We start from the raw sequence: 57,671 nt of genomic DNA, 5'->3' as shown, positions 1-57,671 counted from the left end.
AGCCGGGCATCTCGCTGCTCACCCTCAGCATGGTGCTCGAGGGCATGGAGGCCTTCGACTTCCTCGCCGAGATCATGTCGCGCGAATTCCTGGCCCAGGTGGCCCCGCTGGGCAACGACAACCTCCACGCCGTCTTCGTCACCTCCAACGACAACGACGAGGACCGCCTCCGCGGCTACTACATCGGCGCGGCCGACTTCATCCAGAAGCCCTGGCAGCGGGGCGACCTGCTCGCCCACGTCAACTCGCTGCTCGGCTGCCGCACCGAGATGCAGGACCTGAACGTGCTCGTGGTGGACGACAGCCGCACGATCCGGCGCTTCGTGCGCTCCGGCGTGTCGCGGCTGGGCGCCCAGGTGCAGGAAGCGGACGACGGGGACACGGCCTGGCAGTACCTGCAGAACCACGACGTCGACCTGGTGCTGACCGATCTGCACATGGCGCGCATGGGCGGCGACGAGCTCTGTCTGAAGATCCGGGGCAACAAGCGCCTGTCCGAACTGCCGGTCATCTTCCTGTCGTCCAACGCCGACGACGCCCGGACCCTGGCCCTGTTCAAGATTGGCGCGACCGACTACCTGACCAAGCCCTGCATCCAGGAGGAGCTGATGGCCCGCCTGCGGGTGCACCTGGAGCGGGAGCTGCTCGTGCGGACCCTGCGCGAGGTGTCGGGCATCGAGGCCGACCCGGACATCGAACCGGTCGTCGGGCCGGGAACGGGCGGCGAGGCCTGCCGGGTGCTGCTGGTCGACGACGCGGAGGTGAACCTGGCCGTGGGGCGGCAGCTGCTCGGCCGCCTGGGCTGCGACGTGGCGACGGCCACCTGCGGGCGCCAGGTCGTCGACACCTTCGCCCGGGCGCGGAGCCGTCCGTGGGACCTCGTGCTGATGGACCTGGCCATGCCCAATCTCGACGGCGTCGCGGCCACCCGCGAGATCCGGCGCCTCGAGGTCGACCGCATCACCGCGGATCCGGATTGGGGTGCGCCCCTGACGATCATCGCGCTCACGTCCTCCCCGGACGAGACCCAGCTCGCCGACTGCATCGACGCCGGCATCAACGACTTCCTGGCCAAGCCGTTCCGCGTGGACAAGGTGCGGCCCCTGATCGAGAAGTGGGCGGGGCAACCGGCCTGACCCGGTCCCCGCCCGCATCTGCCGGCCCCTCTTTCCTCCCGGCGCCCGATTCCGTAGGTTCATGCGAACCCCGCACCATTCGAGGCACCTCGCAGCCGCAATTCCCGGGAGGGAACCAATGGAGAAGTTGCTCGATCACCTGAGCGCCAAGGCGGCCCTGGCGCTGATGTCCGTCCTGATCCTGCTGGGACTGGGCGGGTTCTCGACCGCGCGGGCCGACGACGAACGGGGGCTCGACACGAGCCACCGGGGCGAGCGCCGGACCGGCGATCCCCTCGACACCAACGACGCCGGTGGTGGCGATTCCGACGACGACATCCACGAGAACGCCGCGGGCGGATCCTGGCTCGCCCCCTCGTTCCTCGACAAGCTCCTCCATGCGGGGCCCGTGCTCATCGTGCCGGTCCAGGACGGAAGCAGCATCACCTTCAGGTTCTACATCATGTCCGACGCCTCGCATCGTCTGGAGGAGTGGTATGAGAAATAGCGCCCAGGACACGCGGGTCGCCGGCCACGCCACCGGCGGCTCCTTGGGCGAGATTCCCCTCGATCCGAAGGCCTGGGAGCAAGCCTGGAAGGCCTTTCTGGACGAGGACTACGAGAACTCGCTCAAGCTGGCCCGAGCCTGCCTCGACGCCATCGAGACCCGGGAACCCGGCCCGATCGCCCTCGTGCCCGCACCCGGTTCCCCCACCGTGAAGGACGGTGTCGTCCTTTGCGCCCGCAATCTCTTCCAGCTCGAGCGCTTCCAGGACTTCGAGGTCCTGCACGCTTCGGCCGGTCGCTGGGACATGGTGCCCGCCGGCCTGCCCGATCTGGAAGTGGTCCGGCTGGCCTTCGCCTGCAAGCGGGGCGACTACATGCCCGTCATCGACGTGGCGACCGCGTTCATCGACGCCCACCGGCAGCACCTGCCGCCGGTCATCGCCGACTTCCTGTACCTGCGGGGCCAGGCCTGGTCGGCCCTTGGAGATCCGGACGCGGCGCGCGAGGACGTCGAGGCCGCCTATTCGGTGTACCGCGTGCTGGACAACCGCCTCGACGGGGCGCGCACCGCCAATCTCATGGGCGTGATCGCCTTCCGCGGCGCCGAGTATCAGGAAGCCGTGCGCTGGTTCGAGCGGGCCCATCAACTGCATTCTCAACTCGGAATGCTCAAGAATATGGGCGGCAACAGGTTGAATGTCGGAATCGCCCACTACAAGCAGGGCGATTTCGGCCGCTCGCAGTCCGAGCTGCAAGCCGCCATCCGGCTGCTCGAGCAGGTCGACGCGCGCACCAGCCTGTGCCGGGCGGGCATCGCCCTGGGCAACACCCTGCGCCTGCGGCGCGACTTCGAAGGCGCCCGCGCCGAACTGATGCAGGCCTACGAGCGGGCCAACGGCCTGCTGCTCTCGCGCGAAGAGGCGCTGGCCCTCGAATTCCTCGGCGACGTGCATCGCGACCAGGGCCAGATCGAAGCGGCCCGGCGCTACTACAGCCGCGCCCTGGCCGTGGGCAACAGCATCGCGCCCGACGGCGACATCGTCATGGAGGTGCTGCGCCGGCAGGGCGAGTGCCTGACGCGGCTCGGCCGGCAGTCCGAAGCCGTGCCCGTGCTGACGCGCGCCCTCGGCCTGGCCCGGCGCCAGGGCGATCGCTTCGAGGAAGGCGTGATCAAGCGGGTCATGTCCGAGACCCTGCTCGGTCTGGCCGACCTGGGCTCGGCCCAGCACTACGCGCGCGACGCCGTGGGGCTGCTGGCCGAGGTCAACGGCCGGCACGAGCTGGCGATCGCGCACCTGCAGGCGGCCGAGACCGCCGTGGCCCGGGTCGAGGGCGGTCTCGACGACGAGCGCGGCCTGATCCTCGACGAGGCCTGGCAGGATGCCATGTCGGCCCTCGACCTCTTCCTGAAGATGGAGGTCGACCACTGGATCCTGGCGGCCCGCCAGCTGCTGAACCGGATTTCGGGCGTGCGCCAGGACGTCGAGCTCTCCGGACGTCTCGCGGCCGGCGCCGCGGCGGGACCGCGCCCGACCGGGCTGCGGCGCGCGCCGGTGCGCATCGTCCACGTCTCGTCGCGCATGCGCGACCTGATCCAGCTGACCGACGCCTTCGCCGACAGCGGCGAACCGGTGCTGGTGACGGGCGAGACCGGGACCGGCAAGGAGCTCTTCGCGCGGCGCCTGCACGAGAAGAGCACCCGGCGCCACGGCGAGCTGGTGTGCGTCAACGTGACGGCCATTCCCGAGTCGATCTTCGAACGGGAGTTCTTCGGCCACACGAAGGGCTCGTTCAGCGGGGCCGAGAGCGACGGCATCGGCCTGGCGGCCCGCGCCCACGGCGGCACCCTCTTCCTGGACGAGATCGGCGACCTGCCCCTGGAACTGCAGCCGCGGCTGCTGCGCCTGCTGCAGGACGGCTCGTACCAGGCCATCGGCGACCCGGCCGAACGCCACGCCGACATCCGGCTCGTGGCCGCGACCAACGCCGATCTGAAGCAGCGGGTGGCCGAGGGCCGGTTCCGGGCCGATCTCTACTACCGATTGAAGATCCTCGAGCTGAGGCTGCCTCCCATCACGGAGCGGCGCGAGGACATCCTGCCGCTCCTGAAGCACTTCCTGGCCGAGGCGGCCGGCGTTCCGGTCGAGCTGTCGCGCTACTTCAGCGCCGCCAGCCTCGAGCGGGCCCAGTCCTATGCCTGGCCGGGCAACGTGCGGGAGATCGCCATGGCGGCCCGCCAGGCGCACGTCCAGCATGCGGCGTGCGGCGCGGTGGACGTCGAACTGGGCGATGCCGACGGCTTCCCCGTGCACCTCGTGGGGCGCGACGGCGCGGGCGCCTTCAGGCCGGCCGACGCGCCGCGGCGGCTCGGCGGCCGGGAGACCGGGCGTTCGCGGATCCTGCTGGCCCTGGCCGAAGCCGACGGCAACCGCGCCCGGGCGGCGCGTGCCCTGGGTGTCAGCCGCAGCACCCTGTACCGCCAGATGGAAAGGCTGGGCATCGCCGCCAAGGTGCGGCAAGACTAGCGGGCCGACGCCCGCCGACAGGTGCAGACGCCCGGCCCCGCAGGAAGGGGCCGGGCGTTTCCCATGATTCCCCCCGCTGCCCCGCGGTGGCGTTCCTGCGTAAAGTTTCCCTCAGTTCGGCCGAATCTGGACAGGAAAGAAACCCGGGCCGGGCGGTCCGGGTCGTGCGGGGCTACCGACCGACGAGGGATCATGTCCGTGCTGCCCAAGAACCCGTCTCCGATCCAGGTGGGCCGACCCTCGCGGCGCAGCCTGCGCCACACCCTGCTGGTGTGGCTGATGGGCGTGGCGGTGATCCCCCTCGTGGTCGCCGGATCCATCGGCTACACGAGCGCGCGCCGATCCCAGCACAAGGCCATCCGCGACGCCCTGATGGGATCGGCCACGGCCGGCAAGGAGACCGTGCACGCCTTCTTCGACCGGGCGCGCCGCGAGCTCGACCACCAGAGCCGTTTGCGCTCGAACCTCGCCTTCCTGGAACTTCTGGAAGCCGATCTGCAGGCCAGCGGCCAGAACGCCCGCAGCTGGATCGGCGGGGCCTCGTGGGAGGCGCTCGCCCAGCAGGAGGGTCACGAACTCGTCCGCTTCCGCAATTCCTCGCCGTGGTACGACATCCTGCTGCTCGACGCCGAGGGGCTCGTGCTCTTCAGCTGCGCCCGCGAGGACGATCTCGGCAGCAACGTCCTGACCGGCACGTACACGCGCTCGATCCTCGCGTCGGCGGTGCGCGAGGCGGCCGTCACCGGCGGCATCGTGTTGTCCGACTTCGGCCCCTACGAGCCGAGCGCGGGCCTCGAATCGGCCTTCCTCGTCGTGCCCGTGTACGGGCCCGAGCCGGACCCGGAGGGCTTCCTCGCCTTCCAGATCGACGGGCGCGAGCTCGGCACCCAGATGGCCCGCGCCCTGCCCGAAGGGGCGACGGTGCGGATCTACCTGGTCGACGACAACCTGCGCCTCCTGCTGAGCAGCCACGATGACAGCGACCTCGAACCCCTGCGTGACCGGCTGCTGAACGACGTCACCACGGCCTGGCTGGACAGCCAGAAGGCCGCTTTCGAAGGCCGCATGGGGGCCGCCACCGATCCGCCCCGCAAGGCGGGCGACCTGACGAGCTATCTCGGCGCGACCGACCGCCAGGTCTTCGGCTACGGCGTCACCGTCGAGGCCCTGGGCCGCCGCTTCGGCCTCATCACCGAACTGCCGGCGTCCGAGGCCCTTGCCGGACTGGCCCGCATCAAGCTCGCGATGCTGCTGATCATCATCGCGACCGGTGCCGCCGCCGCCATCGTGGGCCAGATCATCGCCCAGCGCATGCTGCAGCCCATCACGGCCCTGGGGCACATGATGAACCGCGTGGCGGACGGTCACGAGGTTCCGGACCTGGACGTCGTCGGCGATGACGAGGTGGCCGGTCTGGCTGCGAGTTTCGCCAAGATGATCGACCATCTCGACGAGGCCAAGCGCACCCGCGACCGGCAGTTCCGCCTCCAGGAACAGCAGGCCGAACTGAACGAACGCATGCGGGGCGAACCGGACACCGAGACCCTCGCCGCGGCGATCCTCGAACACATCGGCGACTACTACAACGCCCAGGCCGGCGCCTTCTACCTGGCGCGTCCGGGCCAGAGCCTGGTGCTCGTGGCCCACTACGGCGAATCGGACGACCACTGGCCGGTGCGGCGCCTGCGCGAGGGCCAGGGCGTGGTGGGGCGCGCGGCCATGCGGCGGCGCATCCAGGTGCTGAGCGACGTGCCGTCGGAGCACATCCTGATCCGCAGCGCCATGGGCGAATCGGCGCCCCGTCACCTCATCGTGGCGCCGTTCCACCTCGCGGGCCAGATCAAGGGCATCCTCGAACTGGCGACCTTCGATGCGGTGAGCGACGACGATCTCGAGTTCCTGCGCCTTTCGGCCGAGTCGGTCGCCGTCGCGTTGGATTCGTCGCGGTCGCGCGAGCGGGTGCACCGGCTGCTCGAGGAGACGCGTCGGCAGGCGGGCACGCTCTCGCGGCAGCAGAAGGAGCTGCAGGACAAGAACGAGCGTCTGGCCCGCTCCGACCGCTACAAGAGCGAGTTCCTGGCCAACATGTCCCACGAACTGCGGACGCCGCTGAACAGCATGCTGCTCATGGCGCAGGTGCTGGGGGAGAACAAGGCCGGTCGGCTCGACCGCTCCGAGGTCGAGGCCGCCGGCACGATCCACCAGGCGGGCGAGGAACTGATGACCATCATCGACGACATCCTCGACCTGTCGAAGGTCGAGGCCGGCAAACTCGAACTCTCGCCCACCGAGGTGGCGGTCGACAGCCTGCTGTCCGACCTCAACCAGCTCTTCCACCCGGTCACCGACCGCAAGGGCATCGAATACCGTTCCTACCGGGGGCCGGGTGTGCCCGACGCGATCTTCACCGACGGGCTGCGGGTCAAGCAGATCCTGAAGAACCTGCTGAGCAACGCCTGCAAGTTCACGGACAAGGGCTCGGTGGCCCTGCGCGTGCGCACGCCCTCCCAGGACGAAGTGGCCAGCCTGGGCGGCGGCATGCAGAACCCGTGCGTCGCGTTCTCGGTGGCCGACACCGGCATCGGCATGAACGAGGAGGTCTGCCGCCGCGTGTTCGAGGCCTTCAACCAGGGCGACGGAACGATCGGGCGACGCTACGGGGGGTCGGGCCTCGGCCTGTCGATCTCGCGCCGCCTGACCGAGCTGCTGCAGGGGCGCCTCGAGCTGACGAGCGTCGAGGGCAAGGGCAGCAAGTTCACGCTCTATCTGCCTTTGCGCATGCGCGTCGGGGGCGAGGAGGTCGCGTCGTCGCCGCCGGCCCGCACCGACGTGGCCGACTGGGTCACCCCGGAGCCCGAGGTGCAGGCGGCGTCGCCGGTGCAGGACCCGTCCGTCCTGGCCGGCTGGAACCTCATCCTGGCCGACGACGAGATGCGGACCATCTACCGGCTGGGCGATGAACTGGTCTCGGTGGGGCACGGTCCCGAAGTCGTGCGCCGGGTGTCGGACCTGCTCGGCATCGTCGCGAGCCTGCGGGCGCCCACCGTGGTGCTGGTCAATCCCTGGTGCTCCGGCGGGGCGCCGGATTCGCCGCGCGGCGAGAACCTGCTGCAGAAGCTGCGTGCCTGCAGCGGCGCGCCCCTGCTGCGCCTGGTCGCGATGGTGCCGTCCGAGCGGGCGGGCGAGATCGCCTCGGCCGACGCCCTCGTCGAGAAGCCGGCCACGATCGGCAAGGTGCTCGCCGCCTGCCGCGGCCTGGCCGCAGCCGAGGAGGTGACGACGTGAATCCGATGCCGGACGCCGCCAGCCTGAAGATCCTCATCGTCGACGACCGGCCGAGCAACATCGCCTCGCTGCGCCAGGTCCTCGAGCGGGACGACATGAGCATCCTCGCGGCCGGCTCGGGCGAGGAGGCCCTCGCGCTGATGCTCGACCACGACTTCGCCCTCGTGCTGCTCGACGTGCAGATGCCGGGCATGGACGGCTTCGAGGTGGCCGAGCTGATGCGCCGGCATCCGCGGACCCGGGACCTGCCGGTGATCTTCGTGACGGCGATCAACAAGGAGCGGCGGCACATCTCGTCGGGCTACGACGTGGGGGCCATCGACTATCTCTTCAAGCCCGTCGATCCGCACGTGATCCGGGCCAAGGTGGCGGCCTTCCTCAACCTGAAGCGCGCCCAGCTCGCCCAGGCGGAGCTCGTCGCCGAACTGAACGCGGCCAACGCGCGGCTGCAGGAGATCAGCGACCTCAAGTCGGACTACCTCTCGGCCGCCTCCCACGAATTCCGCACCCCGCTGACGGTGATCCGCGAGTTCTGCTCGCTGGTGCACGACGGTGTCGTGGGCGAGGTGAGCGACGAGCAGCGCAAGTGCCTGGCGTCGGCCCTGCGGAACTGCGACCGCCTGGCCGGACTCGTCAACGACCTGCTCGACCTGGACAGCATCGAGTCGGGCGCCATGCGCCTGTCCCGGGAGCGGGTCGACATCGCGGCGCTGATCCGTTCGTGCGTGGAGGACTTCAGCGGCCGCTGCCGCGGCGCCGGGCAGGAGATCGCGGTCGCGACGGGTGACGGCGCGCCGGTGCCGCCGGTGCTCGCGGCGCCCGACATGGTCACCCAGGTGCTCGTGAACCTGGTGGGCAACGCGCACAAGTTCACCCCCGAAGGGGGGAAGATCGCCGTCAGCGCCCGCGCTGCCGTGGACATGGTCGAGGTCACGGTGGCGGATGACGGTCCGGGCATCGCGCCCGAGGACCGGGCCCGGGCGTTCGAGAAGTTCGCGCAGCTCAACCGTCGCGATGGTCCGGGCGCCAAGGGGACAGGGCTCGGCCTGCCCATCTCCCGCAAGATCGTCGAACTGCACGGGGGGAGCCTCGAACTGCTCGAGGACGACGCGCCGGGCTGCCGGTTCCGCTTCTCCCTGCCCGTCTACTCCCATCCGGCCCACCTGGCGGCCTTCGTGGGCGACGCGACCCACAGCCCGACCGGCATGATCGTGCCGTGGACCCTGGTGCTGCTGGAACCGGACCCTCGGGCGCCCTGGGACCCGGCCGCCCTCGAATCCGACCTGGTCGCGCTCGTGCGCAGCAGCGACGACCGCGTGGGGGTCGTGCATCTGGGCGAACGACCGGTGAACGCGTTCGTCCTGAAGACCGACGCCGCCGGCGCCGCGTCCCTGGCCGCCCGACTCGAGGCCGCCCTGGGCAAGTCCTATCCCGAGGCCACGCCCCGCCTGGCCATCATCGATGTGACGCGGCCGGGCGACCGCAGCGTCCTGGACCATCCCGAACTGATCGAGTTGCAACCCGTCGAATGGAAAGGAGCCGTCCATGTCTAAGGGACACATTCTCGTCGTGGACGACGAACCCGATATCGTGCACAGCCTGAGTCTGCGGCTGCGGGCCGAGGGCTACAAGGTGTCGACGGCCATGGATGGCCTGGGGGCCACCAAGAAGGCCATCGAGGAGCACCCGGACCTCATCATCCTCGACATCGGCATGCCGGCGGGCAACGGCCACGTGGTGGTCGAACGCCTGCGGAACATCACCGAGACCAGCGACATTCCGGTGATCTACCTGACGGCGCGCACGGCCGAGGACGACTACCACAAGGCGCGCGAGGGGGGCGTGATGAAGTACATCACGAAGCCTTTCGACGCCGAGGTGCTGCTCGCGGCGGTGGAGAACCAGCTCGAACGCGTGGCCGAGTACGTCTGAGGCCGACTGTCCCCTCGCGGGATGGACTGTCCTCGCTGGTGCACACGGCAGCGACCGCACGCGCCCACGGGTGGGGGATCCGGGGCGCCTGGCACTCCGCAAGTCGCTTTCCGGAAATGATTTGCTTCTGTCGGGGCCCGACCGTGCGCGGTCGGCACCGAACCTGCTTATCGCTCGGGCAACCCAGGGTCCCCGCCATGTCCCCTTCGCACCGGACCCGGACGCCCGAAGGAGCGAGATCATGAGATACCTGACGAACGGAACCGCAACCGCAGTCGCGCTGGCCCTGCTCGCGAGCACCCTCCTGGCCGTCGAGGCCGACGCCCGCGTCGTTCTGGCGACCCGGGGTCCGAGCTACCACGCGGCGCCGTCGACTCATGAGATCGTTCTGGAAGGGGGCCTGGCGGAACCCATGGGTGACCAGGACGAACCCTACTTCGACTCCCTGGTCGGGTTCGGGTCCGGCACCGGCTACCAGCTCGGGGCCCGCTGGCGCCAGTACCTGGGCGAATTCTTCGCCGTCTCACCCGTTTTCCAGTACACGCGGTTCGGCACCGACACCGGGGTCAACGGTGGTATCCCCTACTACCGGCGCACCTCGATGTACCGCTACGGCGTCGACTTCCACGCCTTTGCCGGCGGCGGCGGCTCGCCCATGCGGCTCTTCCTGACCGGCGGCGTCGCCCTGGCCAACAACCGGCTGCGGGACGAGGACGACATCTCGTATTTCCAGTCGTCGGTGAATGCGCCCGCCTACAGCGCCGGCATCGGCCTCAAGATGCGCAACGTCGAACTGGTGGGGGAGTACACCTACAACCGCTTCGACACGTCCAAATTCGATCCCGACGGCATCCAGCGCAGCTACAACTGGGACTACCTGATCGTCCGCGCCGGCATCAGTTTCGGCCGTTGACAGCCGCCGGAAACCCCGCTAATTTGGATACGTATATCTAATTCCGGCTTCGCCCCTCCAGCCGAGGATGAGGACGTGTTCTCTCTGACCATCGAATACGCCATGCGCGCGGTCCTCGCCCTGGCCGCCGGCGACGGCTCGCCGATGACCACCAAGTCCATCGCCGCGATGATGAAGGTGCCGCAGAGCTACCTCTCGAAGGTGCTGCAGTCGCTGGTGCGGGGCCGGCTCGTCTACTCGACCCGCGGCCTGAACGGCGGCTTCGTGCTGGCCCGGGATCCGGCCGAGATCTGCATGCTCGACATCATGAACGCGGTCAGCCCCATCCAGCGCATCGAATCGTGTCCCCTCGATCTCGAAGCCCACAGCTCGGCCCTGTGTCCGCTGCACCGCCGCCTCGATCAGGCCATGGCCCATGTGCAGGAGGCGTTCGCCGGGACCACGCTCGCCGAGCTGCTCTCCGAAGAGAACCCCTGCCCGACCATGCAGAAGCAGCTGCAGGTGCTGGCTCCGCTCGAGGATCTCTCCTAGACGGAATCCCCCGTCCCGACCCGGGGAGTGGCCGCCGCGGCGGCGACGATCCGCGCCCCGGCGGCCTCGATTTCCGCGGCCGTCGTCATGCGGCCGAGGGAGAGGCGCAGCGTCCCCACCGCCACGTCGCGCGGCACGCCCATGGCCTGGAGCACGTGGGAGACATGGATCGCGTCCCCGTGGCACGCCGCCCCGGCCGACACCGCCACGTCGGGCAGCCGCGCCATGATCTCGCCGGCGATGCGGGCGGGAAAGCCGACGCTGAGCGTGTTCGGCAGACGGGGCGCGCGGGCGGCATGGACCACGGCGTCGGGCTGCCCCGCGGTGATGATGGTCGCCAGGCGATCGCGCAGGTTGGCCAGGCGGTGTCCTTCCGATGCCACGTCGTCGGCGGCGAGCTCGCAGGCGACCCCCAGCCCCACGATCGCCAGCACGTTCTCGGTGCCGGGGCGACGGCCCTGCTCGTGGCCGGCGCCGAACATGAGGTTCGCCACCGCGACCCCGGAACGCAGCACGAGCGCCCCGACCCCTTTCGGCCCGTACAGCTTGTGGCCCGCGAGAGAGATCATGTCGACGCCGAGATCGTCGAGCCCGACGGGGACCTTGCCGACGGCCTGGGCGCAGTCGGTGTGGGAGAGGATCCCGCGGGCGCGGGCGAGGGCCGCGATCTCGGCCACGGGCTGCAGGGTGCCCACCTCGTTGTTGGCCAGCATCACCGACACCAGGAAGGTGTCGGGGCGGCATGCGGCGGCGACCGCGGCCGGGTCGACGCGACCCTGGTCGTCCACGCCGACGTATGTCGTCTCGACGCCGAAGTCGGCCAGGTGGCGGCAGGCGGCCGTGATGGCGGGATGCTCGACGGCCGTGGTGACCAGGTGGCCGCCCCGGGGTGCGCGCAACCGGGCCGCGCCGATCAGCGCGTGGTTGTCCGCTTCGGTGCCGCCACCGGTGAAGACGACTCCCGCCGGGTCGGCCTGCAGCAGGGCCGCGACCCTGGCGCGCGCGCCTTCGACGGCCGCGCGGGCGCGCCGGCCCCAGGCGTGACCGCTGCTGGGGTTGCCGAAGGGCTCCCTGAGGAAGGGCGCCATGGCGTCGGCCACGCGGGGATCCGGCGGCGTGGTGGCGTTGTAGTCGAGATAGATCGGCGAGTCGCTCATGGCTCTTCCTTTCGCGGGCGACCGGGGCTGGGGCCCATCGTACCGCCGCCGGCGGTCGGCCACCACCCCGGGCCGCGTTCCCGCGTGACTTCGGCACCCGGTCTGACTATCCTGCCTCCCATGCCGCACCTTCGCTTTCCCCGCTTCCGCGCGGCGCGGATCCGACTGCTGGTCCTGTGCTGCTGCTGCGTCCTGCCCGCCATCGGGCGGGACGCCGGCGCGCATGCGGCCGACACCACCGACTGGGGCGGGTTCCGGGGCTGGGAACTGACGACGTTCCGCCTCGAGGGGGCGCCGCCGGCCCTGAGCGGCGATCTCGAACGCGGCCTCGCCCTCAGCGGCCAGTGGAAACTGCTGCAGGGCCGCAAACGCCCTCCGTTCGCCGCCCGCACCCTGGCCGAGGATCTGGCCCGCATCCGGCTCTTCCTGGCCGCCCGGGGCTACCCCGCGGCGGGACCGGTGCCGGAGGCGGTCGCCGTTTCGCGCGAGAAGCGGCAGCTGGGGCTCGTGATCCACGTCAACCCGGGCGACCCGGTGCGCGTCGGGGCCCTGACCTACGCGGGCTGGCCGGACGGCGTCGCCGTGCCCGACACCACTGGTGCCGCGATCCTGGCCGTGGGGGACATCGTCACCGACGAGGACCTGGCCACCGGTCAGCTCGGCCTGCGCACCTACCTGCGCAACCGGGGCTTCGCCAAGGTGGCGGTGCGGCACGATCTGCGGCCGCTCGGCCGCGGGCGCGCGGGCGTCGACTACACCATCGCGGCGGGTGATCGCTACCGCATCGCGCGGGTCGCGGTGGAGGGGTGCAGCGACGATCTGGTCGGCCTGGCCCACCGCGTGATCGACATCGCGCCGGGCACGGAGTACGCCGAGCGGCGGCTGGCCGACGCGGCCATGGATCTGCGCCTGACCCAGCTCTTCCGGCGGGTGGAACTGGAGACGACCGAGACGGCGCCCGGCGAGCTGCTGCTGACGGCCCACCTGGAGAACGGCCGCATGCGCAGCTGGGACGCGGCGATCGGCACGTGGTCGGACAACCCCTGGATGATCAAGTCGGACTGGGTCGACCGCAACCGCTTCGGCGGCGGCGTCGGCTACCTGCTGCGAGGCGAGCTCGCCACCCATGAAAGCCGTTTCGGCGCCGGCCTGTTCTGGCTCGGCTGGCTCTCGCCCCGCGCCCGCACGCAGCTTTCCCTCGACCGCATCGTGGAGGACGAGGACGCCTACGAGTCGTTCGAGTACCGGCTCGCCCTGGTGCAGAGCTTCCGCCCGCGGGGGCGCGACATTCTCAACCTCGGCACGGCCGTTTCGGAGAACCGGATCAAGGAGAAGGTCGCCGACAGCACCGACACCCCCGAGGCCCAGGGCCGCCTGTGGGAATTCTGGATCGACCGCAAGTGGGACCGCACCGACGATCCCATCGCCCCGTCGCGCGGCGGCTGGCTCAAGGTCTCGCTCACCACGTCGGAGCCGTGGCTCGTGTCCGAGGTGCCCTACTCGGCGGCGCAGGTCGACGCCGCCCGCTATCTCGGTGTCGGACGCGGACTGGTCTTCTCCCCGCGGGTGCGGGCCGGCATCGCGCGTTCGATGAAGTCGGACCGCGATGTCATCGCCAACCGCCGCTACCACGCCGGCGGCTACAACTCCCATCGGGGCTACCGGCGCCGGGCCCTCGGGCCGCGCGACGATGCGGGCAACCCGCGCGGCGGCGAAGTCGTGCTCCTGCTGAGCGGCGAACTGCGCTTCCCGCTGCCCTGGCTCTTCGAGGGGGCGGTCTACGTCGACGGGGGCAACGTCTGGGCCGAGGTGGGCGACGTGGATCTCGGCACGTTCCCGGTGGCGGCGGGGGTCGCCCTGTCGCTGCGCAGCCCCATCGGGCCGCTCCGCGTCGGGTTCGCCCGCAACATCGCCGACCAGGTCGCCGGAGAACCGCGCGAACTGTGGCACTTCGGGATCGGGTATCCATGGTGAGCCGGATGCGGCAGTGGGGCGGCGCCGCGGGGCGCGTGCTGGGCTCGCGGCCGGTGCGGATCGCCCGGCGGGCGGGGCATTACGGCCTGGTCGCGATCATGTGGACGATCGTGGCCGTGGCGGTGCTCGTCGGGGCCGTCCTGCAGAGCGGCGGGGTGCGCTCGCGACTGGCCGGCGCGGCGCTGCAGATGGCGGCGCCCCGACTGCCCGGCGAGGTCGCGGTGGGGGAGATCGCCTGGCCCGAGCTGGGGCATCTGCGCCTGACGGACGTCGTCTGGACGGGGGGCGCGGCCGCCGACACCCTGCTCGACCTCGCCCGGCTCGAGCTCTGGTGCGACCTGCAGGCCCTCAGACAGGAGGACGTGCGGATCGATTCGCTGCGGGTGGACGTCCGGTGGCTCGATGCACCGGCCTCGGTGGAGCTCCTCGGATCGCTCGCCGACACGAGCGCGAGCGCGGCCCCCGATACGGCCGCGGCGACGCCCACCTTCCCGCGGCCGGGGGCCATCCCGGGCGTGCCCTCGCTGGCCCTCGGCGACGGGCGATTCGCCCTCGGCCGGGCGCGGCTCACGCCCACCGAGCAGGTGCGGAACGTCGTGCTGCGGACCGAGGTCGAGGCGGGCGCGGGACACGAGGGGCGCCTCCGCGTGCGGCACCTGGGCGGCACCTTCCGCAGCGCCCTGCTCGACAGCGTCACCGGGGAAGCCTGGGAGATCGTGCTCGGCCACCTGGGCGTGGGGCTCTCGCTGTCGGACGCGGGTGGCGACGAGGGCCTCGTTGCCGCGCGGCTCGACAGCCTGAACGTGCAATTCGACCACGTCGGCGCGGTGGGCGCGCCGTCGCCGGAGAGCGGTGCGGGAGGCTTGCGGACCCGGCGCCCGCTGCAGCTGCACAACACCGGCCGCCTCGAGCGGACCGCGGCCGGACTGGCCGGGCACCTGGTCAGCGACTTCGTGCTGCCCGGGCCGGCCGACGTGGCCGTGCTCCTGCCCGCCGGGTTCCCCGCCGAGGAGTTCGGCCGCCTGCACGGGCGGCTGCGCGTCGATGCCGACGTGGCCCGACCCCTGATCGCCGTGGATGTCGATCTCGATCTCGGGGCGACCGATTGGCTCGAGGCGGGTCGGCTCGTGGCATCCAGCCGGGCCGACGTGGAGCAGGTCATGGCCGGCGACCGCCGTTCGGCGGTCGTGCAGCTGGACACCCTCGCCCTGGCCTGGCAGGGGGCCAGCATCGCGGCGGCGGGCCGCTTCGTCGCCGACACCCTGGACTTCGATCTCGTGGCCGGTCTCGAGGGGACCCGCCTGGCGGAGATCCTGGCGCCCCGCGCGGCGGCCCGGGTCGATTCCGGGACCGTCTCCCTGCGGGTGGGGCTCGCGGCCGCCGGCACGCTGTTCGATCCGACGGTGTCGTTGCAGGGCGAAGGGCGGTTCCGCACTGACGAGGCGAGTCTGCCCGCCCTGCGGCTGGCGGCCCGGGGCACGCGGGATGGCGGCCGGCTCGAACTGCATCTGCCCGAAGGGCTGGCCTGGGGCGAGACCCGCCTCGACAGCCTGGACGTCGGCCTGGACGTGGCCCGCAGCGCCGGCGATTCCCTGCGGGCCGACTTCGCCGTCGGCGTCTGGTCGGGGGCCCTGCGCGCCCAGACCGCCGGCTCGGCCCATGTCGATTCGCTGGGTCTCGCGCCGGTGCGGACCCTCAGCCTGGACAGCCTCGTCGTGGCCGACGGCGACCACCGCATCCGGCTGCGGGAGCCCGTGCGCGTCGTGCACGGACCGCAGCCGGGCGACCTGGACGTGTCCACCCTGGCGCTCACGGGCGAACCGGGTCTGGTGGAACTGACGGCGCGCGCCCGGAGCGACACCCTGGCCCTGACCGCCCTGGTCGATCTGGATCTGCCCGAGGCGCTCCTGCAGCGCCTGGCCCCGGCGGAGTTCTGGTCGGCGGACGGCGGCCGCGACGTGACCGTGGACGCGTCGCTCGCCGTGTCGGGAACGCGCCGGTCGCCCGAACTCGCGGGCGACGCCCAGGTGCGCCTGGTGCCCCACCGGGACGAGCCCAACCTGGGGGCCGACCTGACGTTCTCCCTGGCTGCGGGCGACTCGGCCGGCGTCGTGGCCGACATGGCGATCGTCTCGGCCGACACCGCCGGACTGGCGGCGCGGCTGGTCGTGCCCGGGCGGCTCGACCCGCAGACCGGGCGCTGGCTCATGGACCCCGATCGCCCCACCCGGCTCGACGTGCCCGAGCAGCAGCTCGGCCTGTCCCGGTTGAACCGGCTGCTGCCCGACGATGTGTCCCTGTCCGGCCTGTTCACGGTGGCCGCCACGGCCGTGGTCGGCGTCGCGAACGGCGGCGATGGGGCCGGGGCGGACTCGCTGGCGACGGAACAGGCCCCCCGGTTGACGGGGACCGTGGACGGTCGCCTCGCCACGCCGAAGCTCGAGATCCGGCTGCCGTACCGATCGCGGCTGGAGCTCCGCACGGACATCGCGCTTGCGGGGCCGCTGGCCGACCCGCGCGTGAGCGGGACGATCGAAGTGCCGTCGGCGTTCTTCCGCATTCCGGAGCTCCCGAAGGCGCTGCATCCGACCGAGGGGCAGCCGGCGCTGTGGGCGCTGGCGGCGGCCGACTCGGGAGCGGCGGCGGCGGACACGGTCGCGGTCTTCGTGCGGCCCGAGGCGAAGGGACCCGTGCTGGAAGCCAAGGGACCGGCCGTGCTGCCTGACCTCGACCTGAAGGTGACCATTCCGGGCAACTTCCGCGTCCACGGCTACGGGCTGGACGTCGAGCTCGCGGGTGACCTGCAGGTCGACCGCGGTCACGACGAGGACGGCCGTCCCCAGCCCCGGATCGTCGGCGACGTGCGGGCCGTCGAAGGCACCCTGCAGTTCATGAACCGGGTCTTCCGCGTCGAGCGGGGGGACATCGGTTTCCACGGCGCGGTGCCCGCCGATCCGGTGCTCGACATGTTGCTCGAGGCCGACGTCTCGGGCACCCTCGTGCGGATCGCGGTGACCGGGACGGCGGCGGATCCCCAGGTGACGCTGAGCTCCGAGCCCGAGTACGAGGAGCAGGACATCGTGGCGGTGCTGCTCTTCGGTCGGCCCATGAACGAGCTCGACACCGACCAGCGCGGCGGCGTGCGCCAGGAGGGCGACGCCGGCCAGCAGCTGCGACAGAACATGGCGGCCCTGGCCATGGTCTTCGGCACCGCGGGACTGCAGAACTCGGTCTCGGAGACCTTCGGCGTGGACATGGTCGAGGTCGGTTCGGGATCCGAGGGCGACAGCACCCTCATGGTCGGCAAGTTCATCGCGCCGAACCTGATCCTCAAGTACAACCACAGTCTCGAGAAGAGCGGCACCTACTTCCTGACCATGGAGTACGCCCTGACGCGGATCTTCAAGCTGGTCTCGACCTACGGGCAGGGTGAGGAGGACTCGGGACTGGAACTGCGCTGGAGCAAGCGCTACTAGAAGGCCGAGACGCAAAAAAGCGAGTCGCAAATAGTCGAGTCGCCAAAAAAAGCCGCCCCGGGCGAAGGGGGCGGCTTTTCTCGTTGCAGTCTCCGTCCGATGCGGGCACCGGGCCGGGTGTGCAGTGGGGGAGGCTGGGCGAATCGGCGAGATGAGGCAGCGAGTTGTCGGTCACGGATGTCGATTCTGACGCAGGATTCGGGATTAGCCTCCCCGGAACTGCAACGCGGGAGACAGTATCAGAATCTCTGACGTTTGGAAAGAAATATTAGCCAAGTTGCAGGAAAAATGATCCAGGTGCTGCAAATTTTGGCGCCCTGGTGCCATCAATACCGCAATTTTCCAACCATTTAGCTCTGCGCAAGCCAGACCATGACCCCGTGCGTGGCGACCGCCACCGCGGCCGCGGCCGGTTCGGGGCAGGCCGGTTCGCACCAGCCGCCGGCCGCCGCGTCGGCCGTGTCGACCAGCCGCAGCCAGCGCTTCCCGGCCGGAGGCGCGGGCAGGTGGAAGGTCGTGGGTCCGGGCTCGGAGTTCATGGCCACCAGCAGGTGGGCGCCACCGGTGGGCTCGACGATCTCCCAGGCCAGATGACGCGAGGTGGGCGACCAGTCGGGCCGGCCCGGCTCGCGGCCGTGCCAGGCGATGTCGCCGGTGTGGCCGGGACCGGTGGCGGACCAGAACCGGCGGCGCGCCAGGACCGGATGGTGGTTGGCGAGCCGGGCGAGGCGGCGGGTGAAGGCGACGAGTCCGGCGTTGGTGCGGGCGAGGCTCCAGTCGTGCCAGTTGAGGTCGTTGTCCTGGCACCAGGGGTTGTTGTTGCCCCGTCTGGTCTGCCCCCACTCGTCGCCGCCGCAGAGCATGGGCACGCCGTGGGAAAGGAAGAGCAGCACGAGGAAGTTGCGCACCCGACGCTCGCGCAGGGCCATCAGTTCCGGATCGTCGCTCGGGCCCTCGACGCCGCCGTTCCAGCTGAGGTTGGCGTCGGAGCCGTCGCGGTTGGCTTCGCCGTTGGCCTCGTTGTGCTTCCGCTCGTAGGACACGAGGTCGTGCAGGGTGAAGCCGTCGTGGCAGGTCACGAAGTTGATGGTGTCCGCGGCGGTGGCGCCGGGGCGGCCGAGCAGGTCGGGGCTGCCGACGATGCGGGCCATGAGTTCCTCGATGACGCCGGCGTCGCCCTTCAGGAAGCGCCGCGCCGCGTCGCGGAACGGGCCGTTCCACACGGCGAAGCGGTCGCCGGGGAAGTCGCCCACCAGGTGCAGGCCGCCGGTGTCCCAGGGCTCGGCGATCAGGCGCGTGTCGGCGAGGACGGGATCGGCCTCCATGGCTCCGATGAGGGGCGGCCGGGCGAGCGGCGCGCCGTCCACGTCGCGCACGTGGGTCGCGCCGAGGTCGAAGCGGAAACCGTCGACGTGCAGGTGGCGCACCCACCAACGCAGCGAGTCGAGGATGAGCCGCCGTCCGACCGGGTGGTTCGCGCTGATCGTGTTGCCGCAGCCGGTGTAGTCGCGGTAGCGGCCGGTCGCGGCGTCGCGCAGGTAGTAGCCGTCCTCGTCGCAGCCCCGCCAACTGAGTTCGGGGCCGTCGGCGCCCGCCTCGGCGGTGTGGTTGTAGACGACGTCGACGTAGACCTTCAGGCCCGCGGCGTGCAGGGCGCGCACCATGTCGCGGAACTCGTCGAGCACGCGGGCGGGGTCCGGATCGCGGGCGTAGAGGGGATGCGGCGCGAACCACGACAGCGGGCTGTAGCCCCAGTAGTTGCGGCGGCCCGCGGGGGCGTCGAGCGGGTCGTAGGCGGCGACCGGCAGCAGCTCGACGGCCGTGACGCCCAACTCGACCAGGTGGTCGGCCCGCGCGGCCAGGCCGGCGTAGGTGCCGCGCAGGTCGGGCGCCAGCCCGCTCGAGGGATCGGCGGTGAAGGCCGCGGCGTGCACCTCGTAGATGAACTCACGGCCGACGGTCCGCGGGGGGGCGTCGTCGCCCCAGTCGTAGGCGTCGGGATCGAGGACCACGCTGCGCAGGGCGACCGGGGTGTTGTCCGGCAGCTTGCGCAGGGCCTGCCGGTCGTAGCGGTTCCAGCCGGCGACACCCAGTCCGCGGGGGTCCAGGAGAGCCTGCACGGGCCGCGCGACGGCACCGGGCGGGGTCAGCACCCAGTTGTAGCACTGACCCGGGCCGGCGTCGGGCACCACGACGCTCCAGACGCGGCCGTGGCGGTCGCGCTGCGGATCGAGCTCGATCACCCGGTCGGGGAGCGCGGCGTCGGCGTCGGGAAACAGGAGCAGGCGGGCGCCGCCCCCGGGGGCCGCGTCGAGGGCGAAGCGGACGCCGCCGGGTACGGGCCGCGCGCCGAGTCGGCCGTCGAAATGGGGGCTGGGGGACAAGGGGCGCTCCTTCGGGGCGGGGTCCGGGTCGGGAAACGGGCCCATGATAGGCCCGATCGGCCGCCCGGTCACGGGGAATGCGGGCAAAGGGCCCGGTTCGGCGATCCGGGGGTAAACCCGGCCGGTTTGCTGCCGATGGTAACGGGGAGAACGTGTGCAGGCGGGCGCCGGGGGCGCTCCGGAACCGATTTCCGACCCGTGCGAGGCGGGGATGTCCATGCTCTTCGAGTCCCTCAACGCGATGATCCAGGCGGGCGAGGAAGCCCTGCACGAGAGCTGCGGGCTGTCGGTGCTGGGCTACGGCGTGTCCCTGCTCCAGCAGGGCAGCCTCACCTTCCCGTCCCACGCGGAACTGCAGATCCGCAACGGGCCGTTGCAGCGGGTGCACATGGGCATGGACGCGGCCCTGCGGGACCACGTGATGGCCGTGGGGGCGGGCGCGGATGGCGGCACCGACGAGAGTTTCGCCGCGACCTATCTGCGGTTGCTGCTCGGCAAGCTCGATGCCCGCAATCCCCGCGGCGAGGTGACCGGCCTGGATGGCGGCCCCACGACGCTGATCTCCCGCGGCCGCCGCAGCTTCGGGCTCCGGCTGGAGACCGAGGTCGGGCAGTTGTTCCTGCTCACGGAGGCGCCGTCGCGCCTGGAGCTCGAGCTTGCGCGGGGCGGCGACTACCTGACGGCCATGGAGTCGAGCTACCTGCCCGCAGGGTGGGAGTCGCGCGACCGCATCGATTCCCATCTGGCCATGGAGAACTTCCTCCTCTTCGTGCGCAAGGTCGAAGTCGACGTGGCGCTGGAGACGGGCGGGGACCGGGACACGCCCTGGCACGGCCTGCTCCTCGGGCCGGGAACCCTCGATGGCGAACCGTGCCTGACCTTCGTGGTCGAACTGGGCACGTCCCAGCCGCCGACTCCCGAAGTGGGCCAGGAGCTGTGGGCTTCGGTGGGCATCCGCGACCGCTCGTTGCGCTTCCCCCTGGTGCTGCTCGGGCGCGGATACCACACCCTGGAGTCCGGCGCCGACATTCCGGTGGCGTATTTCCAGGCGCCGCAGCACGCGCTCATCTCGCAGCAGCGGCTCGCCTTCCGGATTCCGCTGGAGAATGCGATCCGGGTCGAACTGCGTCGCAACGACGAGATGGCGTCGCCCTGGAACGATGTCGATCACGCCGCGCCGCCCCTCTTCGTCGGCGAGATGGCCGACCTCAGTTTCAGCGGCGCCCGCCTGGTCGCCGACGAGCAACCCGGGCTCGAGGCCGTCGAGCTGAACAGCTGCGTGAGCTGCCACATCCACTTCCCCGACCGCGATGCGCCCCTGGTGCTTCTGTCGGCGGTGCGGCGCTCGACGGCCCGCCTCGTCGACCGCAACACGCGGCGGTTCGAGGTCGGGCTCGAGTTCCTGATCTCCCAGGACGCCGACCGCGGGGCCCTGGACGCGATCCGGGAGTACGTCCTCGCCGAGCAGAGGGCCCGCCTGGCCAAACGCATCCACGTGGCCGGCGTCTGATCCGGCCCCGGACCGCCATCGGACGCGACCGCCCGGCGGTCGCTTTTTTTCGGGCACCGGCAGGCGTTCGCCGGGTTGACCGGATCCCCGGCCGGGCTTACCGTGATGGCACCCCCCCGGCTCCCGCTTCCCTGGCACCGCTCCCGGAGTGCGCTGATGCTCGACCTGCAGAACCTGAACGACCATTCCCGCCAGTTCGCCATGCGCCTGTTCCGGCGCTGGCCCGAGTGGCACCGCCTGTCCCGCTTCGATCCGTACGAGGAATTCGAGAAGGAGGCCCTGCTCGTCGAGGTGCCGCGCCCCAGGGACGGCTCGAGCCACGGCCTGTTCATCACCACCAGCGAGTGGGAGATCTCGATCGGGTTCGGCGAGAGTTTCCACACCCGCTTCGGGTCGGACGGGTCGGACGATCCCGGCAGCTTCTACGACGAGGCCATGGCCTTCCTGGAAGGCTTCGTGGCGGAGCGCATCGTCGTCGCCGTGGCCTTCGAGGACGGCGAGTGGCTGGGCAGCTGGCGGATCGACCTGGCGCAGGAGTCCCTCGACGACGTGCAGCCGGCGCCGGGCGAGACGGTGCGCGTCCGCTCGTGGCTGGGCACCTGGGACCGCGACCTCACGGGCTGACCGTCAGTTCTTGAATCCCCCGCCCAAGCGCCCTATCCTGTTGCGGTTCCGGGCGTCGCCGCCTTTTTCCGTATCCCGAACCGGGCAGCCACCATTTGAGCGCATCCCCCTACAGCCGCGCCGTGCTGATCGTCAACCCCGTGGCCGGGCAGGCCCGGGGTCTGCGCCTGGGCCAGCAACTGCGGGGATCGTTCGAAGCGAAGGGGGTCACCTGTTCGGTGCGGGTCACCAGCGGCCAGGGCGACGCCATGCGCTGGTCGCGGGGAGCGGCCGACGACGGCTTCGATCTCATCGTGGCCATCGGAGGCGACGGGACGGTGGGCGAGGTGGTTTCCGGGCAGGCGCGCACCGAGCGCAAGGTGCCCATCGCCGTGGTGCCGGTGGGGACGGCCAACGTCGTCTCGCTGGCACTGGCCCTGCCGTGGTTCCCGGGCATGGCCATCACCAACATCCTGGAGAGCCGCGTGCTGGCCTTCGACGTGGGCTTCCTGCCCGAGCACGACCGGCACTTCTTCCTCATGGCGGCCATGGGCTATCCGGCCAAGGTGATCCAGGATTCGCCGCGTCGCCTGAAGAACCTCTTCGGTGTCTTCACCTACCTCTGGGCCGGGGTCCGCAACGCCCTGAACATGGACGAGGTGAAGATCGTCATCGAGGCCGACCGGGGGGAGGTGCACGAGTTCGAGGGCAACACCATCCTGCTGTCGAACATCGGCAAGATCGGCGACATCAACCTGAAGGTGACGCCCGACACGAGCGCCCACGACGAGCGTTTCGACCTGACGGTGATCTCGAGCCGCTCCCTGTGGGACCTCGTCGCCGTCCTGTTCCGCATGCTCACCTGGCGCTACAGGCCCACGCCGCGCCTGCACCATTTCCAGGCCCGGGAGGTGACCATCGCGACCCAGCCGCCGGTGGCCGTGCAGATCGACGGGGAGGAGATGGGGCAGACGCCGTTGCGGGCGGAGATCATCGCGGGCGGCGTCAAGCTGATCGTGGGCAAGCGGTACCGGGAGAACCCGGAGCAGCGGGGCTTCCTGGACGACCTGAACTGGAAGAACCTGTGGCAGCGCAGCCGGAAGTAGCACTGGCGCGATTTGCCGCCCGCATGGGGATTCCGTATCTTTCCTGCAGCTGATCGGTTCCCGCTGGGTGCAACACACGACGCAGTCCCGTTTCCGAAACGCACCATGCAGAAGAACCGACCCATGCATCGGGAGGGCTCCGGCTCTCCCTTTTTTTGTGCCCGTCAGCCGGGGCGGCGGTCGTGGCGGACGAGGAACGTCAGGCCGTCGTCGCCTTCGTCGGAGGCCGCGGACGGCGTCTCCACAGGGGCCGGGGGCTGGGGCGCGACCGGCGCCGCGGGTGCGGGTTCGGGCGTGGGCGCCGGTTCCGACGCGGCGATCGGCGCCGACTCGGCTGCGGACTCCGCCCCCGGTTCAGGCTCCGGTGCGGGAGCGCAGGGTGCGACCTCGTGGCGGGGACCGGCGGCGTGGCCGGCGTGCCAGGCCAGGGTGAGCGAGCCGGCCAGGACCCGGGCGGCGGGACTGTGGTCGCTCCACCAGCCGCAGGGGACCGGGGCGTCCGGACCGAGGTCGGCCGCCAGCCAGGCGCGATCGTCGACCACCAGCTGCAGGAAGTCGCGCCCCGGCAGGTCGCCCAGGCCGCTCAGGGGGCTGAAGACCGCGATCATGGCGTGCTCGGCCTGCATGGCCGCGGGGCTCAGGACGAGCACCTCGCGGTCGTCCGGCTCGGCGGCGGCCTCCAGTTCGGCGCCGATCTCGCGCAGGCATTCCTTGGCCCCGAAGACCACGGCGCGCCGCCCGCAGCCGGCCAGCAGCGTCCGGGCCCGGGCGAAGACGGCTTCCGGGTCGGCCAGGGCCAGGCCCACGGCTTCGGGGCGCTCCGGGGCGTCGCGCAGGTCCTCGAGGGCCGCGGCGGCGTCGCGGGCGTGGCGCACGAGCCGGGCGCGGATCCGGGCCGTGAAGACGTCCGGGGCGGTGGGGAGGTAGAGGCGGGGCTTGTCCTGGACCACGGCCATGGCGTCGCGGTGCACGAGCGCGGCGAGGATCTTGCCCACGTTGGCCGGGTCGCGGCCCATGGCCTGGGCCAGCTTGTAGCTGCTGACGGGTTCGCTGACGGCGGCCTGCAGGGCGGCGCAGTAGACCTCGGCCTCGGTGGCGGTCAGGCCCAGTTCACGCAGCAGGCGCACGGCCTCGTCGGTGGCGGGGGTTCCGGCGGTCATGGCGGGCTCCTTGTGGCGAGAAGCTCGATCCGGTCCTTGTTGTCATCGGACCACAATCATTCTCGCCGCGGCGGGGTCCGGCGGTCAAGACGGATTTGGGCGCGCCCCGGCGGTCGGATTGGCGCGCGAAGACGCGGCAGACTATTCTTTGGCCCGCCCGGGCGCCGGAAATGCCGCCGCCCCAACCGGACCCGTTCCCGTTTCGAGGTCGATCCGCATGCAGATCCGCAACGTCGCCATCATCGCCCACGTCGATCACGGCAAGACCACGCTCGTCGACCAGATCCTGCGCCAGTGCCACGTGTTCCGCGCCGGCCAGGAAGTGCAGGAGCGCGTGATGGACTCCAACGACCTCGAGCGCGAGCGGGGCATCACCATCACGTCGAAGAACTTCTCGATCACCTACCGGGACACGCGCATCAACCTGATCGACACCCCGGGCCACGCCGACTTCGGCGGCGAGGTGGAACGGGTGCTCAAGATGGCCGATGGCGTGCTGCTGCTCGTCGACGCCTTCGAAGGGCCCATGCCCCAGACGCGGTTCGTGCTGCAGAAGGCCATGCAGCTCGACCTGAAACCCGTGGTCGTGATCAACAAGGTCGACCGGCCGAGCGCCCGGCCGGACGAGGTGCTCGACGAGATCTTCAATCTCTTCCTCGAACTGAACGCGACGGACGAGCAACTCGACTTCCGCGGCGTGTACGCCGCGGGCCGCGACGGCTGGGCGGTGGGCGAACTGGAGGACGAGCGCAGGGACCTCAGCCCGCTGCTCGACCTCATCGTCGACCACGTGCCGGCGCCGAAGATCCAGGAGGGGCCGTTGCAGATGCTCGTGGCGGCCATGGACCACAGCGGCTACGTGGGCCGCATCGGCGTGGGCCGCATCGTGCGCGGCTCGCTCAAGGCGAAGCAGCAGGTCATGCTGTGCAAGCGGGACGGCTCGCAGGTGAAGGCCCAGGTGCGCCGGCTCTACGTGTTCGACAACCTGGGCAAGGCCGAGGTGGAGCACGTCGGCTGCGGCGACATCTGCGCGGTCGTCGGCCTCGAGGGCGTCGACATCGGCGACACCATCGCCGACGTCGAGATGCCGGAGCCGTTGCCCCTGATCGCCGTCGACGATCCGACCCTGAGCATGACCTTCCGGCCCAACGACAGCCCGGGCTACGGCCAGGAGGGCAAGTACGTCACCAGCCGCCAGGTGCTCGAGCGCCTGCTGCGCGAGACCGAGCGCGACGTGGCCCTGCGCGTGCAGGACCTGGGCGACGGCTTCAAGGTCTCGGGGCGCGGCATCCTGCACCTGTCGATCCTCATGGAGAACATGCGGCGCGAAGGCTACGAGTTCATGGTGGGCCAGCCCCAGGTGATCTACAAGGAGATCGGGGGCAAGAAGGCCGAGCCCATCGAGACCCTCAACGTGGACGTGCCGTCGGACCTCGCCGGCACCGTCATCGAGTACGCCGCCACGCGCAAGGGCGACATGGTCAACATGGAGCAGCGCGGGGGCCGCACCCTGATCACGTTCCACATCCCGAGCCGTGGCCTGATCGGTTTCCGCAGCCGGATGCTGCGGGCGACGGCCGGCGAGATCGTCATGCACCACCGCTTCCACGACTACCAGTACTTCAAGGGCTCGATCCCCGAGCGCACCAACGGCTCGCTGATCTCGATGGGGCCCGGCAAGGCCGTGGCCTTCGCGCTGGACGCCCTGCAGGACCGCGGCATCTTCTTCGTCGAAGCGGGCGACAATCTCTACACGGGGCAGATCATCGGCGAGAACACGCGCGACGACGATCTGGTCGTGAACGCCCAGAAGGCGAAGCAGCTGACGAACATGCGGGCCTCGGGCTCGGACCGGAAGATGCGCATCGCCCCGCCCCTGAAGATGAGTCTCGAGGAGGCTCTCGAGTACCTGAACCACGACGAGTATGTCGAGGTGACGCCCAAGTCGATCCGGCTGCGCAAGGCCCTGCTCGACGAGAACGACCGCAAGCGCGCGGCCAAGCGGGCCAAGCTCTCGACGGGCGAGGAGTAGTCCGGCCCGATCGGGCCGGATGCGGAAGGAGTTCGCGATGGTGCTGCTGGAGTTCGCCATGTTCCCCACCGACAAGGGGGCGAGCGTGAGCGAGTACGTGAAGCGCAACCTCGAGATCATCGACGACAGCGGCCTGCCCTACCGCCTCGGCCCCATGGGCACCTGCCTCGAGGGCGAGTACGACGAGGTGATGGCCGTGGTGAAGAAGTGCTACGAACGCATGAGCGCCGATTGCGGGCGCATCGCCTGCAACCTGAAGTTCGACTGGCGCCCCGGACCGGGCGGCCGCCTCGACGGCAAGGTGGCCACCCTGAAGGCCAAGACCGGCCGCGACCTGCGGACCTGATCCGGCCGTGCGCGTCGACCTGCAGCCGCCCGCCTGGGCCACGCACCTGTGGAGCGACCACACCGACTGGCGCAAGGCGCCGGTCCCGGTCGAGCGCCTGGCGCCCTTCGAGATCCCCGACGACGCCTACTTCGAGTACGCCTGGCAGGACGCCGACGGCGAGAAGCGGCCCGATCCGGACAACCCCAATCCGCGCCTGAATCCCTGGTGGACCTTCGCCTCGAACCTGATGGGGCCCGCCTACGCCCCCGACCGGTGGGTCGTCGAGGAAGGCGTCAAGCCCGCTGGACGCGTGCTGCGCCTGCGGGTGGAGACGGCCCGCTTCCCCGCGGCGCGCCAGGTGCTGGTGTACACGCCGGCGGGGCACGCCGACGCCGAGCTGCCGGCGGTGTGGTTCCAGGACGGCAAGGCCTACTTCGGCTGGGGCCGCGTGGCGCAGGTGCTCGATCGCCTCCTCGCCGCGGGCGAGGTCGCGCCGGCCCACCTCGTCTTCGTCACCCCCAACGACCGCACCCGGGAGTACGCCTTCAATCCGGACTACCTCGCGCACCTGGTCGCCGAGGTGCTGCCCGCGGTCGAGGCCCGCATCGCCGGCGACGGCCGGCGCACGGCGTGGGGCGCGAGCCTGGGCGGACTGTGCAGCGCCTACCTGGCCTGGGACCACCCGGAGCTCTTCCAGCGGGTGGTGGCCCAGTCCGGGGCGTTCCTCTTTTCGCCGGACATGGACCTGTCGTGGCCCTTCGAGGGCCGGGAGGCCTTCCGGCAGCGGGTCGAGGTCGAGGCCCCGCGGGACATCGCCTGGCACCTGGACTGCGGCACCCTCGAATGGCTGACCGGCAGCAACGAGCGGCTCGTGGCGGCCCTCGCGGCCGCGGGGATGTCGGCCCGCCTGGAACTGCGCGCTGCCGGACACAACTGGGTGAACTGGCGCAACGGTCTGGCCCGGGGGCTGCGCTTCGCCCTCGGCGCCGGGGCCTGATCCGGCCGGGGGCGGAGGCGCGAGCTGAGATGCGCGTCCGGAACGGATCCGGGGAAGCGATCGGTGCGGCTGCGTCGAGACACATTTCCCGAGACACGACCGAATCCTCTTGAAAAGACCCGTTCGAATGCCCATCCTTTTGCCAGAAGATAAACAGGCCCCCGGACGCGACCGGGCGGCCCCGCTCGCACCATCACCGTGGGGGAGAACCACATGCGCAAGATCATCCTCGTTTCCATGGCCCTGTGCTCGCTGCTCGCCGTCGCCGCCCAGGCCGACAAGGCCGAGACCGTCTACGGCCAGGGCGTCAGCGGGTCCGACACTGTGCTGGTGAGCACGCTGCTGGCCAACCCCGACGCCTACGTGGGCAAGACGATCCGCGTCAAGGGCACTGCCGTCGGCGTGTGCGAGCACCGCGGCTGCTGGGTGAACCTGGCTTCGGACGTCGAGGGCGAGACCGTGCGCGTGAAGGTGAAGGACGGCGTCATCGTCTTCCCGCCCGAGATGCTGGGCGACACCGTGCTGGCCGAGGGCGTCTGGACCGCCAACGAGCTCGACCTCGAGACCACGAAGAAGGTCTGCGAGATGGAGGCCAAGAAGGACGGCAAGGACTTCGACGCCGCGTCGGTCACCACCTGCATGACGCTGTACCAGCTGAGCGGCACCGGCGCCGTCGTCGCCAAGAAGTAGCCGCATGCAGCGATTCCGGAAGATCTGCCGCACCCTGCACCGGGAGCTGGGTTTCCTTGCCGTGGGCCTGACCCTCGTCTACGCCGTCAGCGGCATCGCCGTCAACCATGCCCACCACTGGGACGCCAACTACCAGCGCACCCTCACGGTGGAGCGCATGGAGCCGGTGGGCGTGCACCCGACCGACGAGATCCGGGCGCTCGTGATCGAGCGCCTGGGCCTCGGCGACGAGGTCAAGAACACCTGGCGCGCCGACTCGACCACCCTGCAGGTCTTCGTCGAGGGCGGCGGCTACGACGTCGATCTGGCCTCGGGGGAGATCACCCAGCACGGGTTCCGCAAGCGGCCGTTGCTCTTCGACCTCAACTTCATGCACCTCAATCTCGGCAAGGCGCCCTGGACCGGGATCGCCGACGTCTACGCCGGCATCCTGATCATCCTGGCATTGACCGGACCCTGGCTCGTGCGGGGGCGCAAGGGCCTCAAGGGCCGGGGCGGCCTCCTCATGGCGCTGGGCATCGTCCTGCCGTTGGTGTACACGCTGGTCGTCCGGGCGTAGTGCCTCCAGCCGGGTGTTCGCGCCCGCGGGAGCCGGAAGGCAGGAACGTCTCCCGCGGGCGCGAACACCCGGCGGGAACCCCACGTGCGGGCGACCGGCGAAACGCCAACGGCGACCATGGGGAGTATCGGATGCAGGCGTTGACGGATGCCTACCTGTTGGAGCTGTCGCGGCAGTTGGCGTTCCTGGGAGCTTTCCTGGGGGGATTTGCGGCGACGTTCCTGGTGACCGTGCTGGTGTCGCATGCGCCCCGGCGGGTCGCCGGCTGGGTCGTGGGGGCGGCCGCGGTGGCCGCGTGCGCCTTCGTCGTGTCGGTGGTGGCCTCGGTCATGTTGACGACCGTGCTCCATGCGGACGTCCCGGCCAACGTGCGGGCCCACGCTTCCGTCGGCACCGGTCGCGTCGTCAACTCCCTGAGTTTCGGCCTCGGCGTCTTCGCCCTGCTGGCCGCCGTCGGCCTCAGCGGTTGGCTCCGTTCCCGCCGCACCGGCCTGGTCACCGGCTCCGCGGCCGTCGTCGCCCTCATCCTGGTCGCCTGGGCCCTGGCCGGCTTCGCCTGATCCCCGCCGCACGGGCGATCCCGCATCCCGCCTGCATGCCACGCCGTCGTCACCCTGCGGCCATCACGACCGGGCCGGGACCGTTCCTGCCTTCCGGTCCCGGCCCGGTCGTGGTGACCGCAAGGGGATGCCCGCCCGGCTCAGGCGGAATACGGCATCGGCGGCGCGTAGCCGAGGAGCCTGGCGTAGACGGCGAGCGAGCCGCGGTGGTGGGCCGTGTGTTCGGCGATGGCGGCGACGATGGCCGCGCGGGGCTCGCCGGCCATGATGGGGCCCTCGGCGATGGGAGCCATCATGTCCTGGGCCGACTGGGCGGAGAGGGTCGCCGAGGCGGCGTCGACGCTGCGCGCCAGCCAGGTCATGGCTTCGGCGAGGGAGTCGACGGCGCGGACCTGGGCCTGGTGGCTGGCGAAGTCGAGGTCGAAGCCTTCGGGAGAGAAGCCGCCGGCGAGGAACCAGTCGATGGTCTGGGCCACGTGGGCCACATGCTGGGCCACCGTGAACTGGCCCGGCGTGGGGGCATAGGCCGAGTCGTCCTCGTTGAACACGCTGCAGGTCCGGCTGAAGAACTGGAGGGCTTGCTTGACCGGGACGGCGTACGCGTTGGGGCTCATGGCACGGCTCCTTGGCTGGCCTCGCGGGCGGGGTGCCGACCGGTCCGGCGACCGGCGGTGGACCCGCCCAGTCTAGCGGGCCGGGCGGGCCGTTGTCACGGTCGAACTTGGCGCCCGGTGGGGTGGCAGGGCGCCGTGGAGGGGCACTTGACGGGGCCCAGCGGGCCTCCTAGCTTTGGGGCGGCGACGGGCCGTCCGTCGGCGTTTCCTTCGCGATGTCCCACAACCCTCTGCGGCAATCCCGGCCTCCCGGATTGCGACCATCCCGGCAGGTGACCCATGGGCGTGACGATCGGCATCCGGCGCGAGGACAAGAACCAGTGGGAACGTCGCGTGCCCCTCGTTCCGGATGACGTGGCGACCCTCCGGGACCGCCACGATCTCGATGTCGTGGTCCAGACCTCGCCGATCCGGGTCTTTGGCGACGTGGAATACGAGGCGGTCGGTGCGCGCATCGTCCCGGACCTGCGCACCGCCGACGTGATCCTGGCGGTGAAGGAGATCCCGGTCGCCGAACTCGAACCGGGCAAGACCTACCTCTACTTCTCGCACACCATCAAGGGCCAGGCCTACAACATGCCCATGCTGCGGCATCTGCTGGATGTGGGGGCCACCCTCATCGACTACGAGCGGATCGCCGACGAGCAGAACCGGCGCCTGATCTTCTTCAGCCTGCACGCGGGCTACGCGGGCGCGGTCGAGACCCTGGTCGCCCTGGCGGCGCGCCTCGAGAACGAGGGCATCGCCACGCCTCTCGGCGAGCTGCGGCACGCCTACGAGTACGGCAGCCTGGGCGAGGTGCAGGAGCACCTGCGCCGGATCGGCGCCCGCATCCGCAGCGAAGGGCTGTGGGCCCTGGAACGTCCCCTCGTCATCGGCGTGGCCGGGTACGGGAACGTGGCCCGGGGTTGCGCGGCGATCCTCGACTGCCTGCCCGTCACCGAGGTGACGCCGGCCGAACTGGCCGCCGCCGCCGAGGGCGACGTGGCCGGACGCGGGCCCCTGCTCAAGGTGACCTTCCGCGAGGAGGACATGGTGCGGCCGCGGTCCGACGAGGCCCAGTTCGTGCTGCAGGACTACTACCAGCGCCCGGAGAACTACCGCGGCGTCTTCGAGCGGCACCTGCCCCACCTCGACGCGCTGCTGAACACCATCTACTGGACCGACGCCTACCCGCGCCTGGTCACGAAGAAGTGGGTCCGGGCCAACTTCGGGCCCGATCGATCGCCGCGCCTGCGCGTCATCGGCGACATCAGCTGCGACATCGGGGGCAGCATCGAGGTGACGCTGAAGGCGCCCATGCCCGATGCGCCCTGCTACGTGTACGATCCCGAGACCGACACCGTCGCCGACGGCGTGGTCGGTCCGGGGCCCGTGGTCATGTCGGTGGACAACCTGCCGTGCGAGCTGCCGCGGGAGAGTTCGCTGCATTTCAGCTCGGTGCTGGGCGCGATGGTGCCGGCCCTGGCCCAGGCCGACTACGCCGTCGGGTTCGAGGCGCTGCATCTGCCGCCGCACCTGAAGAAGGCCGTCATCTGTCACCGGGGCGAGCTCGCCCCGGGCTACCGGTATCTGCAGGAACACCTGGACAAGGCGGGCCGGTGACGGGGTCGCCGGCCGGGGAGGGGACGAGCGTGAAGAAGATCCTGGTGCTCGGCGCGGGCATGGTGGCGGGTCCCCTGATCCGGTACCTGCTGCGGCGCGACTACGCCCTGACGGTGACCAGCCTCGCCGTCGAGGACGCCCAGAAGCTGATCGGCGACGAGCCCAACGGCACGGCCCTGCGCCTGGTGCTCGACGACGACCGCGCCCTGTCGGAGCTGGTGGCGGCCCACGACCTGGTGATCAGCCTCGTGCCGTACAGCTACCACCCGCTGGTGGCCAACCACTGCCTCCAGCACCGGCGCAACCTGGTCACGGCCTCGTACGTGTCGCCGGAGATGCAGGCCTTCGATGCCGACGCCCGCGACAAGGACCTGATCTTCCTCAACGAGATCGGCCTCGATCCGGGCATCGACCACATGTCGGCCATGCGCATCATCGACGACGTGCACGCGCGCGGCGGCAAGATCCGGCATTTCCGTTCGTACTGCGGCGGTCTGCCGGCGCCCGAGGCCAACGACAACCCCTTCGGCTACAAGTTCTCGTGGGCGCCGCGGGGCGTGCTGCTGGCCAGCCGCAACGGGGCGCGCTACTGGCGCGACAACCACGAGGTGATCGTGGAGCCGGAGCGTCTCTTCCGCGACATGCACCTGCTGACCGTGCCGGGGGCGGGCGTGTTCGAGGCCTACCCGAACCGCGACAGCCTCGAGTACCGGGAGATCTACGGTCTCGGCGCCGAAGTGCGGTCGCTGTTCCGGGGCACGCTGCGCTACATCGGCTGGTGCGACACCATGCACAACCTCGTCAAGGTGGGCATGCTCGACATGGCCGAAAGGCCGGCGGCCGACCTCACCTACGCCGACTACATGCGGGGTCTGCTCGGCGCCGGCCCGGAGGACGACCTGCGCGTCGTGGCCGCCCACCGCATGGGCCTGCCGGCGGACACGCTGCCGCCGTGGAACATGCACTGGCTCGGCCTCTTCTCGCGCCGGCCCATCGGCCGCGCCGCGGTGTCGCCGCTCGACGCCCTCGGCGACATCATGCTCGACAAGCTCACCTACAACCCGGGCGAACGCGACATGGTCGTCCTGTTCCACGAGTTCAAGGCGTGGTTCCCGGAGGACAACCACTACGAACGCCTGACCAGCAGCCTCGTCGACTTCGGGATCCGCTACGGCGACACCTCCATGTCGCGCACGGTGTCCCTGCCCGCGGCCATCGCGGCCCGGCTCATCCTGGAGGGCGGCATTTCCGCCCGCGGGGTCCTGCGGCCCGTCACGCCGGAGATCTACAATCCGGTGCTCGACGAGCTGGCGACCCTCGAGATCACATGCAAGGAAGAACTGACGGTCTACTGACCGGACCACCCCGCCGGAGACGGCGACAACCAGGTAAAGGAACGATAGCCATGGCCAAGAAGACCACGCAGGCGACCAGGAAGGTGACCAAGGCCCAGATCTTCCGGACGTTGGGCCTGAAGCCCACCATGAAGGGCGCCAACTGCGGCGGCGAGTGGTTCGCGAACAGCAAGGACATGCTCGTCACCAGGAACCCGACCACGGGCGAGGTGCTGGCGAAGATCGAGCAGGCCAGCACGAAGGACTACGACGTGGTGATGAAGTACGCCAAGCAGGCCTTCCTCGACTGGCGGGCGTTGCCCGCGCCGAAGCGCGGCGAGGTCGTGCGCCAGATCGGCGAGGCCCTGCGCGAGAAGAAGGAGATGCTCGGCGCCCTGGTGAGCCTGGAGATGGGCAAGATCCACACCGAGGGTCTGGGCGAGGTGCAGGAGATGATCGACATCTGCGACTTCGCCGTGGGGCTAAGCCGCAACCTGAGCGGCCCGACGCTGCAGAGCGAGCGGCCCAAGCACCGCATGATGGAGCAGTGGCACCCCCTGGGTGTCGTCGGCGTCATCAGCGCCTTCAACTTCCCGGTGGCCGTGTGGGCCTGGAACACCGCCCTGGCCTGGGTGTGCGGGGACAGCTGCATCTGGAAGCCCTCGAGCAAGACGCCGCTCTGCGCCATCGCCTGCCAGAACATCGTCAACGAGGTCTTCGCGCGGAACGGCATCACGCCCGGCATCAGCTGCGTGACCATCGGCCGCGGCTCGACCATCGGCGAGAAGCTGGTCAACGACCACGACGTGCCCCTGATCAGCGCCACCGGCTCGACCCGCATGGGCCAGCGCATCGGCGGCGTCGTGGGCGCGCGCCTCGGCCGGGCGATCCTCGAGCTCGGCGGCAACAACGCCATCATCATCAGCGAGAAGGCCGACCTGACGGGCGCCCTGGCCAGCGCCTTCTTCGGCGCCGTCGGCACCGCGGGCCAGCGCTGCACCAGCACGCGCCGCCTGATCATCCAGGAGAAGGTCTACGACACCTTCGTGAAGAAGCTCATCGCCAACTACAAGCGCGTGAACATCGGCGATCCGCTGGATCCGGCGACGCTGATGGGTCCCCTGATCGACGAGGGCGCCGTGAAGGACTACGAGGACGCCATCAAGGCGGCCAGGGAGCAGGGCGGCAAGGTGCTGTACGGCGGCAAGGTGCTCAAGCCCTTCGGGGCGGCCACCTTCGTGCAGCCGACGATCATCGAGATCGACAACCGCAAGCCGATCGTGCAGAGCGAGACCTTCGCGCCGATCCTGTACGTGATGAAGTACAGGAAGATCGACCAGGCCTTCCGGATGCACAACGACGTGCCGCAGGGTCTGAGCAGCGCCATCTACACCGACAGCGTGAACGAGGGCGAGGCCTTCCTCAGCTTCCTCGGTTCCGATTGCGGCATCGCCAACATCAACATCGGCACCTCGGGCGCCGAGATCGGCGGCGCCTTCGGGGGCGAGAAGGAGACCGGCGGCGGGCGCGAGTCCGGTTCCGACTCCTGGAAGATGTACATGCGTCGGCAGACAAATACCATCAACTGGGGCGGCGAGATCCACCTGGCCCAGGGCGTGGAGTTCAAGGCCTGACCCGGCCGCCCCGTCCCGGCGACCGACGACCCCGGGCCCGCTGCCCGGGGTCGTCGCGTCTGCGGCCCTCCCGGTCGCGGCCGACGGGCTGGACGGGGTGGGCGGGCCCTGATATCGTCCCGCCCGCCGCCACCGTGATTTCCCCGCGACTCCGGGAGCAACCATGAGCGGACCGCATCGCCACTCGACACCGCCGACGGCCGGCCGGTCCCGTTCCGGTCGCCGGGCCGCGGCGACGTTGGTGGTCCTGGCCCTGGCCGGCGTCACGGCCCCGAGGGAGGCCGCCGCCCAGGCAGGCTACCGGACGGGTGACGGGGTCGACGCGCCGCTCGTCGTCGGCGGCGTGCTGGCCTACGGTCTGGGCTGGTGGCTCGACCGGGGAGACGAACCGGGACCGGCGGCCGGAGAGCCCCTGGACCCGGCGGCGCTGAACGCCCTGGACCGCTCCGCGGTCGACAACTGGTCGCCGGCCGCGGCCCGGGCCAGCGACTGGCTCGTGGCGGCCTGCGCCGCGGCGCCCCTCGGCCTCGCGCTCGACGCGGGCCACGGTGGGCAGCGCGACGACATCGCCGTCATGTATCTCGAGACGGCTCTCGTGACCACGGGCATCACCTATCTCCTGAAGAACCTCGTCGGCCGGCCGCGCCCCTACGCCTACAGCGACGATCCGGCGATTCCGGCGGCCCTGCGCGGCGCCCGCACCACGACGCGGTCGTTCCCGTCCGGCCACACCGCCAACGCCTTCGCCGCCATGGTCTTCTTCGCCACCGTCTACACCCGGCTGCACCCCGACGCCGACGCCGAGGCGTGGGTGTGGGGCGGATGCCTCGCGGCGGCCTCGACGACGGGCTACCTGCGCTACCGGGCGGGACGGCATTTCCCCACCGACATCCTCGCCGGCGCGTCGGTGGGCGCCCTCGTCGGCTGGGCCGTGCCCCGTGCCCACGAGACCGTGTTCGCCGAGCCGGCCGGGGCCCGGGGCGGCGAGGTCCGGCTGGCTTTCGGCTTCGGGTTCTGAGCGACGGCGAGGCGGGGGGAGGCCGCACTGGCCCGTCGTGCGGGCCTGTGGTAAGTTGCCCCCAGCGACCGACCGTGCCACCAGCCGCAAGGAAGCCGTCCCATGCCCCGACTCTCGGACACGCGCAACACCCGTTCGTTCACCGGTTTCGGCCACCTCATGCCGTTCCGGGTGCAGGAGATCCTGCTGGTGGCGAGCATGTACGACGCCTTCACCCTGGAGGAGGGGGGCCGGCTGACCGAGGTGCTCCTGAACGAGTACCGCGAGCTCAACCTGAGTTTCCCGCCCCACGTGACGCGGGCCTCGACGGGCGAGGAGGCCCTGCGCCTCATGGAGACCCGTCGCTACGACATGGTCATCACCATGAGCCGGCTCGGCGACATGGACGCCACCCAGCTGGCCCGTCGGGTCAAGCGACGGCACCCCGAACTCGACATCTACAACCTCGCCTTCAACCCCCGCGAGCTGCAGCACCTGCAGGAGCGCGACACGGTCCGCTGCATCGACCGCTACTTCCTGTGGAACGGCGACGTCCGCCTGCTGCTCGGGATCATCAAGTACTGCGAGGACCGCAAGAACGTCGCCCACGACACGCGCTACGGCGACGTGCGCTGCATCCTGCTCATCGAGGATTCGGTGCGCTTCTACTCGTCCTACCTGCCGTTGATCTACACCGAGGTGCTGAACCAGACCCAGAGCCTGATGGTCGAGGGCATCAACATCAGCCACCGCCTGCTGCGCCTGCGCGCGCGGCCCAAGATCCTCCTGGCCAACACCTTCGAGGAGGCCTGGGAGTACTACCAGGAGTACAAGGACTCGCTGCTGGGCGTGATCTCGGACGGGCGCTTCCCCTGGCAGGGCGTCGAGAACCCGGATGCGGGGGTGGAGTTCATCCGCCGCGTGAAGTTCGTCGACCCCCACACGCCGGCCGTGCTGCAGTCGACGGACGAGGACCTCAGCGAGGTGGCCGACGAGATCGGCGCCGGCTTCATCCGCAAGAAGAGCCGGCACCTGCTGCAGGAGCTGCGCAACTTCATGCTCGAGAACTTCGGCTTCGGCGACTTCGTCTTCCGCCTGCCGGACGGCACCGAGGTGGGGCGCGCGCCCGACCTCAAGACGCTGCTGCAGCTGCTGCGGACCGTGCCGGGCGAATCGATCCGGCATCACGCGAGCCACGACCACTTCAGCAACTGGCTGCGCGCCCGCACGGAGTTCGAGCTGGCCGCCGACCTGCGCCCGGTGAAGGTGACGGAGTTCGCCGAGGTGGAGGACCTGCGCGAGTACCTGATCCGGATCATCGCCCGCTTCCGCACCGAGAGCCAGCGTGGCGTCGTGGCCGACTTCTCGCGCCGGCACTTCGACACCAGCAGCGCCTTCGTGCGCATCGGGGGCGGCTCGCTCGGCGGCAAGGGGCGCGGTCTCGCCTTCATGAACTCGATCCTGTTCCGCTACGGCGTCACCAACCGCTACCCCGGCACCCTGATCCAGGTGCCGTCCACGGCGGTGGTGGGCACAGACGTCTTCGACTCGTTCATGAAGCAGGACGACCTGCGGGCACGGGTCACCGGCGAGATGCCGGACGAGGAGATCAACGCGGCCTTCCTCGCGGCCAAGCTGCCGTCGGAGATCTACGGCGACCTCGAGGCCTTCCTCGAGCAGGTGCGCTACCCCCTGGCCGTGCGCTCGAGCAGCCTGCTCGAGGACAGCCAGTTCCAGCCCTTCGCCGGGGTCTACTCGACCTACATGCTGGCCAACAGCCACGACGACCTGAAGGTGCGCCTCGACCAGCTCTGCGACGCCATCAAGCTCGTCTTCGCCTCGGCCTACTCGCGGGCGGCCAAGAGCTACATCGAGGCCACGAGCAACCGCATCGAGGAAGAGAAGATGGCCGTCATCATCCAGCAGATGGTGGGGCAGCGGTACGAGAACTTCGACTACCCGCACTTCTCGGGCGTGGCCAACTCGTCGAACTTCTATCCGGCCGACGGCATGGATCCCAGGGACGGGGTGGCCACCGTGGCCCTGGGCCTCGGGCGCACCGTGGTGGAGGGGGGCCGGGCCCTGCGCTTCAGCCCGGCGAACCCGACCTCGCTGCCCCAGTTCGGCACCATCAACGACTGGCTGAAACTCTCCCAGCGGCGGTTCTGGGCGGTCGACATCAGCCACCCCGAGGCGTATCCGGGCGACCGGGACGATTTCAACCTGGCCCACCTCGAACTGGCGGACGCCGAGCGGCACGGCACCCTCGAGCCCATCGGGTCGGTCTTCTCGCCCGAGAACAACATGATCTACGACGGGATCCACCGGCCGGGCTCGCGGCTGGTGACCTTCGCCCACGTGCTGAAGGCGGACCTGTTCCCCCTCGCGGAGATCCTGCGCCTGCTGCTCGAACTCGGCCGCCGCACCATGAGCGCCGAGGTGGAGATCGAGTTCGCCGTCGTGCTGGGCGACGGCGAGCTGCGGCCGCACCAGTTCGGCTTCCTGCAGATCCGTCCCCTGGCCGCCGGCTACGACGCGCCCGAGGTCCCGCCGGAAGCCCTCGCGGACGACGATGCCCTCGTCGCCACCGACGTCGCCCTGGGCAACGGTCGGCGCGACCAGATCCGGGACATCCTCTACGTGCCCCGCGACCGCTTCGACCGGGCCGAGACCCAGGCCATCGCCGACGAGATCGGCAAGGCCAACCGCGCCATGGTCCAGGACGCACGGCCCTACCTGCTGATCGGGCCGGGTCGCTGGGGCTCGTCCGACCGCTGGCTCGGCATCCCCGTGCGCTGGGAGCAGATCTCGGGGGCCCGCGTCATCGTCGAGACCGACCTCGACGACTTCAAGGTCACGCCGAGCCAGGGCACCCACTTCTTCCAGAACCTGACCAGCTTCCAGGTGGGCTACCTGACGGTGAACTCGACCCGCGGCAACGGCCGCCTCGACTGGGACTGGTTCGACGCCCAGCCCGGGGAGGAGGTGGGCCGGTTCCTGCGCCGGATCCGCCTCGACGCCCCCCTCGAGGTGCTCATCGACGGCCGCAGCGGCCGGGGCGTGGTGCGGCGCCCGGACGGAGCCGCCGCGGCCGCCGGCGAGTGAGAATCTTCTTGCCTGCCGGAGATGGCGTGGTGAGATTTCCGGAAAATCCCGCCGGCCCCGGGGCCGGCCGCGCGTGAGGTGACGGGACGCGACGCCCGTCCGCACACCCCAGCAGAGGAAGACCGGCCATGGCACACGATCCGTCCTTCAATCCGTTCGAGATGGCGCGGACCCAGTTCGACAAGATCGCCGACCTGATCGGCCTGGACGAGGGCACCCGCGAATTGCTGCGCAGCCCCCTGCGCGAGTTCCACTTCACCATCCCGGTGCGCATGGACGACGGCAAGGTCAAGGTCTTCCAGGGCTTCCGCGTCCAGCACAACGATGCCCGCGGCCCGAGCAAGGGCGGCATCCGCTTCCATCCGCAGGAGACGATCGACACGGTGCGCGCCCTGTCCATGTGGATGACGTGGAAGTGCGCCGTGGCCGACATCCCCCTCGGCGGCGGCAAGGGCGGCGTGATCTGCGACCCGCACAACCTGAGCGCCCGCGAGCAGGAGCAGATCTGCCGTGGCTGGATCCGGCAGCTCGCCCGCAACGTGGGCCCCGTGTCCGACGTGCCCGCGCCCGACGTCATGACCAACCCCCAGCACATGCTGTGGATGCTCGACGAATACGAGCACATCGCCGGCGGCCACTACCCCGGCATGATCACCGGCAAGCCCGTGGGCATGGGCGGCTCCCTCGGCCGCACCGAGGCCACGGGCTACGGCGTGGTCTACTGCCTGCGGGAGGCCCTGGCCGAGAAGGGGCTCGCGGCCGCCGACACCACCGCCAGCGTGCAGGGCTTCGGCAACGTCGCCCAGTACGCCATCGACCTCTACCAGCAGCTGGGCGGCAAGGTCGTCTGCGTGTCGAGCTGGGACCAGGCCGACCAGACCACCTACGCCTTCCACCGCGACAGCGGCGTCGACCTCGACGAGCTGCGCGGCATCACCGACCGGTTCGGCGGCATCGACAAGGCCAAGGCGAAGGACAAGGGCTACGAGGTCATCCCTGGCGACGACTGGATCGACCGCGACGTGGACATCCTGATTCCCGCGGCGCTCGAGAACCAGATCACGGGCAAGAACGTCGGCCGCATCGCCGCCCGGGTGAAGATCATCGTCGAGGGCGCCAACGGCCCGACCACGCCCGAGGCCGACGCCGAGATCGAGAAGCGGGGCATCTTCGTGATCCCCGACTTCCTGGCCAACGCCGGCGGCGTCACCTGCAGCTATTTCGAGCAGGTGCAGTGCAACATGAACTACTTCTGGCCCCGTGAGGAGGTCCTCGAGAAGCTGGACCAGAAGATGACCGCCGCCTACCACTCGATCAGCGACCTGGCGGGCAAGCAGAAGCTGTACATGCGCGACGCGGCCTACGTCGTGGCCATCAACCGGGTGGCGGCCGCCTGCCGCGACCGGGGATGGGTGTGATGGCGTGACCGACCGCCCCGACAGCCCCGATCTTCCGGTCGGCAACTGGCGCGACCGGATCGACGAGATGCGCCGGACCCGCAGGAAACAGTTCCTGCGGGTCTCGCGCAAGATGCTGAACCATCTCTGCTCCATCGGCCTGTCGGGCGCCCAGCAGATGCTGGCCGAGTTCGACGACGCCCAGTCGGGCGTCTCGGTGCGTGACGGCAACGCGCCCGGCTTCCGGCTCGACCTCGAGGGCTCGCCGCTGTTCAGCGGCGCGCCCTTCGAACTGGCGGCCGAATTCCTCGGCGACGAGGAGATCGAGCAGCGGCTCGAGAAGTGGGTCAAGGAGGAGGAGGCCGGCTTCTTCAGCACGGTGGTGGGCGACCCCCGCAGCACCATGCCCGAGATCGCCCAGGCCATCCGCAAGTACCACGAGCTCCTGCTCGGGCGCAGCGGCCTGAACCACAGCACCCTGAAGAGCCTGCGCGTCTCGCTGATCCAGCGCTTCCTCACCGAGCAGCTCGACTTCATCAACGTGGCCAAGGAAGTGGTGCGCATCACCGACTTCCACAACATCCTCGACCACGTGATCATGCCCCAGGGCAGCTACGGCAAGCTGGGGGGCAAGGCGTCGGGCCTGCTGCTCGCCCGCTGGATCCTCGAGCAGCCCGAGATCGCCCAGCTCGGCCTCGGCGAGGTGAAGTTCCCGCGCACGTGGTCGATCATCTCCGACGCGATCATGGACTTCATCAAGCTGAACGACCTCGAAGACGTGATGGACCAGAAGTTCAAGGACATCACGCAGGTCCGCCGCGAGTACCCCAACATGATCCAGCTGTTCAAGAACAGCTCGTTCCCGCCCGAGGTGCTCACCGGCCTCTCGCGCGCGCTGGACTACTTCGGCGAGGTGCCGCTGATCATCCGCAGCTCGAGCCTGCTCGAGGACCGCTTCGGCACCGCCTTCTCCGGCAAGTACAAGAGCCTCTTCCTGGCGAACCAGGGCAACAAGACCGAGCGCATGGACGCCCTGCTCGAGGCCGTGGCCGAGGTGTGGGCGTCGGTGCTCGGGCCCGACCCCATCGAGTACCGCCGCGAGCGGGGCCTGCAGGAGTTCGTGGAGGAGATGGGCATTCTCATCCAGGAGGTCGTCGGCACGCGCGTCGGGCGCTACTGGCTGCCGGCCTTCGCGGGGGTGGCCTTCAGCCTGAACGAGTTCCGCTGGTCGCCGCGCATCCAGCGCGACGACGGCCTGATCCGCCTGGTGCCGGGCCTGGGCACCCGCGCGGTCGATCGCACCGCCGACGACTTCCCCGTGCTGGCGGTGCCGTCGCAGCCGGGTCTGCGCGCCAACCAGTCCCTCGACGAGATCCTGCGCTACTGCCCGCGCTACGCCGACGTCATCAACCTCGAGACGAACTCGTTCGAGACCGTGCCGCTGGAGGCCCTGTTGAAGGAGGCGGACGGCCAGTACCCGCTCATCGACAAGGTCTTCTCCGTGTTGCGCAACGGGCGGCTCGAGCAGGTCTCGCGCCTGATGATCGATCCGCAGAACGACGACCTCGTGCCGGACATGGAGGGGCTGCTCGGCGGCACCGACTTCATCGACAAGATGAACGCCCTGCTGAGCACCCTGTCCCAGTACATGAACACGCCGGTCGACCTGGAATTCGCCCACGACGGCAAGGAGTTCTACCTGCTGCAGTGCCGCCCGCAGGCCATGACGGGCGACGCGGCGCCGGCCCCGATCCCCACCGACATCCCGGCCGACCGCGTCATCTTCACGGCGCACCGCCACATCTCCAACGGCTACGTGCCGCCGATCTCCCACATCGTGTACGTGGATCCGGCCGTGTACGGCAAGCTGCCCTCGGCCGAGGCCATGGCCGAGGTGGGCCGGGCCGTGGGCCTGCTGAACGGCCTGCTCCCCAAGCGCCGCTTCATCCTGATCGGGCCGGGGCGCTGGGGCAGCCGGGGCGACATCAAGCTGGGCGTGCGCGTGACCTACGCCGACATCAACAACACGGCGATGCTGATCGAGGTGGCCCGCAAGGTGGGCAACTACCTGCCGGACCTCAGCTTCGGCACCCACTTCTTCCAGGATCTGGTCGAGGCGCAGATCCGCTACCTGCCTTTGTACCCGGACGACGCCGACGTGGTCTTCAGTGCCGAATTCCTGACCGGCAGCGCCAACCTGCTGCCCGAACTGCTGCCCGACCACGCCCATCTCGCCGCATGCGTGCGCGTCATCGACGTGCCGGCGGTCACGGGGGGCGACGTGCTGCACGTGTACCTGAACGGCGACCAGGACCGCGCCCTCGCGGCGCTCGGCCCGGAGGAGGCGGCCCGCAGCGTCGGCGGCACCGCCAGCGCACCGCAGCCGCTGCACGAGCCCCGGCAGTTCTGGCGCTGGCGGTTCCGCATGGCCGAGCGCATGGTGCGGGCCCTCGACCGCGAGCGGTTCCAGGTCAAGGGCGTGTACCTCTACGGTTCGGTGAAGAACGGCACCGCCCGGCCCGACAGCGACATCGACCTGCTGGTCCACTTCGCGGGCGACCAGACCCGGCTCTACCAGCTCGAGTGCTGGTTCCAGGGCTGGAGTCTGGCCCTGGCCGAGATGAACTACTCGCGCACCGGCGTGCGCATGCCGGGCATGCTCGACGTGACCTTCGTCAGCGACCTGGAGGTCGAGGCGGGCAGCGGCCTGGCGGCGATGATCGGCGCGGTGACCAACGCCGCGCGGCGGCTCGACGATCCCGACTAGCGGGGCGGCGCGGGAGCGGCCGGATACGGACAGGGGCGGCCGCGGGGCCGCCCCTGGTGCGTCCGGTGCCCGCCGGGGCTAGTCGAGGGACATCATCCGGCGCAGCCGGCGCTTGCGGCGATGGATCAGGCGCCGGAACTTCTTCAGCTCGGCGCCGTCGCCGGCCGCGAGGGCGGCCTGGCGTTTGACCTTCATGTCGCGGATCTCGGCCTTGATGGCGCGCTTGCCCAGGCCCGCCGCCACGTGCTTGTGGGGGGCCTCGATGCCGAGCTTCTCGGCCAGGGCGGCCACCAGCTCGTCCTTCTTCATGCCGACGACTCCCGTCGTCTCCGGGCAGTGCTCCTTCATCATCTCGCGCAGGTCGCCCACGCGGGTCTTCTGCAGTTCGTGAAAGTCCATCGTCTTTCTCCTTCCCGTCTCTTCGGGTGCGGTGGGACGATTCCCACCGCCATACTGCCCATTCCGCCGGCCCATGGCAAGCCCGTCGCCGACCCGATCGCCCGCCCCGCGGCCGGACGCCGGCACGGCGCCTGGCGACCCTGCGGCAGGGCCCGGCGCCGGTTTTGAACACATTTGTGCAATAATGTGCGCGCCAAGTACTTGAAATACCGAACCGGATTAACCGTTTTTGAGGCAACAATTTCCGACACCGGGGGGCGAAAATCCTTGCCAACGGATAAACAGGTTTCCATGTTTTCCAAACGGTTTCGGGAGTCGCCCCGGGTCGCCCAGGCGCTGCTTCGGATTCGGACGATGCCAACTACCAAAGGAGAGTCGAAATGGCCCAGAACGTTGCTGCCTTCATGGAAAACGTCATCGCCAAGAACCCTGCGGAAGTGGAGTTCCACCAGGCGGTCGAAGAGGTCGTCGAATCCATCTGGCCGGTGCTGGACAAGCGTCCGGAGTACCGCAAGGCCAAGATCCTGGAGCGCATCGTCGAGCCCGAGCGTGTCATCCTGTTCCGTGTCCCCTGGGTGGACGACAAGGGCGAGGTCCAGGTCAACAAGGGCTTCCGGATCGAGATGAACAGCGCCATCGGCCCCTACAAGGGCGGCCTGCGTTTCCATCCGAGCGTGAACCTGGGCATCCTCAAGTTCCTGGCCTTCGAGCAGGTCTTCAAGAACAGCCTGACGACGCTGCCCATGGGCGGCGGCAAGGGCGGTTCGGACTTCGACCCCAAGGGCAAGAGCGACCTCGAAGTCATGCGTTTCACCCAGAGCTTCATGAGCGAGCTCTTCCGCCACATCGGCGGCAACACCGACGTCCCGGCGGGCGACATCGGCGTCGGCGGCCGGGAGATCGGCTTCCTCTTCGGCCAGTACAAGAAGCTGCGCAACGAGTTCGTGGGCGTGCTGACGGGCAAGGGCCTGAACTGGGGCGGCAGCCTCATCCGGCCCGAGGCCACCGGCTACGGCGCCGTGTACTTCGCGGCCGAGATGCTGGGTACGCGCAACGAGACCCTCGAGGGCAAGACCGCCCTGGTCTCGGGCTCCGGCAACGTGGCCCAGTACACCATCGAGAAGCTGCTCGACCTGGGCGCCAAGCCGATCACCTGCTCGGACAGCGGCGGCTACATCCTGGACGAGGCGGGCTTCACGCGCGAGAAGCTGGCCTTCCTGATGGATCTGAAGAACGTCAGGCGCGGCCGCGTGAAGGAGTACGCCGACAAGTTCCCCGGCGCCGTCTACACCGCCGTCGATCCGGGCATGGACCACAATCCCCTGTGGGACCACAAGGCCGACTGCGCGTTCCCCTCGGCGACCCAGAACGAGATCAACGAGCAGGACGCCAAGAACCTGCTGCGCAACGGCGTCTACGTCGTCAGCGAGGGCGCGAACATGCCGACGGTTCCCGACGGCGTGAACCACTTCGTCGACGCGAAGATCCTCTACGGTCCGGGCAAGGCCGCCAACGCCGGCGGCGTGGCGGTCTCCGGCCTGGAGATGTCGCAGAACAGCATGCGCTACAACTGGACCCGCGAAGAGGTCGATCAGAAACTGCACGGCATCATGAAGAGCATCCACGCAGCGAGCATGGCGGCCGCCAACGAGTTCGGCACGCCGGGCAACTACGTCAACGGCGCCAACATCGCCGGCTTCCTGAAGGTCGCCGACTCGATGCTGGACCAGGGCGTGGTCTAGACCTAGACTGGGCCCATGCAGACGCGGGCCCGGCCCGCACGACGGGGCGGCTACGGCCGCCCCGTTTGAAATCCCCGCACTCCCGACCGCCTGGAGGCGACCCGAGATGAGCCACGCCCCCCAAGACAGCCTGACCGGCAGGATGGCCGATTTCGCCATCAACCTGAAATACGAGGACATCCCCGCGGTCTCCATCAAGGAGGCCAAGCGCTTCCTGCTGGACAGCGTGGGCTGCGCCCTGGCCGCCGTGAACAACAGGGACATGGCCGCCATGTACCGCTTCATCGCCCGCCAGGGCGGCACGCCCGAGAGCACGCTCATCGGCACCGGCGCCCGGACCAACGCCGCCGGCGCGGCCCTGATGAACAGCCTCCTGGTGCGGGCCCTCGACTACAACGACATCTACTGGGAGCAGGACCCGAGCCATCCCTCGGACATCATCTTCGGCGCCATCAGTCCGGCCGAAGCCCTGGGCCGCGACGGCCGCGAGGCGTTGGTCGGCATCATGATCGCGTACGAGCTGGAGATGCGCTGGTGCCTGGCCTGCTTCCCGGGCGTGCGCGAGGTGGGCTGGCACCACGCCACCCTGACGCAGTTCGTGAGCCCCTTCGTGGCCGGTCGCATGTACGGCCTGGACCGGGCGCAGATGGTCGCCGCGGCGGGCATCAGCGGCAGCAGCCACTACACCCAGGGCGGCGTCGTGGCCGGCGCGCTGACCAACATGAAGAACACCGCCGACCCCCTGGCCACCCAGGCCGGCGTGCTCGCGGCCCAGATGGCCGCCGAGGGTTACGAGGGACCCGTCGAGGTCATCGAGGGCAAGGAGGGCTTCGAACACGTCATCCCGACCGTGAAGCTGAAGCCGGAGATCCTGCTCGAGGGGCTGGGGGAGACGTTCCTCATCACCGACTGCGGCTACAAGGCCTTCCCCACCGAGGCCCTCACGCACCAGCCCATGTCGGCGGTGCAGGGCATCATGAAGGAGAACGGCCTGGTGGCCGAGGACGTGGCCTCGATCCACATCCAGACCACCGCCCGCGGCGCGGACATCCTCTCGGACCCCTCGAAGTACGATCCGCAGACCAAGGAGACCGCCGACCACAGCCTGCCCTACTGCCTGGCGGCCGTCGCGGCCGACGGCGGCGTCTACCCCAACAGCTTCGAGCAGGACAAGCTCTTCGACCCGCGCATCCGGGCGCTGCTCGGCAAGATCAAGGTCGTGGCCAACGCCGAGATCGACGCCATGTTCCCCGGCACCAAGCGGGCCATCGCGACCATCACGACCAGCGACGGGCGCTCCTTCGAGAAGACCGTCGACCACGCCAAGGGCAGCCCGCAGAACCCGCTCAGCGACGACGAACTGATCGCCAAGTTCCGGGCCAACAGCGAGGCGGTGATCTCGCGCGAGCGCCAGGACGCCGTCATCGAGGCGACGTGGGGCTTCGACGGGTGCACCGACATCAAGGCGTACATGAAGCTGCTGGTGGCGGAGAAGTAGACCCGTCCCCACCGCTGCCGAACGCGAGAAGGCGCGCCGGATCCCGGCGCGCCTTCGGCGTTGCGGTCGTCCTTGTGCCTAGTCCGCGGCCGAAGCCGGGCCCAGCACGATCGTCGCCGCGGCGGCGTCGGTCTCCGCCAGCAGCAGCCCGCGCACCGACGGCCAGTGCTCCGGAGCCCGCGCGGCCACGAGCGTGAGCTCGCGCCGGAAGGTCAGCCGGTCGTCGTCAGCGGTCGTCACGGCTTGGAAGAGGCCGCTGTCAGCGCTCAGGTCGCGATCGGCCGGCCGGTGCACCACGGTGCGCCCGCCGAGATCCAGGCGCAGGGTGACGCTCTGGCGCGCGGCCCCGCGCCAGGCGATGGGCGACTGCCGCGCCGCGTCGGCCACGTTCACGTCGTGGGGCAGGGCCGCGGGCAGGCCGCCGGCGGGCGAGCCGACGACGAAGCGCATCTCGTCGCCCTCGGGCGCGGGCACCGTCACGGCGAACTCGACCTCGTGCCTTCCCGGCCCGGCGAGCCGGACGTTCACGCCGTCCACCGTCGCGTCCGGGAGCACCGAGCCCACCACCGCCGCGACGTGGTCGCGCACCCCGTCGCCGCCGGCGAGGAACGGCGCCGCGGTGGCGAAGAGGCCGCGGGTCGCGAGCCGGCCCGTGCCCTGCCAGGCGCCCTCCTTCCCGGGCGCGAGGCTGATCACGAGAGCAAAGTCGGACGCGGGCGCGTCGGAGATCGCCGTGGTGGCTGCGGCGGGATCGACCAGGGCCGCCGCGTCGGCGCCGTCGCCGAGCGCGCCCGTCGCGGCGTCGACGATCAGCGCCGACGCGTCCCCGGCATGATCGACGACCAGCACCAGGCGGCCCAGTTCGAGGGCGTGGTCGACCGACGCCGCGTCTTCGACGGCGAAGCGGGGCGCCACGCGCCAACCCAGGCCGCGCAGGACGGCGGTGGCGAGGACCGCCCGGTCCAGGACATGGCCGTACGCCGTGTCCCAGGTGCGCGCAGCGGTGCGGGGCCGGAAACGCCAGGGCGCCGGCGCGGTGCCGACCGGCCGGACCGTGTCGCGCAGGAACCCGAGCACCGCCCGGACCTCGGCCACGCCACCGGCGGCCCCGGCCACGGCGGCGCCCAGGTCGGGAGCGAGGGCGTCGGCGTCGTACCCGGCCACCGCCGCCTCGAAGGCGTCGGACCAGGCGCGGCCGGCGGCGGCCGCGTCGGCGCCGGCGGACCAGAAGACCGTCGGCTCGTAGGTCCGCACGTCGCCGGCGACAGGCCAGGCGTGGGGGGGCGCGTCCTCGGCGACCCAGGTCCACGACGCGCCGTCGCGCTGCGCCGCCGGCGCGCCGAAGCGGCCGTCGACGACGAGTTCGCCGCCCGCCGGCAGGCTCACCGACCGCGCGATCCGCACCGCGGGATCCGCGACGCGGAACCCGAACGACCCGTCCGCCACCGGCCGGCCCCGCTCCGTGATGGTGTAGGCCGTCTCCACGAGGCAGGGCAGTTCGATGCCGTCGTGCAGCAGCATGGTCTCCCGCAGGTCGGCGTAGTCGGGGGCGGCGCGCACGGCGTAGGGCAGGGTGTGCACCACGGCCGTCTCGCTGATGCGTGCGGCGTCGGGCCACCAGCGGTCGTCGCGCCAGGTGCGCAGCAGTTCCACGTCGAGGGTGGACGTCGCCGCGTTCCAGGGCACGCGCAGGTCGGCGTAGTGCCGGATGCCCTGGGCGGTGCCGATCCACACGACGGTGTGCAGACGGGTGGCGATGGTCCCGTCGGCGGCGACGGTGACGGACAGGTCGTCGAGCAGCACCACGGCGTCCTCGCGCGCGAGGTCGTGCCCCGCCTCGGCCCGGGCCCACAGCGCGTCGAGGTCGTGCCCGTTCGAGACGCCGGGGCCGGCGGCGGCCAATGCAGGCAGCCCGGCGGCGGCCACGAGCAGCAGGATCGTGAGGCTCTTCATCAGCGGCCTCCCTTCGTGAAGCGGAACTCCTGGTCGGCCCAGGTGCGCGCCGCGGTCATGGCGGCGACGAAGCCGGGATACCCGTCGGGCGGGATCTGCCGGCGGCGCACCTCAGCCCGCTGGGTCACGCGGAGGCGGCGGCCGTCCTGGGCGGCCGTGCCGCTGAAGGCGGCGTAGGTCTCGTCCACCGGGTCGACGGCCGGCGCGTCCGCGAGCTGCCAGCCGCCCGGCAGCCGGATCGTCTCCTCGCCGTCCACGAGCTGGGTGTACCACAGCATGAGGTCCGTCTCGCGCGCGTCCGCCCAGGACGAGGCGCCCGCGCGGAAGAGGGTGCCGTTGCTCATCACCACCTGCATCATCGGGCTGGTGAAGGTCCACTCGCCGGCCACCGCGCCGGCGAAGCCGGGAATGCGGTACGCGATCTCGATCCACATGTCGCCCGCGAAGTCGTCGGCGGCGCGGTGGGTGCAGCGCACGTCCTGGACGCGCGGGCTGACCACGGCCAGGATGCGGGCGCAGGCGGCGTCCAGCTCGCGGATGCGCGACCCGTTCACCAGGCGCCGCAGGCGGCTGTCCGACGCCCCGCCGCCGTCGAAGCGGAAGGTGCCGGTGAGGGTGCCGTCCTGGGCGAGCTGCGCCTCGTGCCTGATCTTCAGCGGCGACTCCGCCGGCGGACTGTAGGCGATGCGGCTGAGGGTCTCGCCCTCGGGCGAACCCACCAGGTAGTGCTGCTCGGTCTCGCTCTTGGACCAGATGTCGTTGTTGTAGGGCACCCAGGTCGGGTCGTACATGCGGAACGAGCCGTCGGGCAGGCGCAGGGCCGTGACGCAGTGGTTGAACTGGTCGGCCGGCACGGCGTCGATGCGGCTGCCGGCCATGGTCATGGCCGCGTAGGCGTCCAGCCCCGCGGCGCGCATCATGGTGATGAGCATGCCGGCGATGTCCTTGCACACGCCGCTGCGCTGTTCGAAGATCATGTCGCCCGGATGCAGGGTGAAGCCCTCGCCCTCGCCCATGGTCTGGCCGCTGTAGCGGATGTTCTGGGCCACCCAGTGCACCAGTTTCCTGGCCTTGCGCTCGTCGTCGGCGCGCTTCAGGCCGGCGTCGTCGAGGATCTCGGCCACCTTCGCGGCGATGGCCGGCGTGGCCTCGAACTGGTTGCGGTTCACGTCGAAGAACCAGCGGCTCTTGGCTTCCCAGCTCGCGGCCGTGGCCATGACGGCCTTGGGCACGATGTCCGAGGCGTCCGGCTGGGCCGGCTCGTGCACCTGCGCGGGCAGGTCCAGGCCCCACCAGGCGTAGGTGGTGGTGGCCTCGTCGTAGGTCACGCTCGAGTAGAGGCCGCCGTTGTACACCTCGGCGTGCAGGCGCTTGTCGGCGGGCAGCACCAGTTCGTAGCGCTTCTCGACGATGGGCGCGTCGCCCCGGAAGAGCACGATGTCGAAGTACTCGCCGGGCATGGGGGGGATGTAGCGACTGTCGTCTGGGGCCGCGTCCGATCCGCCGGATGCGTCTCCGGAAGCGCCGCCCGCGGCGCCGCCGCCCTCGCCCAGCAGCGCGTAGGTGAAGCCCTTGCTGAAGGTGCGCACCTCGATGCCGTCGCCCACCCGCAGGCGGGGCAGCTGCAGGGTCTTGACCCGGTCGCGCCAGTAGATCATCGACTGGGGCGCCGGCAGGTCCTGCACCGCCGTCACGTCGACGGGCAGGCGCTCGCCGTCGCGGATGACGTTCACCTCGCGGATCTCCAGGTGCTGGCTCTGGGGATCGTAGTGCCAGTCGAGCACCGAGCGGTCGCGCGCCCCGTGCGGGGTGAGCACCTTCACCAGGCGGTAGCCGTCCACGTCGGTCACGCCGCTGGGCTTGACCCGGTTGACGGCGTGCTCGAAGACGACCACGTGGTCGGCGCCGGGGTGGTCGTCGGCGGTGCCGGCGGCCGCAAGGCGGCTGAGCGGCGTCGGCGGCGGCTGCTCGCCGGGGGGCAGGTCGACGGCGGACGCCGGCGCGGCGAGCGCCAGCAGCAGGCAGATCGCGACGGTCAGACGGGACTTCACGATGGAACCTCGGGGGAGGGGGTGCGGGGCACAACCGCGGCATCGTACCACGGGCGGCCGCGGGCCGGAAGCCCCTGCGATCGCCGTGGCCGGCCGGCCGGCCGTGTGCTATATTGAAGGCCGGTCCGGTCCCGGACTTCTCCGCTGAATGTGGGGGGCGACCTGGTTTCGACGTGGTCGGGGGACCGGGGACTGCATGCCGAGATCCCGCCAGTCTCGTTAAACGGGTGGAAACCAATTAAGTGACGAAAACAACTTCGCACTGGCGGCTTAGTTAAGCTGCCCGTCCCGGCGGTGGGGGGCCACCGTACCGCCGCCAAGGGGCGCCATTTACGGTGGATAGTTCCGCGTCAGGCCTCTGGTCGCGGGGCGAAACAAAAGTGAGGCTAGCCCCTGAAGCGGCGGGCCGCTGGGCCTCTTCCCGGGTTAAACAACAAGCGGCTAAGCATGTAGATGTCGCCGGGGAACCGGTTACGGACGCGGGTTCGATTCCCGCCGCCTCCACCAAACAAGACGCCACCGGTCACCCGGCGGCGTTTTTGTTTCCGCGGTGGTCGCGATCCGTCAGGCCCGCTTCCGCAGCACCGACGTCAGGAAGAACACCCCGCCCGTCAGCAGGATCGTCACCGCGCCCGCCGGCAGGTCGGGCCCGTAGGATATGGCCAGGCCCGCCGACGTCAGGCCCACGCAGAGCAGCGCCGCGAACAGCATCATCTGCCACAGGCGCCGGGCGAAGAGGTTGGCCAGGGCGGCGGGCAGGGTGAGCAGCGCGATCACCAGGATGATCCCCACCACCGACACCAGCAGCACCACCGTCAGGGCGGTCAGGCCGAGCAGCAGGAAGGTGAACCGCTGCACGTGCACGCCGCGCAGGGCGGCGAACTCCGCGTCGAAGCACACGGCCAGCAGTTGGCGGTGGAAGAGCCCGACCGTCACCAGCACCACCACGTCGAGCAGGGCGATGAGCTTCAGGTCGGCCGCCGACACCAGCAGGATGTTGCCGAAGAGGTAGCTCATCAGGTCGGTGGTGTAGCCGGGCGTCAGGCTGATGAAGACGATGCCGGTGGCCATGCCCATGGCCCACACCGCGCCGATGACCGTGTCCTCGCGCTGGTTGTGGCGCAGGCTGACGCCGCCGATCACCGCCGCGCTCAGCAGCGCCGCGATCACGGCGCCGCCCATGGGGCTGATCGCCGTGAAGCCGTGCACCACCTGCAGGTAGTGGACCACGCCCAGGCCCGCGAGCACCGAGTGGGCGATGCCGCCGGCGATGTAGCTGATGCGGCGGATCACCACGAAGCTGCCCACGACCCCGCAGGGGATCGAGGCCAGCACGCCCGCGAGCAGGGCGTAGCGCAGGAAGGCGTGGTCGCCGAGGGCGTCGAGGAAACTCAATGCCGGTGCCCTTCCTCGCTGCAGCGGTGGTCGTGGCGCACGAGCCGCATGTCCGAGCCGTAGAGGTCGGCGATGATCTCGCCCGTGATCTCGGTGGTCGGGTGCACGAGCACTTCGCGCCCGACGCACACCACGCTCTTGACGAAGCCCGAGACGAAGCCCAGGTCGTGGGAAACCAGCACGATGGTCAGCCGGCGGTTCAGCTCCTCGAGCAGGCGGTAGAAGCCTTCCTCCACGTGGGCGTCGAGGCCGGCGGTGGGCTCGTCCAGGAGCAGCAGGTCCGGGTCGGCGGCCAGGGCGCGGGCGATGAGCACGCGCTGCTTCTGCCCGCCGCTGAGGGCGGCGAAGTGGTGGCCGGCGCGGTCGCTCAGGCCGACCTCGGCCAGGGCGGCGCGGGCCCGGTCGCGGTCGGCGCCGCGCCAGTTGCCCAGGGAGGCGCCGCAGCCGAGGCGGCCCATGAGCACCACGTCCAGGGCCGAGACGGGGAACAGGGGGTCGAGCCGCGGGTGCTGCGGCACGTAGCCGATGCGTCCCCGGGTGTGCCGCGGCGCCCGCCCGTAGACCTCGATGCGGCCGCGCGTCGGCTCGAGCAGGCCGAGGGCGAGCTTGAGCAGGGTCGTCTTGCCGCTGCCGTTGGCGCCCACCACGCACACGAAGTCGCCCTCGGGGATGCGGATGTCCACGTGGTCGAGCACGACGCGGTCGTCGTAGCCGAAGCTCAGGTCGTGGCAGGAGATGACGTCGGACACGGGGGCTCCGCGGTCGGGCCGCGCATTGGGTCCGGCCGGGCCGGACGTTTCATCGGGCGGACGCGAACGACGCCGCCAGGGCCGCGGCGATGTGCCGCAGGCTCGTCTCATAATCCGCCGCGAGGGGATCCAAGACAAGGATTTCCGCGCCCACCTCGCGGGCGATCGCCTCGGCGGTGCGGCGCGAGAACTGGGGCTGCACCACGATCACCGTCGCGCCGGCCGCCCGGGCGCGGGCCACCACGGCGGCCACCTGCCTGGCGCCCGGGTCGTGGCCGTCCTGCTCGACGGCCACCTGCTCGAGGCCGTAGCGCCGGGCGAAGTGGCCGTAGGCGGGGTGGAAGACGAAGAACGCGCGGCCGCGCCACGGCGCCAGTTCGGCGGCGATCTCCCGGTCGAGGGTGGCGAGGCGGGCCCGCAGGCTGTCGCGCCGCGCGGCGAATTCCGCGGCCGCGGCGGGGCGGGCGGCGGTCAGGCGCGCGCACACCGTGTCCGCGAAGGCCATGGCCTGCACCGGGTCGAGCCAGGTGTGGGGGTCGGGGCCGTCGCCGTGATCGTGGTCGTGCCCGTGGTCGTCGTGGCCGCGGGCCGCGGCGGGGCCGAAGTCGCGGGCGCCGGCGATGACCGGACCGTCGGGCATGGCGGCGATGCGCGGCACGATGCCGCGCTCGAAGGGCACGCCCGCCGCGAAGAACAGGCGCGCCGCCGAGAGGCCGGCCACCTGCCGCGGGGTGGGCTCGTAGGTGGCGGGGGAGTGGCCCGGGCCGACCAGCACGTCGACCGTGACCTCGTCGCCGCCGACGGCGCGCACGAACTCCTGCTGGGGCAGGATGCTCACCACCACCGGCAGGGGCGCCGCGGCGGCGCCGCCGGCCGCCAGGAACGCCAGCAGGCCCGTCAGGGCCGCCGTGCGGGTCGTCGTGTTGCCGAGGGTCATCGGTCGGGTCTCCTTCGCCGGGGGCGGAACGGCCCCCATGATAACGTCCGGCGGCGAGGGCGCAATAATCCGATAAATGCCGCCTCCGCCCATTGATTCCGGTCCGGGCTTGGTTTAGCTTGGACGGGAACTTCACGACCGGAGGCGCCCGCCCCGCCGGGGCGGCCCGACCCCACGTCTTCGCCTGGAACCGGAGGAATCCCCATGCCGCTGATCCCCATGCGCGTCCTGCTCGATCACGCCGCCGAGAACGACTACGGCGTCGGCGCCTTCAACGTCAACAACATGGAGCAGATCCAGGCCATCATGATGGCGGCCACCGAGACCAACAGCCCGGTCATCGTCCAGGCCAGCCGCGGCGCCCGCTCCTACTCGCAGGACAACTACCTGCGCCACCTGATGCTCGCCGCCGCCGAGCTGAACCCGAACATCCCCATCGCCATGCACCAGGACCACGGCAACAGCCCGGCCACCTGCTTCAGCGCCATCGACCAGGGCTTCACCTCGGTCATGATGGACGGCTCGCTCATGGAGGACGGCAAGACGCCGGCCTCCTACGAGTACAACGTCGACGTGACGAAGCAGGTGGTGGCGAAGGCCCACGCCCTGGGCGTGACGGTCGAGGCCGAGATCGGCTGCCTCGGCGGCATCGAGGACGGCCACGGCGCCGGCCTCAGCGAGGACGAGGCGGCCGAGCACCTGACCGACCCGGCCGAGGCCGAGCAGTTCGTGGCCGACACCGGCTGCGACGCTCTCGCGGTGGCCATCGGCACCAGCCACGGCGCCTACAAGTTCACCAAGAAGCCCACCGGCGACGTGCTGAAGATGGACGTCATCGAGGAGATCAACCGGCGCCTGCCCAACACGCACCTCGTCATGCACGGCAGCAGCTCGGTGCCCCGCGAGCTGGTCGAGATCATCAACAACTACGGCGGCGACCTCAAGGAGAGCTACGGCGTGCCCGTCGAGGCCATCCAGAAGGGCATCAAGCACGGCGTGCGCAAGATCAACGTCGACACCGACAACCGCCTGGCCATCACCGGCGCCATCCGCAAGGTCTTCGCCGAGTCGCCGGGCAAGTTCGATCCGCGGGACTACATGAAGCCGGCGCGCGAGGCCATGGCCGAGGTCGTCAAGGCGCGCATGATCGCCTTCGGGCAGGCGGGCTGGGCCGACAAGGTGCCCCACGTGACCCTCGCCGAGATGGCGAAGAAGTACTAGACCGAACGGCAACCGGGAGGCGGACGATGTACGGCAGATTCGGCGAGGTGCTGCGGGGCGAACTGGACGCCATCCGCGAACAGGGACTCTACAAGGAAGAGCGCGTGCTCGAGGGGCCCCAGGGGGCGGAGATCCAGGTCGGCGGCCGCAAGGTGCTGAACTTCTGCGCCAACAACTACCTGGGCCTGGCCTCGGATCCCCGCGTGACCGCGGCCGCCCGGCGCGCCCTCGACACCTGGGGCTACGGTCTCAGCTCGGTGCGGTTCATCTGCGGCACCACGACCCTGCACAAGCAGCTCGAGGCCGAGATGAGCGCCTTCCTGGGCACCGAGGACACCATCCTCTACGCCGCCTGCTTCGACGCCAACGGCGGCGTGTTCGAGCCCCTGCTCGAGAAGGACAGCGCCATCATCACCGACCAGCTCAACCACGCCTCGATCATCGACGGCGTGCGGCTGGCCAAGGCGCAGCGCTACATCTACAACCACAGCGACATGGACCACCTGGAGGAGCAGCTCCGGGCGGCCAGCGACGCGGCCTTCCGCATGATCGTCACCGACGGTGTCTTCTCCATGGACGGCCACCTGGCCAAGCTGCCGGAGATCTGTGATCTGGCCGAAAAATACGAGGCCATGGTCATGGTCGACGAGAGCCATGCCACCGGATTCACCGGCGCGACCGGCCGGGGGACCCACGAGAAGTTCGGCGTCATGGACCGCGTCGATGTCATCACGACCACCTTCGGCAAGGCCCTCGGCGGGGCCCTCGGCGGCTGCACGAGCGGCCGGCGCGAGATCGTCGAGTGGCTGCGCCAGAAGAGCCGGCCCTACCTGTTCAGCAACTCCCTGCCCATGATGATCTGCGGGGCGGCGCTGGAGGTGCTGAAGATCCTGCGGGAAGATCCGACGCCCCTCAGGACGCTGGCGCACAACCAGCAGCGTCTGCGCAACGGATTGCGGGAGTTGGGCTTCGACGTCGACGAAGGCGACCACGCCATCATCCCGGTGCACTTCCGCCGGCACGACGACGACGCGATCATGGCCCAGGGCATGGCCGCCGACCTGCTCGGCGAGGGCATCTACTGCATCGGGTTCAGCTTCCCGGTGGTGCCGCGGGGCCAGGCCCGGATCCGGCTGCAGGCCTCGGCCGCCCACACCGACGACCACGTCACCCGCTGCCTAGAGGCCTTCGCCAAGGTGGGGAAGAAGCACGGCGCCATCTGATCCCGTCGCGGGGCCCCGTCGGAACGGGGCCGGCGGGCCGCCCATGAGGGTTGCGTGAAAAATACGCGGGAAGAATCGTCGCATTTGCTTTTTGGGCCGGGGGCGTCTATTTTCCCCGCGCCACGTCGCTGACCTGCCCCTGTCGAGCAGGGCGACGGGCTTTTTTGTACGCCCGGATGCCGGAGATTCCGCGTTTTCACTCCGGGGGCGACACCCCGACGGGAATGGGCCCGTCACCGCTTGGGATCGGAAAAAGGGAACAGGACCATGATTGAAGATCTGAGCATGATCAGGAACATCGGGATCAGCGCCCACATCGACTCGGGCAAGACCACGCTGACCGAGCGCATCCTGTACTACACCGGCCGCATCCGCGCCATCCACGAGGTGCGCGGCAAGGACGGCGTCGGCGCCACCATGGATTCCATGGAGCTCGAGCGCGAGCGCGGCATCACGATCCAGAGCGCCGCCACCTACACCGAGTGGAAGGGCCACCACGTCAACATCATCGACACCCCGGGCCACGTCGACTTCACCATCGAGGTGGAGCGCGCCCTGAAGGTGCTCGACGGCGCCATCCTGGTGCTGTGCTCGGTGGCCGGCGTGCAGAGCCAGTCGATCACGGTCGACCGCCAGATGAAGCGCTACAACGTGCCGCGCATCGCCTTCGTCAACAAGTGCGACCGCTCCGGCGCCAATCCCGCGCGCGTGACCGAGCAGCTGCGCGAAAAGCTGAAGCACAACGCCGTCATGATGCAGATCCCCATCGGCCTCGAGGACAAGCTCGAGGGCGTGGTCGACCTGGTGAAGATGAAGGCCTACCGCTTCGAGGGCGAGAACGGCGAGAACATCATCGAGTCGGAGATCCCGGCCGAGCTGCAGTTCGACGCCGAGGCCCGCCGCGAGGCCATGCTCGACGCGGTCAGCATGTTCAGCGACGAGCTCATGGAGGCCATGCTCGAGGAGACCGTCACCGAGGAGATGATCCACGACGCGGTCCGCAAGGGCGTGCTCGCCAACGAGCTGACCCCGGTCTTCATGGGCAGCGCCTACAAGAACAAGGGCGTGCAGCTGCTGCTCGACGCGGTCATGAAGTACCTGCCGGCCCCGACCGACATCGACAACACGGCCGTGCGCATGCTGCCGGGTGGCGAGGAGGAGGAGTTCATCCTCTCCAACGACCCGAAGCAGAAGCTCGTCGCCAACGCGTTCAAGCTCGAGGAAGGCCCGTACGGCCAGCTGACCTACGTCCGCATCTACCAGGGCGTGCTGCGCAAGGCCGACGACATCGTCAACACGCGCACCAACAAGAAGGTCAAGGTCGGCCGCCTCGGCCGGATGCATTCGGACCAGATGGAGGAGATCGATCACGCGAGCGCGGGCGACATCATCGCCCTGTTCGGCATCGACTGCGCCAGCGGCGACACCTTCACCTCCGGCGACCGCATCGCCCTGTCGAGCATGCACGTCCCCGAGCCGGTGGTCAGCCTGGCCATCGTCCCGGTGGACAACAAGGCCGCCACGAAGATGAGCAAGGCGCTGCACCGCTTCACCCGCGAGGATCCCACGTTCCGCACCTCGGTCGACGAGGACACGGGCGACACGATCATCAGCGGCATGGGCGAGCTGCACCTCGAGGTGTACATCGAGCGGATCAAGCGCGAGTTCGGCGCCGAGGTCACCACGGGCGCGCCCCAGGTGAAGTA

The 57,671-nt window shown here is 70.3% G+C and carries 41 protein-coding genes and 1 other RNA gene (2 of these 42 cut by a window edge); 32 read left to right on the top strand and 10 right to left on the bottom strand.

What is annotated here, in order from left to right; translation table 11 throughout:
* From KDM41_00475 to KDM41_00440, 8 genes are all read left to right on the top strand, one after another.
* A protein-coding gene (locus KDM41_00475; protein ID MCB1181885.1) for a response regulator crosses the window boundary here: on the top strand, positions 1-1,136 show its 3' portion. 127 nt of this gene lie to the left of the window's left edge; the window shows 1,136 of its 1,263 coding nt (coding positions 128-1,263); its start codon lies off the left edge, out of view; its stop codon occupies positions 1,134-1,136.
* 118 nt (positions 1,137-1,254) lie between these two features.
* A complete protein-coding gene (locus KDM41_00470; protein MCB1181884.1) occupies positions 1,255-1,623 on the top strand; it encodes a hypothetical protein in 369 nt (122 codons plus the stop codon).
* Entirely contained in the window at positions 1,613-4,147 is a 2,535-nt protein-coding gene (locus KDM41_00465; protein MCB1181883.1) for a sigma 54-interacting transcriptional regulator, read from the top strand. The genes KDM41_00470 and KDM41_00465 overlap by 11 nt, the downstream gene beginning before the upstream one ends.
* 192 nt (positions 4,148-4,339) lie before the next feature.
* Complete coding sequence (locus KDM41_00460) at positions 4,340-7,432, top strand: GAF domain-containing protein (GenBank protein ID MCB1181882.1); 3,093 nt, start codon at positions 4,340-4,342, stop codon at positions 7,430-7,432.
* On the top strand, positions 7,429-8,985 hold the full coding sequence (locus KDM41_00455) for a hybrid sensor histidine kinase/response regulator (GenBank protein ID MCB1181881.1): 1,557 nt from the start codon (positions 7,429-7,431) through the stop codon (positions 8,983-8,985). The genes KDM41_00460 and KDM41_00455 overlap by 4 nt, the downstream gene beginning before the upstream one ends.
* Entirely contained in the window at positions 8,978-9,364 is a 387-nt protein-coding gene (locus tag KDM41_00450; protein MCB1181880.1) for a response regulator transcription factor, read from the top strand. Before KDM41_00455 ends, KDM41_00450 begins: the two co-directional genes overlap by 8 nt.
* Positions 9,365-9,605: 241 nt before the next feature.
* Positions 9,606-10,277 (top strand): hypothetical protein, encoded by a 672-nt coding sequence (locus KDM41_00445; protein MCB1181879.1) that lies wholly within the window; start codon positions 9,606-9,608, stop codon positions 10,275-10,277.
* A gap of 75 nt (positions 10,278-10,352) precedes the next feature.
* Entirely contained in the window at positions 10,353-10,808 is a 456-nt protein-coding gene (locus tag KDM41_00440) for an Rrf2 family transcriptional regulator (GenBank protein MCB1181878.1), read from the top strand.
* Here KDM41_00440 and KDM41_00435 read toward each other — a convergent pair.
* Positions 10,805-11,965: a cysteine desulfurase gene (locus KDM41_00435; protein MCB1181877.1), complete on the bottom strand. Its 1,161-nt coding sequence runs from the start codon at positions 11,963-11,965 to the stop codon at positions 10,805-10,807. The two genes, KDM41_00440 and KDM41_00435, sit on opposite strands and share 4 nt — an antisense overlap.
* Positions 11,966-12,085: 120 nt before the next feature.
* On the opposite strand from KDM41_00435, the gene KDM41_00430 reads away from it, so the two are divergent.
* Both KDM41_00430 and KDM41_00425 read left to right on the top strand, forming a co-directional pair.
* Positions 12,086-13,939 carry a BamA/TamA family outer membrane protein gene (locus tag KDM41_00430; protein ID MCB1181876.1) on the top strand — a complete coding sequence of 618 codons (1,854 nt, stop codon included), beginning with the start codon at positions 12,086-12,088 and terminating at the stop codon, positions 13,937-13,939.
* Complete coding sequence (locus KDM41_00425; protein MCB1181875.1) at positions 13,933-17,415, top strand: translocation/assembly module TamB; 3,483 nt, start codon at positions 13,933-13,935, stop codon at positions 17,413-17,415. The genes KDM41_00430 and KDM41_00425 overlap by 7 nt, the downstream gene beginning before the upstream one ends.
* Before the next feature lie 350 nt (positions 17,416-17,765).
* On the opposite strand, the gene KDM41_00420 is transcribed toward KDM41_00425, so the two are convergent.
* Positions 17,766-19,799 carry a glycogen debranching enzyme gene (locus KDM41_00420; protein ID MCB1181874.1) on the bottom strand — a complete coding sequence of 678 codons (2,034 nt, stop codon included), beginning with the start codon at positions 19,797-19,799 and terminating at the stop codon, positions 17,766-17,768.
* A gap of 211 nt (positions 19,800-20,010) precedes the next feature.
* Between KDM41_00420 and KDM41_00415 the strand changes: the two genes are divergently transcribed.
* From KDM41_00415 to KDM41_00405, 3 genes are all read left to right on the top strand, one after another.
* Positions 20,011-21,309, top strand: coding sequence for a PilZ domain-containing protein (locus KDM41_00415; GenBank protein ID MCB1181873.1), 1,299 nt, complete (start codon positions 20,011-20,013; stop codon positions 21,307-21,309).
* 156 nt (positions 21,310-21,465) lie between these two features.
* The gene (locus KDM41_00410) at positions 21,466-21,933 is read left to right on the top strand and encodes a hypothetical protein (protein MCB1181872.1); all 468 of its coding nucleotides are present in this window, start codon (positions 21,466-21,468) and stop codon (positions 21,931-21,933) included.
* 95 nt (positions 21,934-22,028) lie between these two features.
* Positions 22,029-23,018 carry a diacylglycerol kinase family lipid kinase gene (locus tag KDM41_00405; protein MCB1181871.1) on the top strand — a complete coding sequence of 330 codons (990 nt, stop codon included), beginning with the start codon at positions 22,029-22,031 and terminating at the stop codon, positions 23,016-23,018.
* A 164-nt stretch (positions 23,019-23,182) separates the two neighbouring features.
* On the opposite strand, the gene KDM41_00400 is transcribed toward KDM41_00405, so the two are convergent.
* The gene (locus tag KDM41_00400; GenBank protein MCB1181870.1) at positions 23,183-24,178 is read right to left on the bottom strand and encodes a hypothetical protein; all 996 of its coding nucleotides are present in this window, start codon (positions 24,176-24,178) and stop codon (positions 23,183-23,185) included.
* A gap of 217 nt (positions 24,179-24,395) precedes the next feature.
* On the opposite strand from KDM41_00400, the gene typA reads away from it, so the two are divergent.
* The 6 genes from typA (at position 24,396) to KDM41_00370 (ending at position 29,344) form a co-directional block, all read left to right on the top strand.
* A complete protein-coding gene (gene typA, locus KDM41_00395; GenBank protein ID MCB1181869.1) occupies positions 24,396-26,210 on the top strand; it encodes a translational GTPase TypA in 1,815 nt (604 codons plus the stop codon).
* A gap of 37 nt (positions 26,211-26,247) precedes the next feature.
* Complete coding sequence (locus KDM41_00390; protein MCB1181868.1) at positions 26,248-26,556, top strand: MTH1187 family thiamine-binding protein; 309 nt, start codon at positions 26,248-26,250, stop codon at positions 26,554-26,556.
* Between the two features lie 7 nt (positions 26,557-26,563).
* Complete coding sequence (locus KDM41_00385) at positions 26,564-27,535, top strand: esterase family protein (GenBank protein MCB1181867.1); 972 nt, start codon at positions 26,564-26,566, stop codon at positions 27,533-27,535.
* Between the two features lie 213 nt (positions 27,536-27,748).
* Positions 27,749-28,225, top strand: a complete 477-nt coding sequence (locus KDM41_00380) for a DUF4920 domain-containing protein (protein MCB1181866.1) — start codon at positions 27,749-27,751, stop codon at positions 28,223-28,225.
* A 4-nt stretch (positions 28,226-28,229) separates the two neighbouring features.
* Complete coding sequence (locus KDM41_00375) at positions 28,230-28,784, top strand: PepSY-associated TM helix domain-containing protein (GenBank protein MCB1181865.1); 555 nt, start codon at positions 28,230-28,232, stop codon at positions 28,782-28,784.
* 131 nt (positions 28,785-28,915) lie between these two features.
* Positions 28,916-29,344, top strand: a complete 429-nt coding sequence (locus KDM41_00370) for a hypothetical protein (GenBank protein MCB1181864.1) — start codon at positions 28,916-28,918, stop codon at positions 29,342-29,344.
* Positions 29,345-29,484: 140 nt separating this feature from the next.
* On the opposite strand, the gene KDM41_00365 is transcribed toward KDM41_00370, so the two are convergent.
* A complete protein-coding gene (locus tag KDM41_00365) occupies positions 29,485-29,958 on the bottom strand; it encodes a DinB family protein (protein ID MCB1181863.1) in 474 nt (157 codons plus the stop codon).
* Between the two features lie 285 nt (positions 29,959-30,243).
* Between KDM41_00365 and KDM41_00360 the strand changes: the two genes are divergently transcribed.
* The 7 genes from KDM41_00360 (at position 30,244) to KDM41_00330 (ending at position 42,797) form a co-directional block, all read left to right on the top strand.
* Entirely contained in the window at positions 30,244-31,563 is a 1,320-nt protein-coding gene (locus tag KDM41_00360; GenBank protein ID MCB1181862.1) for a hypothetical protein, read from the top strand.
* Between the two features lie 29 nt (positions 31,564-31,592).
* Positions 31,593-32,918, top strand: coding sequence for a saccharopine dehydrogenase NADP-binding domain-containing protein (locus tag KDM41_00355; GenBank protein ID MCB1181861.1), 1,326 nt, complete (start codon positions 31,593-31,595; stop codon positions 32,916-32,918).
* Between the two features lie 128 nt (positions 32,919-33,046).
* The gene (locus KDM41_00350) at positions 33,047-34,531 is read left to right on the top strand and encodes an aldehyde dehydrogenase family protein (protein MCB1181860.1); all 1,485 of its coding nucleotides are present in this window, start codon (positions 33,047-33,049) and stop codon (positions 34,529-34,531) included.
* A gap of 163 nt (positions 34,532-34,694) precedes the next feature.
* Positions 34,695-35,549 (top strand): phosphatase PAP2 family protein, encoded by an 855-nt coding sequence (locus tag KDM41_00345; GenBank protein ID MCB1181859.1) that lies wholly within the window; start codon positions 34,695-34,697, stop codon positions 35,547-35,549.
* Positions 35,550-35,651: 102 nt separating this feature from the next.
* Positions 35,652-38,633 carry a histidine kinase gene (locus KDM41_00340; GenBank protein MCB1181858.1) on the top strand — a complete coding sequence of 994 codons (2,982 nt, stop codon included), beginning with the start codon at positions 35,652-35,654 and terminating at the stop codon, positions 38,631-38,633.
* Positions 38,634-38,761: 128 nt separating this feature from the next.
* Entirely contained in the window at positions 38,762-40,051 is a 1,290-nt protein-coding gene (locus tag KDM41_00335; protein MCB1181857.1) for a Glu/Leu/Phe/Val dehydrogenase, read from the top strand.
* 4 nt (positions 40,052-40,055) lie between these two features.
* Positions 40,056-42,797, top strand: coding sequence for a nucleotidyltransferase domain-containing protein (locus KDM41_00330; protein ID MCB1181856.1), 2,742 nt, complete (start codon positions 40,056-40,058; stop codon positions 42,795-42,797).
* A 78-nt stretch (positions 42,798-42,875) separates the two neighbouring features.
* Here the strand turns inward: KDM41_00330 and KDM41_00325 are convergent, their stop codons facing one another.
* Positions 42,876-43,196 carry a transcription termination factor Rho gene (locus tag KDM41_00325; GenBank protein MCB1181855.1) on the bottom strand — a complete coding sequence of 107 codons (321 nt, stop codon included), beginning with the start codon at positions 43,194-43,196 and terminating at the stop codon, positions 42,876-42,878.
* 380 nt (positions 43,197-43,576) lie between these two features.
* Here KDM41_00325 and gdhA point away from each other — a divergent pair, with 380 nt between their 5' ends.
* A complete protein-coding gene (gene gdhA, locus KDM41_00320) occupies positions 43,577-44,938 on the top strand; it encodes an NADP-specific glutamate dehydrogenase (GenBank protein ID MCB1181854.1) in 1,362 nt (453 codons plus the stop codon).
* 106 nt (positions 44,939-45,044) lie between these two features.
* Positions 45,045-46,436: an MmgE/PrpD family protein gene (locus KDM41_00315; protein ID MCB1181853.1), complete on the top strand. Its 1,392-nt coding sequence runs from the start codon at positions 45,045-45,047 to the stop codon at positions 46,434-46,436.
* A 78-nt stretch (positions 46,437-46,514) separates the two neighbouring features.
* Here the strand turns inward: KDM41_00315 and KDM41_00310 are convergent, their stop codons facing one another.
* Both KDM41_00310 and KDM41_00305 read right to left on the bottom strand, forming a co-directional pair.
* A complete protein-coding gene (locus tag KDM41_00310; protein MCB1181852.1) occupies positions 46,515-48,389 on the bottom strand; it encodes a DUF3857 domain-containing protein in 1,875 nt (624 codons plus the stop codon).
* Positions 48,389-50,440 carry a DUF3857 domain-containing transglutaminase family protein gene (locus KDM41_00305; protein ID MCB1181851.1) on the bottom strand — a complete coding sequence of 684 codons (2,052 nt, stop codon included), beginning with the start codon at positions 50,438-50,440 and terminating at the stop codon, positions 48,389-48,391. The genes KDM41_00310 and KDM41_00305 overlap by 1 nt, the downstream gene beginning before the upstream one ends.
* A 153-nt stretch (positions 50,441-50,593) precedes the next feature.
* Here KDM41_00305 and ssrA point away from each other — a divergent pair.
* Positions 50,594-50,947: a transfer-messenger RNA gene (gene ssrA, locus KDM41_00300) on the top strand.
* 57 nt (positions 50,948-51,004) lie between these two features.
* Here ssrA and KDM41_00295 read toward each other — a convergent pair.
* Genes KDM41_00295 through KDM41_00285 form a run of 3 tightly spaced genes read right to left on the bottom strand, consistent with a single transcriptional unit; the run spans position 51,005 to position 53,521 of the window.
* Positions 51,005-51,835 (bottom strand): metal ABC transporter permease, encoded by an 831-nt coding sequence (locus KDM41_00295; protein ID MCB1181850.1) that lies wholly within the window; start codon positions 51,833-51,835, stop codon positions 51,005-51,007.
* Positions 51,832-52,695, bottom strand: coding sequence for an ATP-binding cassette domain-containing protein (locus tag KDM41_00290; GenBank protein MCB1181849.1), 864 nt, complete (start codon positions 52,693-52,695; stop codon positions 51,832-51,834). Before KDM41_00290 ends, KDM41_00295 begins: the two co-directional genes overlap by 4 nt.
* Positions 52,634-53,521, bottom strand: a complete 888-nt coding sequence (locus KDM41_00285; protein MCB1181848.1) for a zinc ABC transporter substrate-binding protein — start codon at positions 53,519-53,521, stop codon at positions 52,634-52,636. The genes KDM41_00290 and KDM41_00285 overlap by 62 nt, the downstream gene beginning before the upstream one ends.
* Before the next feature lie 204 nt (positions 53,522-53,725).
* On the opposite strand from KDM41_00285, the gene fba reads away from it, so the two are divergent.
* From fba to KDM41_00270, 3 genes are all read left to right on the top strand, one after another.
* Positions 53,726-54,742, top strand: coding sequence for a fructose-bisphosphate aldolase class II (gene fba, locus KDM41_00280; protein MCB1181847.1), 1,017 nt, complete (start codon positions 53,726-53,728; stop codon positions 54,740-54,742).
* Between the two features lie 26 nt (positions 54,743-54,768).
* Entirely contained in the window at positions 54,769-55,965 is a 1,197-nt protein-coding gene (locus KDM41_00275) for a glycine C-acetyltransferase (protein MCB1181846.1), read from the top strand.
* Between the two features lie 267 nt (positions 55,966-56,232).
* Positions 56,233-57,671 carry the 5' portion of an elongation factor G gene (locus KDM41_00270; GenBank protein ID MCB1181845.1) on the top strand. It continues 649 nt past the right edge of the window, so 1,439 of the gene's 2,088 nt are visible here — the first part of the coding sequence; its start codon is at positions 56,233-56,235; the stop codon falls past the right edge of the window.

Source organism: bacterium (assembly GCA_020440705.1).
GTDB lineage: Bacteria > Krumholzibacteriota > Krumholzibacteriia > LZORAL124-64-63 > LZORAL124-64-63 > JAGRNP01.
This window is presented reverse-complemented; position numbering and strand designations above follow the sequence as displayed.

What these genes read in the sequence shown, in the direction of transcription:
- KDM41_00470 (MCB1181884.1), top strand. Translation starts at nt 1,255, where the DNA reads ATGGAGAAGTTGCTCGATCACCTGAGCGCCAAGGCGGCCCTGGCGCTG.
- KDM41_00465 (MCB1181883.1), top strand. Translation starts at nt 1,613, where the DNA reads ATGAGAAATAGCGCCCAGGACACGCGGGTCGCCGGCCACGCCACCGGC.
- KDM41_00460 (MCB1181882.1), top strand. Translation starts at nt 4,340, where the DNA reads ATGTCCGTGCTGCCCAAGAACCCGTCTCCGATCCAGGTGGGCCGACCC.
- KDM41_00450 (MCB1181880.1), top strand. Translation starts at nt 8,978, where the DNA reads ATGTCTAAGGGACACATTCTCGTCGTGGACGACGAACCCGATATCGTG.
- KDM41_00445 (MCB1181879.1), top strand. Translation starts at nt 9,606, where the DNA reads ATGAGATACCTGACGAACGGAACCGCAACCGCAGTCGCGCTGGCCCTG.
- KDM41_00435 (MCB1181877.1), bottom strand. Translation starts at nt 11,965, where the DNA reads ATGAGCGACTCGCCGATCTATCTCGACTACAACGCCACCACGCCGCCG.
- KDM41_00430 (MCB1181876.1), top strand. Translation starts at nt 12,086, where the DNA reads ATGCCGCACCTTCGCTTTCCCCGCTTCCGCGCGGCGCGGATCCGACTG.
- KDM41_00425 (MCB1181875.1), top strand. Translation starts at nt 13,933, where the DNA reads ATGGTGAGCCGGATGCGGCAGTGGGGCGGCGCCGCGGGGCGCGTGCTG.
- KDM41_00415 (MCB1181873.1), top strand. Translation starts at nt 20,011, where the DNA reads ATGTCCATGCTCTTCGAGTCCCTCAACGCGATGATCCAGGCGGGCGAG.
- KDM41_00410 (MCB1181872.1), top strand. Translation starts at nt 21,466, where the DNA reads ATGCTCGACCTGCAGAACCTGAACGACCATTCCCGCCAGTTCGCCATG.
- KDM41_00400 (MCB1181870.1), bottom strand. Translation starts at nt 24,178, where the DNA reads ATGACCGCCGGAACCCCCGCCACCGACGAGGCCGTGCGCCTGCTGCGT.
- typA (MCB1181869.1), top strand. Translation starts at nt 24,396, where the DNA reads ATGCAGATCCGCAACGTCGCCATCATCGCCCACGTCGATCACGGCAAG.
- KDM41_00390 (MCB1181868.1), top strand. Translation starts at nt 26,248, where the DNA reads ATGGTGCTGCTGGAGTTCGCCATGTTCCCCACCGACAAGGGGGCGAGC.
- KDM41_00380 (MCB1181866.1), top strand. Translation starts at nt 27,749, where the DNA reads ATGCGCAAGATCATCCTCGTTTCCATGGCCCTGTGCTCGCTGCTCGCC.
- KDM41_00375 (MCB1181865.1), top strand. Translation starts at nt 28,230, where the DNA reads ATGCAGCGATTCCGGAAGATCTGCCGCACCCTGCACCGGGAGCTGGGT.
- KDM41_00370 (MCB1181864.1), top strand. Translation starts at nt 28,916, where the DNA reads ATGCAGGCGTTGACGGATGCCTACCTGTTGGAGCTGTCGCGGCAGTTG.
- KDM41_00365 (MCB1181863.1), bottom strand. Translation starts at nt 29,958, where the DNA reads ATGAGCCCCAACGCGTACGCCGTCCCGGTCAAGCAAGCCCTCCAGTTC.
- KDM41_00350 (MCB1181860.1), top strand. Translation starts at nt 33,047, where the DNA reads ATGAAGGGCGCCAACTGCGGCGGCGAGTGGTTCGCGAACAGCAAGGAC.
- KDM41_00345 (MCB1181859.1), top strand. Translation starts at nt 34,695, where the DNA reads ATGAGCGGACCGCATCGCCACTCGACACCGCCGACGGCCGGCCGGTCC.
- KDM41_00340 (MCB1181858.1), top strand. Translation starts at nt 35,652, where the DNA reads ATGCCCCGACTCTCGGACACGCGCAACACCCGTTCGTTCACCGGTTTC.
- KDM41_00335 (MCB1181857.1), top strand. Translation starts at nt 38,762, where the DNA reads ATGGCACACGATCCGTCCTTCAATCCGTTCGAGATGGCGCGGACCCAG.
- KDM41_00325 (MCB1181855.1), bottom strand. Translation starts at nt 43,196, where the DNA reads ATGGACTTTCACGAACTGCAGAAGACCCGCGTGGGCGACCTGCGCGAG.
- gdhA (MCB1181854.1), top strand. Translation starts at nt 43,577, where the DNA reads ATGGCCCAGAACGTTGCTGCCTTCATGGAAAACGTCATCGCCAAGAAC.
- KDM41_00315 (MCB1181853.1), top strand. Translation starts at nt 45,045, where the DNA reads ATGAGCCACGCCCCCCAAGACAGCCTGACCGGCAGGATGGCCGATTTC.
- KDM41_00310 (MCB1181852.1), bottom strand. Translation starts at nt 48,389, where the DNA reads ATGAAGAGCCTCACGATCCTGCTGCTCGTGGCCGCCGCCGGGCTGCCT.
- KDM41_00290 (MCB1181849.1), bottom strand. Translation starts at nt 52,695, where the DNA reads ATGAGACGAGCCTGCGGCACATCGCCGCGGCCCTGGCGGCGTCGTTCG.
- KDM41_00285 (MCB1181848.1), bottom strand. Translation starts at nt 53,521, where the DNA reads ATGACCCTCGGCAACACGACGACCCGCACGGCGGCCCTGACGGGCCTG.
- fba (MCB1181847.1), top strand. Translation starts at nt 53,726, where the DNA reads ATGCCGCTGATCCCCATGCGCGTCCTGCTCGATCACGCCGCCGAGAAC.
- KDM41_00275 (MCB1181846.1), top strand. Translation starts at nt 54,769, where the DNA reads ATGTACGGCAGATTCGGCGAGGTGCTGCGGGGCGAACTGGACGCCATC.